Here is a 57,671-nt window from a genome sequence, read left to right as displayed (position 1 = left end):
CAGTCCCGAGGCCAGCAGCATCGACTCCGCGCGCGAGAGGCCGGTGTCCTCGGCGATCACGTCGCAGATCGCCTCGGCGCACTCGTTCGTCACCTTGTCGACGCGCTCGCGCACCGCCGTCTCGTTCGTCAGGTCCGACTCGAAGACCAGCCGGAACGCGCCGCCGTCGTCCTCCACGTACGCGAAGTAAGCGTCCATCGTGGCGCGCACGCGCTGCTTGTTGTCGCTCGTCGAGGCGAGCGCGCTCCGGACCGCCTGGATGAGCGATTCGCAGTGCTGGTCCAGCAGCGCCAGATAGAGGTCGAGCTTGCCCGGAAAGTGCTGGTAGAGCACCGGCTTGCTGACGCCGGCGCGCTCGGCGATGTCGTCCATCGCGGCAGCGTGATAGCCCTGCGCGACGAACACCTCCTGGGCGGCGCCCAGCAGCTGGTTCCGTCGGGCACGGCGCGGCAAGCGCGTGCCTCGCGGGCGCGCCGCCTCAGTTTGCTCGATGGCTGTCACGCCGCCTCCCAATGTCGTCCTCATGCGGTGTGCCGCCGCGCGGCCATCGTACTTTTCGGTAACCGTGACGCGCGCGGTGCGAGCGCAGAATTTCACGGACCGGACGATGGTAAAAGCAGTACAGAACGTTTGCTACCGGTATGCAGTGGGCAAACTGCGCCTCCGTCTCGCCCTGCGCCGCCGCAAGGTCGCTGTCGTGCGCGTCAGCGGTAGTCGTCCTCGTCGAGCGAGACGACGCGGGCCTGTTCGACGAGGTCGGCCTCGTTCGCCCGGGCGGGGTCGACGCTCTCCAGGGGGTCGTCGCGGTGCGGCGTGACGTCCGCGTGCTGTTCCGCGGCGTCGTTCTCCGGCGCCTCGACGTCGACCTCCGAGACCTCGTCGTCGTTCACGAACGTCTCGGGGTCGGTGGGGTCGACGGTCATGGCGGGCTCCCTTCCTACGAACGTCCCTGAGAATGCAGGGGCCACACGCGGGTGCCCTCTCTACGAGCCTAGGAGACACCCTTTTCGGACGCTATGCGATGTGCCCGGGAATCGCGCCGCCATCTGCGCGGTTCCCGACCTGTCCGCTGTGACGGCGAACACACAAGTCACCGGCGTGATCGTCTCGTAACATTGCGGCATGTCTTCGACCGAGCTGCCCTCAGTGCCGCCCGCCAGTGTGCTGCCGAAGGCGGTGTCCGTCAGGGTCGCCGAGGGCGAGCGGCTGCGGACGGTCGGACTGCCGGGCGTCACCCTGAAGATCCGTTCCAGGCCGCCCGCGCGCGAAGGTCTGGAGCCGGCGCTCTACGTGCACGGTCTCGGCGGCTCCTCGCAGAACTGGTCCGCGCTGATGGCCCTGCTCGACGGCGTCGTCGACAGCGAGGCCGTCGACCTGCCCGGCTTCGGCGACTCCCCGCCCCCGGACGACGGCGACTACTCCGTCACCGCACACGCGCGTGCCGTCATCCGCTACCTGGACGCCTCCGCCCGCGGACCCGTCCACCTCCTCGGCAACTCCCTCGGCGGCGCGGTGTCCACGCGCGTCGCCGCCGTACGGCCCGACCTCGTGCGCACCCTCACCCTCGTCTCGCCCGCACTGCCGGAGCTGCGCATACAGCGCAGCGCGGTGCCCACGGGACTGCTCGGCGTCCCCGGAGTGGCCGCGCTGTTCAGCCGGTTCACCCGGGAGTGGACGGCCGAACAGCGCGTCCGCGGCGTCACCGCCCTCTGCTACGGCGACCCCGGGCGAGTCGCTCCGGAGTCCTTCCAGCACGCGGTGGAGGAGATGGAACGGCGGCTGCGGCTGCCGTACTTCTGGGACGCCATGACCCGCTCCGCGCGCGGGCTCGTCAACGCCTACACCCTGGGCGGCCAGCACGGACTGTGGCGCCAGGCCGAACGCGTCCTCGCCCCCACCCTCCTCGTCTACGGCGGCCGCGACCAGCTCGTCGGCTTCCGCATGGCACAGCGGTCCGCACGCGCCTTCCGCGACTCCCGGCTGCTCACCCTGCCGGACGCCGGACACGTGGCGATGATGGAATACCCGGAGACGGTCGCTACGGCGTTCCGGGAACTGCTGGCGGAGACCCGCGCCCCGGACGCGGGAACGGGGACCGGTCCGGCCGCCGAGCGCGCCGGATCCGTGGACGCGGGGAGCTGAGGGGGGACGTGGGACGGCACAGCCGACGGGGGCCGGCGCAGAGCAGCGCGCCGCGAGGTACGACCACCAGCGCCGAAGGGAGCGCCTCCCCAGGGGCGCGCGGAGGGGTTTCGAAGGCGGACGCGCGGGGCAGCCGCGATCAAGAAGCGGCGGGTCGGCCCGACGGCGGGACCCCCGCCCACGGCTTTCCGCGGCTTTCCGAAAGACCTCCGGCCCACGGCTCGCCAAGGCTGCCCGAAGGCACCCCCGCGCACGGTTTCCCCCGGGTGGCTCGTGGCGGTCACCCCGAGCAGCGGGAAGCCGGGGGAGCATGGGGTGAGTTGACGGGACGTCCGGCGCAGGGTGCCGGGCCGCTGATCCCCCGTCAGCGACCGGCGTCCCCGGGCGGCCCCCGGCAGGACTACCTCGACGCATTTGAGGAGGACGACGTCTTCGCCCGCCGCAGGCCCCTGTCCGGCGCCGTCTCCTCGCACACGAGCGGCGACCCGTACGCCTCCGTCACCGAACGGGACCCGGAACCCCGTTCGGCCGCCGGGGGCGAGGACGACGTGCCGCCCTCCGGCGCGCCCTCGGCCGGCAGGGGCGGCAAGGGGCGGGCCTTCACCGGCATCGCGGCCGCCGCGGTCACCACCGCGCTGGCGATCGTCGTCGCCGGACAGGTCACCGACTCGCGCGACGAGGACTCCGCCCGGTCGCAGGCCGCCGCCGGCCAGTCCGCGCGCGACACCCGGGACTCCACCGGCCGGGGCGGCGGCCGCCCCGGCCCCTCCGCCGCGCTCCCCGAGGCGGCGCCGCTGACGTACGCGCAGCAGATGGACCGGAAGTACCCCCTCGGCGCCGAACTCACCGGCTCGGGCAGGTTCGACGCCGTGCCCGGCATCGACAAGGCGCCCGGCGAGGGGCGCAAGTACACCTACCGCGTGGACGTCGAACAGGGACTCGGCCTCGACGCGGCGCTCTTCGCGCAGGCCGTGCAGAAGACGCTGAACGACCGGCGCAGCTGGGCGCACGACGGCGCACGCACCTTCGAACGCATCCACTCCGGCGAGCCCGACTTCGTCATCACCCTCGCCAGCCCCGGCACCACCGCCGAATGGTGCGCGAAGTCCGGTCTGGACACCACCATCGACAACGTCTCCTGCGACTCGGCCTCCACCGAACGCGTGATGATCAACGCCTACCGGTGGGCGCAGGGCTCGCAGACCTACGGCGACCAGATGTACGCCTACCGGCAGATGCTCATCAACCACGAGGTCGGCCACCGGCTCGGCTACAGCCATGTGACCTGCGACAAGAACGGCGACCTCGCGCCGGTCATGCAGCAGCAGACCAAGTTCCTGGAGCACGACGGGATCCGCTGCCTGCCCAACCCGTGGCCGTACCCCACGCAGTAGGTCCTCCCTAGCGGGGGACAACGCGCGCCGCGCGGGAAAGTTACGAGCGTTCACCCCTTTTGGTGGTGCGACGGACAACCGTCCGTCGCGCCACGCCCTCGTCCGCATACCTTCGTCCCGCTGCGAGCCGCCGACCAACGGCGGCTCACCGAACGGGAGATCGGGGGTGCACACGTGCGCATCGGACTGCTTACGGAGGGTGGCTATCCGTATGTGGGCGGTGACACCGGACCCTGGTGCGACCGGCTCGTGCGGGGACTCGGACGGCACGAATTCGCCCTCTTCGCACTCAGCCGCAGCGAACGACAGGACACCGCCGGCCGGGTCGAACTGCCCTCGCAGGTCCGCAGCGTGCGCACGGCCCGGCTGTGGAGGGCCGAGGACGACGGGGTCGCGTACGGCCGCCGCGCGCGCCGGCGGTTCACCGAGTGCTACGGCGAACTGGCGGCCGGGATCTCCGGGGCCAGCGCCCCGGACCTTCAGGCGGACCGTTTCGGCAGCGCCCTGTACGGGCTCGCCGAGCTGGCCCGCGACGAGGGCTCACTGGTGCGCGCACTCCGCTCGGAGGACGCGCTGCGCGCCCTGGAACGCGCCTGCCGCGCCCCCGGCGCGACGCGCACGGCCCGCGAGGCGCGCGTGCCCGAACTGCTCGCGGTGGCGGCGCACGTGGAACGCCTCCTGCGGCCCCTTTCCCTCGGCTGGTACGAGGAGGGGGACGGGGGACGTGGTGAACGGGGTCATGAGGGCCGTGGGCACCGTGGGGGCCGTGGCGGGGGCGGCCTCGGCGTGGTCGACCTGTGCCACGCGACCTCCGGAGGAGCGGCCGCCCTGGTGGGACTGCTGGCGCGGCACTTCTTCGGGGTGCCCCTGGTGGTCACGGAGTACGGAGTGCGGCTGCGGTCGCACTACCTGAACTTCGAAGCGGTGGAGGCGTCAGGGGAGGGCGCCACTCACGCGGAGGGCGACGTACCCGCCTCGGGGGCGGCGTCCCCCGCGGTGCGGGCGCTCGTCACCGCCTTCCACGGGCGGCTCTCCGCCGAGGTGTACCGCCGGGCCGCCTGTCTCACGGCCGGCAACGCCCACGCCCGGCGCTGGCAGGAGCGATGCGGCGCCGACCGGGCCAAGCTGCGCACCGTCCACCCCGGCATGGACGCCGCACCCTTCGCCGAAGTGGGCGACTCCCCTGACACCGCCGACCCGCGCACCCTCGCCTGGGTCGGCCGCGTGGAACCGGCGAAGGACCTGGTGTCCCTGCTGCACGCGTTCGCCGAGGTGCGCCGGGAGGAGCCCGGGACACGACTGCGGATCATCGGCGCGCCGAGCGGACCGGAAGGCCGGGCGTATCTCGGCCACTGCCGTGCGCTCGCCGCGCAGCTCTTCCCCGACGAGGCGGAGGGACCGCACTGCGTCGGCGACAACCCGGTGTCCTTCGAGGACCTCGGCCACCCGGCTGCGCCCGGCCTCGCCGAGGCGTACGCGGCGGGCGCGGTCGTCGTCCTCTCCAGCGTCGTCGAGGGCTTCCCGGCCGGCCTGGTCGAGGCGATGTTCTGCGGGCGGGCGACCGTGTCGACGGACGTCGGCGCGGTGGTCGAGGTCATCGGAGGCACGGGACTGGTCGTGCCGCCGCGCAATCCGAGGGCGCTCGCCGACGCCTGCGTCGCGCTGCTGCGCGATCCCGAGCGCCGCACGCGCCTGGGCGCGGCCGCCCGCGCACGCGCCCTCGAACTGTTCACGGTCGAGCAGAACGTCACGGCGTTCCACGACATCTACCTGGAGACCGTCTCCCGCACCCCCGTGCACCGTCCCGCCTTCGACGGCCCCGGTGAGCCCCGGCCCTTCGCCGTCCCGGCCGAGGCCCGCCTCGCGGGCCCCTGGACGGGCTCACGCAAGCGTGACGCGGCCGCGGGGCGGGTCGCCGCGGCCGAGGGGGCGCGATGAGCGACCTCGGCGAACTGGACCGTCCCGGCACACCGGCGAGCCCGGGTTCCTCCGCGGTGGCATGGGACGGCCGATCGGAGGAGTGGCTCGCCCCGGAGGGCGAGGCCGTCGAAGACATGGCCCCGGAGGACGCGCTCTCCGCGGGCATGGCCCCGGAGGACGGGACGGAGCCGTGCCCCGAGCAGCCCGCCGACGGCACGGGAGCGGCGGGGGAGCCGCCCTTACCCGCGCCCGCTCTCACCTCTGGGCCGGCAGCTGCCTCTGCGCCGGCGACCGCCCCTGTGTCGGAAGCCGCCCCCCGTCGCGGCGCCGGCGACCCCGTCAAGGCCCTGATGCGCCGCCACCGCGACCTCTGTGAGCGCGCCGTCGACCCGCTGGAGATCGCCGCCGGTCTCGAGGCGCACGGGATGACCGACCGGACCGCCGCCCGCTTCCGGCACCGGGACGTCTTCTCCCTCGCGGAGGAGATGTACGCCCGCGTCCCACGCGACGGCGACCGCCCCGCACGCCCCGCCCCCGCCGCCGCCCCCCGAGCCCGCTCCGACTGGGCGCTGCTCACCCTCCTGCCCGGCGCCCTGTGCGCCGCGACCGTCACCGGACTGCGCCTGACCGACGGCCAGACGCGCCTCTGCATGGCGACCGCGGGCGTCCTCGCCGTCCTCCTCGCCCTGTGCGCGGCACTGCGCCGAGGCCCGTTGAGCCCGCACGGCCACGCGCACCCCGGCTCACTCGGCGCCGCCGGCTGGACCTGCGCGCTGCTCGCCTACGCGGCCCTCGGCGACGGACTCCTGCGCGCCGCCATGAACGGCGGCCCCGACGGTCTGCCCACCGGGGCGAACGGCGGCCCCTGGCCGCTCACCCTCGCGCCTCCGCTGACCCTCGTCCTGGCCTGCGCCCCCGCCGCCTGGAGCGCGCACCTCCTCACCGTGGGCGCCCGCCGCCGCCTGGAGGCCAGTCGTGGCCTGGAGGAGTTCACCGCATCCGTGCGTCCCCTGGTGTTCGGCGTGTTCGCCCTGTTCCTGTGCGCCCTCACCGCCCTGACCGGACTCTGCGCCAAGGCCCTCGGAGAGACCGCCGACCACCCCCGGACCCTCACCCTCGGCATGCTGCTCTTCCTCGCCCGCCTCCTCGTGGTGCACGGCTCGCCCCGACTCCCGGTGCTCCTCCTCGGCGCAGCGAGCGCCGCCGAGACGATCGCCGCGGCCACTGTCTTGACGGGCCGTCTGCCCGGCTGCGGCTTCCTCGCCGTGCCCGTCGAGACCCTCGTCGCCGCCTGGGGACCGGCCGGCGTACCCACCCTCTCCTGCGGTGCGGCCGCGCTGGCCCTGCTGGTCCACGCGAGCCGCATGCTCCCCAGGGCGTCCGCCCACGCGCGAACGGACCAGCCGTGCTGACACCGAACCGCCCCGGCCGCGGCGCCCTCCCGGGCCCGGCCGCCCCACGACCTCCGCGCGCAGCGCCACCCCCACCGTGCACGGACCGCACGACGCACGCGCTCCTCCATCCACGCGACACCCGAAGGAGAGACCAGATGACCACCTCCCGATCCGGAGCGACCGGGACCGCCGGAGCCCCGGCGGCCGCAGGCGCCCTCGCGGCCACGGGAACGACCGGAGCGCACACCCCGGGAGCCGCACGATGAGAGTCCTGCTGATCGGAGCCAACGGCTACGTCGGGCGCTTCGTCGCCGACCGTCTGCTCGCCGACCCGGCCGTCCAGCTCACCGCGCTCGGCCGCGGCGACGACGCGGACGTCCGCTTCGACCTCGCGACCGGCAGCCCCGGCGCGCTCACCCGCTTCCTCGACGCGGTCCACCCCCAGGTCGTCGTCAACTGCGCGGGCGCCACCCGCGGCGGCGCCCGCGAACTCACCCGCCACAACACCGTCGCCGTCGCCACCGTCTGCGAGGCCCTGCGCCGCAGCGGCTGCGGCGCACGGCTCGTCCAGATCGGCTGCGGCGCCGAGTACGGCCCGAGCCAGCCCGGCTCCTCCACCGCCGAGGACGCCGTCCCCCGTCCCGGCGGCCCGTACGGCGTCAGCAAACTCGCCGCCACCGAACTCGTCCTCGGCTCCGGCCTCGACGCGGTGGTGCTCCGGGTCTTCTCGCCCGCCGGGCCCGGCACCCCCGCCGGCTCGCCGCTCGGCCGGCTCGCCGAGGCCATGCGCCGTGCCATGCAGTCCGGCGACGGTGAGCTCAAGCTCGGCGGACTCGGGGCCCAGCGCGACTTCGTCGACGTCCGCGACGTCGCCCGCGCCGTGCACGCCGCCTCCCTCTCCGCCGCGCAGGGCGTCATCAACATCGGCTCCGGCCGCGCCGTCCGGCTGCGCGACGCCGCCGCGATCCTCGCGCGCGTGGCCGGATACGGCGGCGCCCTCCACGAACTCGACGGCCCGCCCGGCGGCCACTTCCGGGCGCCCATCGGCCACCCCCGCGCCGACGCCGACCACGCGGTCCCGGTCGCGTACCCGTACCCCGACGGCTGCGGCAGCTGGCAGCAGGCCGATGTGCGCACCGCGCGCGACCGGCTCGGCTGGCGGCCCCGGATCAACCTGGAGGAGTCCCTCGCCGACATCTGGATGGAGGCCGCGTGTCGTATCTGACCGGCGCCCCGACGGGCGCCGCGGACACCGACGTACGCACCGGCTTCGGCGTGCCCGGCATCGCGCACCCCCTCCTCGCGCAGGCCGAGTGGGACGAACTCACCCGCCCCGGCAGAAGCCTGCACTGGGTCGTCCTCGACGTCGCCTGCGGCCCCGGCGTCCGCCCCGACCCGCACTGCCTCGAAGCCGCCGGGCGGCTCCGCAACGCCGGCGTCCGCGTTCTGGGCCACCTCGACCTCGCCCACGGCGCCCGCGCCCTGCCCGAGGTCGTCTCCGACGCGCAACGGCACGTGGACTGGTACCAGGTCGACGGCTTCCTCCTGGACCGCTGCCCGGCCGACCGCACGGCGCTCCCCGGGATCCGCCGCACGGTCAGCACCCTGCGCACGCTCCGTGAGAGCCCCCACATCGTCCTCGGCCACGGCGTCCACCCCTACCCGGGCTACGCCGAGAACGCCGACCAGCTCGTCACCTTCTCCGGCGCGTGGAGCGACTACCGCTGGTCGCAGGCGGCCGAATGGACCGCCTCCTACCCGCCCGAGCGCTTCTGCCACTTCGTCCACGGCGTACCCGGCGCACACCTGGAGAAGGCGCTGCGCATCGCCCGCTGGCACGGCGCGGCGACCATCTGGTTCACCGACCGCGGCGACGGCGGCGGACTGAACGACCCCTGGGAGACCATGCCCGGCTACTGGGACGAGATCGTCTCGCGGATCGGAACAGGTGTCTCGGAATGAAGAAGCCCATGGCAGTGTTACGGGGAGAACAACCGTAGTGATTGACCGACCAACGGAGTCCCCGTGTCGCTGCCACCCCTGGTCGAGCCGGCCGCCGAGCTCACCGTAGACGAGGTCCGCCGGTACTCCCGCCACCTGATCATCCCCGACGTCGGGATGGACGGGCAGAAGCGGCTGAAGAACGCCAAGGTGCTGTGTGTCGGCGCCGGCGGCCTGGGCTCGCCGGCGCTGATGTACCTGGCCGCGGCGGGCGTGGGCACGCTCGGCATCGTGGAGTTCGACGAGGTGGACGAGTCCAACCTGCAGCGTCAGATCATCCACAGCCAGGCCGACATCGGCCGCTCCAAGGCCGAGTCCGCGCGCGACTCCGTCCTCGGCATCAACCCGTACGTCAACGTGGTCCTTCACGAGGAGCGGCTCGAGGCCGACAACGTGATGGACATCTTCGGCCAGTACGACCTGATCGTCGACGGCACGGACAACTTCGCGACCCGCTACCTGGTCAACGACGCGTGCGTGCTGCTGAACAAGCCGTACGTGTGGGGCTCGATCTACCGCTTCGACGGCCAGGCGTCCGTGTTCTGGTCGGAGCACGGCCCCTGCTACCGCTGCCTCTACCCGGAGCCCCCGCCCCCCGGCATGGTCCCCTCCTGCGCCGAGGGCGGCGTGCTCGGCGTGCTGTGCGCGTCCATCGGCTCCATCCAGGTCAACGAGGCCATCAAGCTCCTCGCGGGCATCGGCGAGCCGCTGGTCGGCCGCCTGATGATCTACGACGCCCTGGAGATGCAGTACCGCCAGGTCAAGGTCCGCAAGGACCCGGACTGCGCGGTCTGCGGCGAGAACGCGACCGTCACCGAGCTCATCGACTACGAGGCCTTCTGCGGCGTCGTCTCCGAGGAGGCCCAGGAGGCGGCCGCCGGCTCGACGATCACTCCCAAGCAGCTCAAGGAGTGGATCGACGACGGCGAGAACATCGAGATCATCGACGTCCGCGAGCCGAACGAGTACGAGATCGTCTCCATCCCGGGCGCCACGCTGATCCCGAAGAACGAGTTCCTCATGGGCACCGCCCTGCAGAGCCTGCCCCAGGACAAGAAGATCGTCTTGCACTGCAAGACGGGTGTCCGCAGTGCGGAAGTCCTCGCGGTCCTGAAGTCCGCGGGCTTCGCGGACGCGGTGCACGTCGGCGGCGGCGTGATCGGCTGGGTCAACCAGATCGAGCCGGACAAGCCGGTCTACTGACCGGCCGGCCGATCCGGCCCACCGGTTCCGGCGGCGGGGGTTTCGCGCACCAGGGGTGTGTGAGGCCCCCGCCGCCGTCATGAGCAGACCGTGCCGTCCTTCGGTGTCCTGCCGTTCAGCAGATAGCCGTTCACCGCCGAGTCGACGCAGCCGCTCCCGCTCCCGTAGGCACCGTGCCCCTCGCCCTTCCAGGTGAGCAACACCCCGACGCCCCGGCCGAGTTCGTCCGCCATCCTGCGCGCGCCCTCGTACGGTGTCGCCGGGTCCCCGGTGTTGCCGACCAGCAGGATCGGCGCCGAGCCTGCTGCGCTGACCTCCGGTGTGTCGAACTGGCCCGCCACCGGCCAGTCGTGGCACCACCCCGCCGTGTCCCAGCCGAGGAACGAGCCGAACACGGGGGAGATCCTCTCGAACTCCGGCAGCAGCCTCTTCGTCTCCTCGACCGTCGGCCGCTGCCTGTCGTCCAAGCACGATATGAGCCGTTGCGCGTGGGTCGACGTGCCGTAGTGCCCGTCGGTGTCGCGGTCGTTGTAGGCGTCGGCGAGGCGCAGCAGCTCCGAACCGTCGCCCTGGTAGGCCGACTTGAGGGCGCTGGTCAGGCTGGGCCAGGCCGCCTCGCTGTACAGCGGCACCACGATGCCGGTGACCGCGAGCGTCTGTGTGAGCGTGCGCCCGGACGAGGTCGGCAGCGGCTCGGAGTCGATCCGCTTCAAGAGCGCGGCGATCTTCTCGCTGCCCCGCCTCGGGTCCTGGCCGGTCGACCTGAGGTAGTTGTCGAGCGCCAGCTGGAAGCCCTTGGCCTGGTTCTTGGCGTGGCCCACGGTGTCGGCGGTCGGGTCGACCACCGCGTCGAGGACCACGCGGCCCACGTGCTTCGGGAACAAGTGGGCGTAGACGCCGCCCAGTTCGGTTCCGTAGGAGATGCCGAAGTAGTGCAGCTCGTCGTCGCCGAGGACCTGGCGCATCAGGTCCATGTCGCGGGCCGTGTCGGTGGTGGAGACATGGGCCGTCTTCTTCCCGGCGGCCTTCCGGCATCCCTGGGCGAAGTCGGAGGCGTCCTTCAGGAACGCCCGTTCCTCGGCCGCGTCGTCAGGGGTGGAGTCGACGGCCTCGGCGGCCTGGATCTCCTTGTCGCCGCGGCAGCGGACCCCGCCCTGCGCGCCGACACCGCGTGGGTCCCAGCTGACCAGGTCGTAGCGCTCGTGCAGCGAGGACACCGTGGAGGCGTACGACGGCATCGTCGACACACCCGATCCGCCCGGGCCGCCGAAGTTGAAGAGCAGCGAACCGATGCGGTCCTCGCCCTTGGCCTTGGCCTTGGACCGGATCAGGGCGAGGCCGATCGTCTCGCCGTCCGGCCGGGCCCAGTCCAGGGGGACCTTCAGCGTCGCGCACTGCCAGTCGTCGCCCGGTGCGGGGGCGCCCTCGGTGGAACGGCATCGCCCCCAATCGGGTTTCTGCGAGGTGAGGGACGAGGGCGGCGCCGACGCCGGTGCGGCGCCGCCGTCGGGCGCGGTGGCGGACGGGCGGGCGGGGTCCTTCGCCTTCCCGCCGTCACCCCCCTTGCCGTCGGACGACGAGCCGTCGCCGCAGCCCGTCACCAGTAGTGCGGTGGCCGCCCCCAACGCCGTCCAACGGGCAGCCCGCCGCCCCACCCACCGTGCTGTCCACCGTGCGAAAAGCCTCATGTCTCTTCCCCCCTCACAAGCCGTCCGACTGTGTCCGCGAACGGCGGTCATGCCATGGTAGGCGGATCACCGTCGGCCCGTCGGAGCCTGTGGATAACTCTCTGACCTGCGATTTCGCTCAGGAACAGACGGTCCCAGCCGGCGGTACCCGCCCGTCCAGCAGGTATCCGTCGACCGCCCGCTGCACGCATTTGTTCTTGCTGTCGTAGGCGCCGTGCCCCTGTCCCCGGTAGGTCAGCTCCACGCCGACGCCCTTGCCCAGCGCGTCCACCATCTTCCGCGCGCCCTCGTACGGAGTGGCCGGGTCACCGGTGTTGCCCACGACGAGGATCGGGGCCGAGCCGGGAGCGCTGACGTCGGGATGGTCGGCCGCGCCCGGCACCGCCCAGTCCGTACAGCTGAGCATGCTCCAGGCCAGGAAGTCCCCGAACAGAGGGGAGGCGGCGCGGAACTCCGGCAGCTTGCCCTGCACGAAGTCGGGCGAGTAACGCGGCTTGTCGTCGGCGCAGTTGATCGACACGTTGGCGGCGGCGATGTTGCTGTACTCGCCGTTCTCGCTGCGGCCGTTCATCGAGTCGGACAGCAGCATCAGGGTCCTGCCGTCCCCGTCGTACGCCTGCTCCAGCCCTTCGGTCAGGTACTCCCAGAAGTCCTTCGAGTACAGCGCCTGCGCGATGCCGTTGGTCGCGGCGCTCTGGGTCAGCTCGCGGGGGAAGATGCCGGGGATCGGCTTGCGGTCGAGGTCCTTCAGCAGGCGGGCGATCTTGTCCTTGACGTCCTGCGCGGTGTCGCCGACGGGGCAGTCCTCGACCTTCGACGTGCAGTCCTCGGCGAAGTTGTCCAGTGCGAGCTGGAAGCCCCTGGCCTGCCCCAGCGAGCCCTGCTCGGGCGTCTGCGTCGGATCGACGACCGCGTCGAACACGGCCCGTCCGACCCGCTGGGGGAAGAGGTGGGCGTAGACGCCGCCGAGTTCGGTGCCGTAGGAGATGCCGAAGTAGTGCAGCTTGTCGTCACCGAGGACCTGGCGCATGAGGTCCATGTCACGGGCCGCGTCGGTGGTGCGCACGTGCGGCAGCATCGTCTTCGAGTTCTTCTCGCAGGCGCCGTTGAACGCCTGGACGTTGTCCACGTAGGCGGTGCGCTCGGCGGCGTCGTCCGGTGTCATGTCCTGCTGGAAATAGGCGTCGAGCTGCTGGTCGTTCTCGCAGCGCACGCCGGCGCTGCGGCCGACGCCTCGGGGGTCGAAGCTGACCAGGTCGTAGCGGGTGCGCAGGGTCGCGTAGTCCTCGCCGAACGCGGGTAGGGTGGCGACGCCCGAGCCGCCGGGGCCGCCGAAGTTGAACACCAGGGAGCCGATCCGCCGGCTCGCCTCGCCGCTGGCCCGGGCCCGGATCAGCGCGATGCCGATCGTGTCGCCCTTCGGCTTCGCCCAGTCCAGAGGCGCCCGCATCGTGGCGCACTGCCAGGTGCCGCCGTCGGGCAGCGGGGACGGCGCGCTGCCGCCGCCCTCCGCCGGCGACGGCGCCGGGCAGTCCTCCCACCGCAGTTCCTGCGCCGACAGGTCCGCCTGCGGGGAGTCGCCGCCGCAGCCCGCCACCAGGCACGACGACACAAGGACGGCGACGGTCAGGGCGGCGGCGCGCACACGGGAGGGATTCGGCATGCTCCCATCCTGAGGCGGCGGGGAAGCACGCGCGCGGGACGCGGTCCGTACGAGGTACGGGCGGCCGGTGGCTTCGTGTGCCGCGATGCCCTCGTGCCGTCGCGTCGCCTCAGAGGGCGCCCTTGCGGGTCAGATGGTTGAAGGCCAGCCAGCCGGGCAGCACCGGGATCCACAGCGTGAGCAGCCGGAACAGCAGGACGGCCGGTGCGGCGACCTCCTTGGGCAGGCCGACCGCGATGAGACCGACGGTCAGGGTCGCCTCGACCGCGCCGACACCGCCCGGCGTCGGCGCGGCCGAGCCGAGCGCGTTGCCCGCGAGGAAGACCACGGCGACGCTGGCGATGCTGATCGAGGCGTCCTGGTCGCCGAACGCGCGGATCGAGGCGTCCAGGCACATCACGAAGCAGGCGGTGAGCAGCAGCATGCCGCCGATGCCGGTGACGAGCTTCTGCGGGCGCTGGAGCACGTCCAGCATGCGCGGCACGACCCCGGCGAACAGCGACCTCACGCGCGTGACGACGAACTTCCGCAGGAACGGCACCGAGGTGACCACGAGCACCAGCACCGCCACCGTCAGCAGGCCCGCGATCACGGTGCGGGACGGCGACAGCGACGGGGTTTTCTCGGTGCCGGTGAGATAGCCGAACGACAGCAGCATCAGGATGTGGCAGCCGAGCCCGAACAGCTGCGAGGCGCCGACGCTCGCCACCGCGAGCCCCGGCCGCACGCCCGCTCGCTGCAGGAAGCGCGTGTTCAGGGCGACCCCGCCGACGGCGGCCGGGGCCACGATCTTCACGAAGGACCCCGCCACCTGCGCCGCCACCGTGCGCGGGAACGGCACCCGCTCCGGCACGAACCCCAGCAGGCTCATCGCCGCGGCGACATAGCTGAGCGCCGAGAACAGCACCGCCGCGGCGACCCAGCCCCACTCCGCATTGGCGATGAGCGGGCCGAACTCGATGTGCGTGAGCTGCGTCAGCAGGAAGTACGCGCCGATGGCGCCGGCGATGAAGCTGATCAGGGTGCGCGGACGCACCCGCTCCAGCCGGGCCGGCTCGACCGGCGCCTGGGGCCGGATGCGCAGCACCTCGTGCCGGATCTGCGTCAGCAGATCCTCCTCGCGGGCCTCCTCCAGCGCCTCGTCGATGGCCCGTTTCTCGGCCCGCGCCTCCGCGCGCTCGACCTTCTTGGCGGACTTCTCCAAGGTCACCGCGGGAGCGTCGCCCGCGGCCTCCTGGCGGGCCAGCTTGGCCTGCTGGGAGGCCTCCAGCACGGCGTCACGCTCGCGCTGCGCCCGCTCCCGGGCGAGTCTGCGCAGCGTCGCGCGCGTGGAGCGGCTGAGCGCGATGGGCTGGAGCATCGGCAGGCAGTCGGCGACGGCGTCGGGACCGAGCACGCCCACCGCCGAGGCGACCGCGCGCTCCGCGCCCACCCGCAGGCCGAGCGTGACCAGCAGTTGCGAGGTGTCCATGCGCAGCAGCAGGTCACCGGCCGCGATCTCGCCGACCCGGAGGTCGGTGAGGATCACCGTGCCGGAACGATCCACCAGGATCGCGTCGCCCACCAGCCTGCGGTGCGCGATGCGCCGGGACTGCAGGGCGCGCACCTGGTGCCAGGCGTCGCGCAGCAGGTCGTCGGTGATCTCCTCGTCCGGCAGGGAGTCCAGGGTGCGGCCGCCGGTGTGCTCGTAGATGAGCATCACGGCGTCCGGACCCAGCTCGGAGGTCGCGATCAGCTTGGGCGCGTTGGCGCCGGCCGCGATGGCCGCGTAGGCGAGCAGCGCTTCCTGCTCCAGCGCCTGGCGCAGCGACTGAAGGCTGCTGCGGGTGGCGAAACCGCGCAGCGTCAGATTGCGCCACGCGCGGTAGAAGAAGCCCTGCGCCTGCTGCTCACGGTCGACCACCGTGACGTCCAGCGGCGGGCCGTCCTCCAGGGTGACGAAGTAGCGCCGCCCGCGGTCGCCGGTCTCCGGCGTGTCGGCGACCTCCTGGCGGGCCGCGCTGACCGGGCGGAAGCCGACGTGCCGCAGCCCCGCCATCAGGGTCCGGCCGGTGGGGCGGACGTTCGGCGAGCCGACGGCGTACAGGGTGCCGTACGCCACCGTCCAGCCGATCAGCACCGTCAGGATGATCGAGAACGGGGTCGTGTAGCCGGTGACCAGCATCGAGAAGGCGTCGAGGAGCAGCACGATCCACAGCACGGCCCGCCATCGCGGCCGGCGCGACATGCCGACGGCCGTCATGTAGGCGATGACGGGCGCGAGGTAGCCGTGCACGGGGTCGGTGAGGGCGGTGATGTCGCCGGGGGAGGGCTGGGTGAGCGCCTCCTGGATCGAGTCCGGGGCCGCCTTGGCCACCCACAGGTCGGTGGCGAGGGTCACCCCGTGCGCGAGGACGGCCGCGAGCACGCCGTCGGCGATGCGCAGCCCGTCCCGTTTGATCAGCCGCTCGATGGCGAAAGCGACCGGGACCAGCAGGATCGCGATGCTGGACGCCAGGCCCGCGATCTTGATGAGGAGATCGGGGGCCTGCCCCGTGCCCTTGTTGATGTCCTGTTCGAGGCCGGAGGTCGTCCCGTGGGCGAAGGCGGCGATCGCGATCAGGACGATCACGCCGAGGACGCCCACCAGGAGCCGCATGAGGTCGGAGGGGCGGTGCACGCGCGCGGGAAGCAGCGGCTCGTCGCCCTCGACCTCGTCGATGTGCGTCACTTCGACGAGCTCGGGATCCTGGCCCGCCGTCTGTTCCGCGAGCGCTTTCGCGTTCTGCTCCGCCTTCCGCGCGGGGTCCGGGCGCGACGCAGCATCAGAGGTGCCCTCCGCTCCCTCGGGACGCACACCCTGCTGCTTCATCGTCTCTTCTTGGTCTCGTATCACCGGTCACCGCCCGCACGATGGTGGCATGCCGCACCGACACACGGGGGCATCAGGGTGCAAATGCGGGATCGCACAGTCTGCCCGAAGCGTCGCCTTCGGGCGAGAGTCACTCACCGTCGACCGGCGGTCGCGTTGTCGGTGGCGTGCGGCAGGATGGGAGGGGTGAGCGAGCTGAGCCTCCCGAACGGCGCCCGCGCGGAGCACCATGCCACCCGCGCGGAGTACCCGGACGACGCGCTGCCCGAGTACGCCGAGCGGGTTCTCGAAGTGGCCGAGTCGATCCCGCCCGCCCGGGTCATGACGTACGGGGACGTCGCCGAGTGGATGGGGGAGGGCGGCCCCCGGCAGGTCGGCCGGGTGATGGCCCTCTACGGCGGCGCCGTCCCGTGGTGGCGCGTGGTGCGCGCCGACGGGGTACTGCTGCCGGGCCACGAACTGCGGGCCCTGGACCACTACCGCGCGGAGGGCACGCCGCTCAAGGAGGCGAGCAGAACCGCGGAGGGCCATCTGCCGCGCCTCGACATGAGACGCGCGCGATGGGACGGCGGCGAACGTGCGGAGGGTCACACCTGACAGCTTCCGCCATGAACCGTGCCGTGCGGGAGCCTGTGGCCCGTTCGGGGGAATCGGGGCACGTCGCCGGCATGGCGTACGTTCGACAGGCGTGGGACATGCGTGGCCCGCGGGCCGTGCGGGGCACGAGGGGTGAAGCGGAAGTAACCCCTCCGGTCGCCCTGTCGGCGTAGCGTCGCCCGCGCGCGTCCCCCTCATCCCCCGACCACCGCTCTCCCCGAGCGGCGCTCCGACCAGCACAACCACCAGGACCGGCGAACCACGTGAGCTCCTCTTCCTCCACCAGGCGCCTGTCGCACTCTCCGGTGCGACAGGGGAGTCGTGGCGCTTACCGACTGGTACGTACCCCGCCGGCCCCCGTCGATCCCCCTCGTCTTGACGCCGCCCAGCGCTCCGTGGTTGAGCACACCACCGGTCCGCTGCTCGTCCTCGCGGGGCCGGGCACCGGCAAGACCACCACCCTGGTCGAGTCCGTCGCCGCCCGCGTCGCCCGCGGCGCGGACCCCGCGCGCATCCTCGTGCTCACCTTCAGCCGCAAGGCCGCCGTCGAACTCCGCGACCGCATGGCGCTGCGCATGGGAGCCGCCCGCGCCCCTCAGGCGACCACCTTCCACTCGTACTGCTACGCCCTGGTCCGCGCCCACCAGGACAGCGACCTGTTCGCCGAGCCGCTGCGACTGCTGTCCGGCCCGGAGCAGGACGTGGCCGTGCGGCAGCTGCTCGAGGGCCAGATCGACCTGCAACGCCTCGGCCTCACGCACGTGCGCTGGCCGGACGAGCTGCGCGCGTGCCTCACCACGCGCGGTTTCGCCGACGAGGTCCGCGCGGTGCTCGCCCGCACCCGCGAACTCGGTCTCGGCCCCGACGCCCTGGATGCCTTCGCGGGCCGCACCGGCCGACCCGACTGGCAGGCCGCGGCGGCCTTCCTCGCCGAGTACCTCGACGTCCTCGACCTGCACGGCGTGATCGACTACGCCGAACTCGTCCACCGCGCGGTCCTCCTCGCCCACCGCCCCGAGGTCGCCCAGCGGCTCGCCGCCCAGTACGACGCCGTCTACGTCGACGAGTACCAGGACACCGATCCCGCCCAGGTGCGGCTGCTGGACGCCCTCGCCGGCGGCGGCCGCACCCTCGTCGCCCTCGGCGACCCCGACCAGTCGATCTACGCCTTCCGGGGCGCCGACGTGAACGGCATCCTGGACTTCCCCCGGGCCTTCCCGCGCCTCGACGGCCATCCGGCCCCCGTCGAGGTCCTGCGGACATCCCGCCGCTCCGGCGCCGCCCTGCTGGCGGCCACCCGGCTGCTCACCCAGCGGATGCCCCTGACACGGCTCCCCGCCCAGAAGGTCCGCGCCCACCGCGAGCTCGCCCCCGTGCGCGAGGGCGGCCGCGTCGAGGTGTACACGTACCCGACGGCCGGCACCGAGTTGGACAACATCGCCGACATCCTGCGCCGCGCGCACCTCGAGGACGGCGTGCCCTGGGGCGAGATGGCCGTCCTCGTGCGCGCGGGCGCACGCACCATCCCGACGGTCCGCCGCGCCCTGACGGCCGCCGGCGTCCCCCTCGACATCGACGGCGACGACCTCCCCCTGCGCCACGAACCGGCGGTCGCCCCCCTGCTCACGGCACTGCGCGCGGTGGCGATGGCCGAAGCGGGCACTACGGCGGTCGAGACGGGCACCGCGGCGGCGGGGACGGGCACTGCGGCGGCGGAGGCGCGCACTACGGCGGTCGAGGCGGGCACTGCGGCGGCGGAGACGGGCACTACGGCGTCCGAGGCGGGCACTGCGGCGGCGGAGGCGCGCACCACGGCGGCCGAGGCGGGCACCACGGCGGCGGAGACGCGCACCACGGCGGCCGAGACGGGCACCACGGCGACGCGGGAGGCCACGCCGTCGGGCGACGGGACCGACGACCGGGCAGCCGCGCCCCGCGGCGGCACCGTCCCGGACTGGCTCGACGTCGAGACCGCCCTCACGCTCCTCGCCTCCCCCCTCGCCGGCATGGACGCCGCCGACCTGCGCCGTCTCGGACGCGCCCTGCGCGAGGAGGAGCGCGCCGCCGGCGACCCGCTGCCGCCGCCCTCCGACGAACTGCTCGCGCGGGCTCTCGCCGAGCCGGAACGGCTGATCACCCACGACCCCGCCTACGCGCGCGGAGCGCAACGCCTCGGCGCGCTGCTGCGCAAGGCACGCGAGCGGCTCGCCGGCGGCGGCACCGCCGAGGAGGCGCTGTGGGACCTCTGGGAGGGCACCCCCTGGCCCACCCGACTGGAACGGGCCGTCCGGCGCGGCGGCGCGGCCGGCCGCAACGCCGACCGCGACCTGGACGCCGTGTGCGCCCTGTTCGCCACCGCCGCCCGCGCGGAGGAACGCACCGGAGGCCGGGGCGCCCTGAACTTCCTCGCCGAGATCGAGGCCGAGGACATCGCCGCCGACACCCTCACCCGGCGCGCCGTACGCCCCGACGCCGTCCGCCTGATGACCGCGCACCGCGCCAAGGGCCTGGAGTGGAGCCTGGTCGTCGTGGCCGGCGTCCAGGAGGGGCTGTGGCCGGACCTGCGCCGCCGCGGCTCCCTCCTGGAAGCCGACCGCATCGGCCGCGACGGACTCGCCGAACCGCTCACCCCCGGCGCCCTGCTCGCCGAGGAACGCCGCCTCTTCTACGTCGCCGCCACACGCGCGCGTGACCGCCTCGTCGTCACCGCGGTGAAGGCCCCCGCCGACGACGGCGACCAGCCCTCCCGCTTCCTCACCGAGCTCGGCGTCGAACCCAAGGACGTCACCGGCCGCCCCCGCCGCCCCCTGTCCGTCGCCGCGCTGGTCGCCGAACTGCGCGCCACGACGGTCGACCCGCGCGCGTCCGCCGCCCTCAGGGAGGCCGCCGCCCGCCGCCTGGCCCGCCTCGCCGCGCTCAGCGACGAAGACGGCCGGCCGCTGGCCCCGTCGGCGCACCCCTACCGCTGGTGGGGCATGTTCGACCCGACCGAGAGCAAGGTGCCGCTGCGCGACCGCGACCGGCCCGTGGCCCTGTCCGGCAGCGCGCTGGACCAGCTCGCCAACACCTGCGCCCTCCAGTGGTTCCTCGGCCGCGAGGTGAAGGCCGACGCCCCCGCCACCGCCGCCCAGGGCTTCGGCAACGTCGTGCACGTCCTCGCCGACGAGGTCGCCTCCGGGCACACCCCGGCCGACCTCGCCGTCCTCATGGAGCGCCTCGAGTCGGTGTGGAACGCGCTCGCCTTCGACGCGCCCTGGAAGTCGGACCAGGAGAAGGCCAACGCGCGCGCGGCCCTCGAACGCTTCCTGACCTGGCACGTCGACTCGGGCGGCCTGCGCGCCGGCCGCACACCGGTGGCCAGCGAGCACGACTTCGACGTCACCCTGGAGGCGGGCGAGTACGAGGTGCGCATCCGCGGGCAGATGGACCGCGTCGAGACCGACGCCGAAGGCCGCGCCTACGTCGTCGACTTCAAGACCGGCAAACACGCGCCCACCGCGCGCGAGGTGGAACGCCACCCCCAGCTCGCCGTCTACCAGCTCGCCGTCCGCGAGGGCGCCGTCGACGACGCCTTCGACGGGGCCCGCCCCCAGCCGGGCGGCGCCGAACTCGTCCACCTGCGCCAGGGAGCCGCCAAACGGGACGGCGGCGACAGCCTGCCCAAGGTCCAGGCCCAGGAAGCCCTCGAAGGAACCGAGGGGGAGTGGGTCGGCGACCTGCTCGCCACCGCCGCCGGAAAGGTCCTCGACGAGCGGTTCACGCCCACCGCGGGGCAGCACTGCACCCACTGCGCCTTCCGGGCGTCGTGCAGCGCCCGCCCCGAAGGACGCCACGTCGTGGAGTGAGCACACCGGTGTGACGGACCGCACCACACCTGCTGACCTGCGCTTTCCGGCGCGACGACGGGCGGTTTGTCATCGACTGTCAGTGCCCGCCGCTAGCCTTCGCCACATGCCAGCCCGCATCACCGACCCCGAGCAGCTCAAAGAGCTCCTCGGCATCCCCTTCACCCCGGAGCAGATGGCCTGCATCACCGCGCCGCCCGCCCCGCAGGTGATCGTGGCCGGTGCCGGCTCCGGCAAGACGACGGTGATTGCCGCACGCGTGGTGTGGCTCGTCGGCACCGGACAGGTCGCCCCCGAACAGGTCCTCGGCCTCACCTTCACCAACAAGGCCGCCGGCGAACTCGCCGAACGCGTCCGCAAGGCGCTGGTCAAAGCCGGCGTCACCGACCCCGACGTCATCGACCCGGACAACCCGCCGGGCGAGCCGGTCATCTCCACCTACCACTCCTTCGCCGGCCGGCTGCTCACCGACCACGGCCTGCGCATCGGCCTGGAGCCGGCCTCACGGCTGCTCGCCGACGCCACCCGCTACCAGCTCGCCGCCCGCGTGCTGCGCGAGGCGCCCGGCCCCTACCCGGCGCTCACCCGCTCCTTCGCCGACCTCGTCAGCGACCTCCTCGCCCTCGACGCCGAACTCGCCGAGCACCTCGTCGCCCCCGAGGACCTGCGCGCGTGGGACGCCGAACTCCTGCACACGCTGGAAGGCGCGAAACTCAGCAACGCCGACCTGCGCAAGGCACCCGACGCCGCGGCGGCCCGCCGCGAACTCACCGACCTCGTGCGCCGCTACCGGGCCGCCAAGCGCGAACGCGACCTGCTGGACTTCGGCGACCAGATCGCCCTGGCGGCACGACTCGCCCAGGTCCCCGAAGTCGGCCGGCTCCTGCGCGAGGAGTTCCGCGTCGTCCTCCTGGACGAATACCAGGACACCTCCGTGGCCCAGCGCATCCTGCTCGCCGGCCTCTTCGGCGGCGGCACCGGCCACCCCGTCACCGCCGTGGGCGACCCCTGCCAGGCGATCTACGGCTGGCGCGGCGCCTCCGTCGCCAACCTCGACGACTTCCCCGAGCACTTCGCCCACGCCGACGGCCGCCCCGCCACCCGCCAGGCCCTCAGCGAGAACCGCCGCAGCGGCGGCCGTCTGCTCGACCTCGCCAACGGACTCGCCGAACCCCTGCGCGCCATGCACGCGGGCGTGGAAGCGCTGCGCCCCGCCCCGGGCGCCGAACGCGACGGACTCGTGCGCTGCGCCCTCCTGGCCACCCACGCCGAGGAGATCGCCTGGATCGCCGACTCCGTCGCCCACCTGGTCGCCACCGGCAAGGCGCCCGGCGAGATCGCCGTCCTGTGCCGCACCGCCACCGACTTCGCGGAGATCCAGGGCGCACTCGTCGCCCGGGACGTCCCCGTGGAAGTCGTAGGCCTCTCCGGGCTGCTGCACCTGCCGGAGGTCGCCGACCTCGTCGCCGTCTGCGAGGTCCTCCAGGACCCCGGCGCCAACGCCTCCCTGGTGCGCCTGCTCACCGGCCCGCGCTGGCGCATCGGCCCACGCGACCTCGCCCTCCTCGGGCGGCGGGCCCGGCTGCTGGTGACCCACGCGCGCGGGGACGACGCGGACGACCCCGACCGACGCCTTGCCCAAGCCGTCGAAGGCGTCGACCCCTCCGAAGTGATCTCGCTCGCCGACGCCCTCGACACCTTCCTGGAGTCACCCCTCCACAACACCGCGGGCACAGGCGACGACGGGCTGCCCTTCTCGCCGGACGCGCGCGTACGCTTCGCCCGGCTCGCCGCCGAGCTGCGCGACCTGCGCCGATCCCTGGCCGACCCCCTGATGGACGTCCTGCACCGCGTCCTCGCCGTCACCGGCCTCGAAGTGGAACTGTCGGCCTCCCCGCACGCCCTGGCCGCCCGCCGGCGCGAGACCCTGTCGAACTTCCTGGACATCGCCGCCTCCTTCGCCGCCGGCGAGAACGAGGCCAGCCTGCTCGCGTTTCTCGGCTTCCTGCGCACCGCCGCCCAGTACGAGAAGGGCCTCGACAACGCGCTGCCCGGCGGCGAGAACACCGTCAAGGTCCTCACCGCGCACAAGTCCAAGGGCCTGGAATGGGACGTCGTCGCCGTCCCCGGCCTGGTCGACGGCACCTTCCCCAGCGGTCAGGGCCGCGAGAAGTGGACCGCCCAGGCCAAGGTGCTGCCGCACGCGCTGCGCGGCGACGCCGACACGCTCCCCGACATCCAGGACTGGGACTCGCGCGGCATGAAGGCCTTCCACGAGGCCATGAAGGAGCACCAGCACACCGAGGAACTCCGCCTCGGCTACGTCACCTTCACGCGCCCCCGCTCGCTGCTCCTGGGATCCGGCCACTGGTGGGGCCCCACCCAGAAGAAGCCCCGCGGACCCTCCGCCTTCCTCCAGGCCCTCCACGACCACTGCGCGGCCGGCCACGGCGAGATCGAGGCGTGGGCCGACGAACCCGACGACGACGCCGAGAACCCCGCCCTCCACCACGCCGCCGCCGACCACGCCTGGCCGCTGCCCCTGGACGCCGACGCCCTGGCCCGCCGCCGCGCCGCCGCCGCGACCGTCCTCGCCCACCTGGACGCCCTCGCCGCCCGCACACACCACCAGTCGGACAGCGCGCCCGACGACCGGCGCGACACCGCCGCGCACGGCCCCGAGACCACCGACCACCCGGAGTGGCCGCCGCCGGACGAGGACCCCGCCCACGAACCGCCCCACGAGGAAACCCTCTACGACGAACCGCCCTACGACGAAGCCGGCGACCCCTTCGAGGACGACGGGCCCGACGGCTCCGGCGAAGCCCCCGTCCACTGGGAGGACGAGTGGACCCCGGCCCGCCCCACCGTCCCGCACCAGGCCTCGCCGCCCGAACAGCCCGCCGCCCGCCCCCACCCGCCCGAGCCGCGCCACACCCGCCTCACCCCCGAGGAAGCCCGCACCATCGCCTCCTGGGACCGCGACCTCGACGCCCTCACCGGAGAACTCCAGCGCGCCCGGCAGAGCGTCACCGACGTCCCCCTGCCCGCCACACTGACCGCCTCCCAACTGCTGCGCCTCGCAGCCGACCCGGACGGCTTCGCCCAGGAACTCGCCCGCCCCATGCCCCTGCCCCCGCGACCCGCCGCCCGCCGCGGCACCCGCTTCCACGCCTGGGTCGAAGCCCGCTTCGAGGAACTCACCCTCCCCCTGCTCGAACCCGACGAACTGCCCGGCGAGGACGCCGAGATCACCGACGAACGGGACCTGGAGGCACTCAAGGACGCCTTCGAACGCACCGAGTACGCCCACCGCACCCCTCACCGCGTCGAAGCGCCCTTCCAGCTCACCCTCGCCGGACGCGTCATCCGCGGCCGCATCGACGCCGTCTACAAAGAGGGCGACGACGAGACGGCCACCTACGAGATCGTCGACTGGAAGACCAACCGGGGCCGCACCGCCGACCCCCTCCAGCTCGCGCTGTACCGGCTCGCCTGGGCCGAGCAGCAGGGCGTGCCCGTGGAATCCGTCACAGCGGCCTTCGTGTACGTGCGCACCGGAGAGGTCGTCCACCCCGAAGGACTGCCGGACCGGGCCGCGCTGGAGCGCCTGTTGACGCAGGACGACGCCGCCGAGGACGATCCCGGGCAGCCCGCCGCGGGTGAGAGGCGTGCACAACCGCCCGGAGAGGATGTCGGCGCGGGCCGATAGGCTCGTGACCATGAGCCATCCCGTTGACAGTGCCGTCAGCGCCGTCCGCACGCACATCGAGCGGCACCGTGCCGCCTTCCTCGACGACCTCGCCGAGTGGCTGCGCATCCCGTCGGTGTCGGCCCAGCCCGACCACGCACCCGACGTACGGCGCAGCGCGGACTGGCTCGCCGCGAAACTCAAGGAGACCGGCTTCCCCACCACCGAGGTGTGGCCCACGGCCGGCGCCCCCGCCGTCTACGCGGAGTGGCCCTCCGGCGACCCCGAGGCGCCCACGGTCCTCGTCTACGGCCACCACGACGTGCAGCCCGCCGCCCGCGAGGACGGCTGGGACAGCGACCCCTTCGAGCCCGTCGTCCGCGACGACCGCCTCTACGCGCGCGGGGCCGCCGACGACAAGGGACAGGTCTTCTTCCACACCCTGGGCATACGCGCCCACCTCGCCGCCACCGGCCGCACCGCCCCCGCCGTCAACGTCAAACTGCTGATCGAGGGCGAGGAGGAGTCCGGCTCCCCGAACTTCCGTGCCCTCGTCGAGGACAACGCCGGACGGCTCGCCGCCGACGCCGTCATCGTCTCCGACACCGGCATGTGGTCCGAGGACACGCCCACGGTGTGCACCGGCATGCGCGGTCTCGCCGAGTGCGAGATCCGCCTCTTCGGCCCCGACCAGGACATCCACTCCGGCTCCTTCGGCGGCGCCGTGCCCAACCCGGCCACCGCCGTCGCCCGTCTCGTCGCCGCGCTCCACGACGAACACGCACGCGTGGCCGTCCCCGGCTTCTACGACGGAATCGTCGAACTCACCGACCGCGAACGCGAACTCTTCGCCGAACTGCCCTTCGACGAGCAGCGGTGGCTGCGCACCGCCAAGTCCCACGCCGCCCACGGCGAAGCCGGACACACCACCCTGGAGCGCGTCTGGGCCCGCCCCACCGCCGAGGTCAACGGCATCGGCGGCGGCTACCAGGGCCCCGGCAGCAAGACGATCATCCCCTCCTCGGCCTTCGTGAAGCTGTCCTTCCGGCTGGTCGCCGGACAGGACCCCGACCAGGTCGAGAAGGCCGTACGGGCCTGGGCCGAGGCACAGGTGCCCGCCGGGATCCGGCACGAGATCACCTTCAGCCCCGCCACCCGGCCGTGTCTGACCCCGCTGGACCACCCCGCACTCCAGGCCGTCGTCCGCGCCATGGGCCGCGCCTTCGAAAGCCCCGTCCGCTTCACCCGCGAGGGCGGCTCGGGCCCCGCCGCCGACCTCCAGGAGGTCCTGGGCGCTCCCGTGCTCTTCCTGGGCATCTCCGTCCCCTCCGACGGCTGGCACGCCCCGAACGAGAAGGTCGAGCTGAGCCTCCTCCTCAAGGGCGTCGAGACCGCCGCGCACCTCTGGGGCGACCTCGCCGAGACCTGGCGCCGTGCACCCTGACGACGTCACCCGATCCGGAGCGGCACCACGCGCGGGGCACACCGGGAGAACCGCCCCGCGCCGCCGCTCCCGGCCCGGTCGCCCGCCGCACGTCCTGCTGAACCGCCCGCCCAGACCACCGCTCAACCGGGGGAGTTGGAAGCACCAGTGACCACCTGGACCGACCAGAACGCCGACCGGCCCGTCTCACTCACAGCGCCGAGCGGCATCGACCGGGCCGCCCACCACCGGCTCGACGAGGCCTGGCTCGCCGCGGCGTGGAGCCACCCCACGACGCGTTGCTTCGTCGTCTCCGGCGGCCAGGTCCTCATCGACGAGACGTCCGACGGGCGCACCGAGCTCGTCATGACCCCGTCCTTCGAAGCCCCCCTCACCGAGGCCCACCGGTACTTCCTCGGCACCGACGAGGACGGCGTCAGCTACTTCGCCCTCCAGAAGGACGCGCTGCCCGGCCGTATCGACCAGTCCGCCCGCCCGGCGGGCCTGCGCGAGGCCGGACTGCTGCTGTCCCCGCGGGACGTCGGCCTGATGGTGCACGCCGTCGGCCTGGAGAACTGGCAGCGCACCCACCGCTTCTGCTCCCGCTGCGGGGAGCGCACGGTCATCGCCGCCGCCGGCCACATCCGCCGCTGCCCGGCGTGCGGCGCCGAGCATTACCCGCGCACCGACCCCGCGGTGATCATGGCCGTGACGGACGAGGAGGACCGCATCCTGCTCGGCCGCCAGGTCCACTGGCCCGAGGGCCGCTTCTCCACCCTCGCCGGTTTCGTCGAGCCCGGCGAGTCCATAGAGCAGGCCGTGCGCCGCGAGGTCTTCGAGGAGGTCGGCGTCAGCGTCGGCCGGGTCGACTACATAGCCAGCCAGCCCTGGCCCTTCCCATCCAGCCTGATGCTGGGCTTCACGGCCCGCGCCACCTCCACCGACATCCAGGTCGACGGCGACGAAATCCACGAGGCCCGCTGGTTCTCCCGCGACGAACTGGGCGCCGCCTTCGAATCCGGCGAGGTCCTGCCGCCCTACGGCATCTCCATCGCGGCCCGCCTGATCGAACTCTGGTACGGCAAGCCCCTGCCGACCCGCAGCTTCCTGTGACACGGCACGACGTGGCACGCCGCACCGGCTGACAGGACAGAGCTGACAGGACACAGAGAAGGGCGGCCCCCGAACCCTCGGGGACCGCCCTCCTCACACCGCCGTGAGCCACAAGCTCACGCCGCGGTGCGTCACGCGCCGATCTTCTGCTTCACCTGAGCCAGCGAAGGGTTGGTCAGCGTCGAACCGTCGGGGAACAGCACGGTCGGCACCGTCTGGTTTCCGCCATTGGCCTTTTCCACGAAGGCCGCGGACTCCGGGTCCTGCTCGATGTTGATCTCGTCGTACGTGATGCCCTCGCGGTCCATCTGGCTCTTCAGCCGGCGGCAGTAGCCGCACCACGTGGTGCTGTACATCGTCACGGTGCCCGGCATGTCGGTCGCGCTCCTAAAGGCTCGGGGACGTCTGGTCGCAGTGGAGGAACGTACGGGCACGCGCCGTCATTCCCTCGGGGAAGCCCCTCACGGCGTGACGCCTGCCGCATTAGTACGACTGCGGGTGCCCGCCTGTGGACAACCGTCCCGCCCGTCTCCGGCGACCTGGCAGCATGGCTGTGTGACAGCAGCAACGCATTCCCCCCTCTTCCCGCAGGTACCGGACTCGGCCGACGCGGTGCTCGAAGGGCTCGACCCCGAGCAGCGCGAGGTGGCCACCACCCTGCGCGGTCCGGTGTGCGTGCTGGCGGGAGCCGGGACGGGCAAGACCCGGGCGATCACCCACCGCATCGCCTACGGAGTCCGCGCCGGCGTCCTGCAGCCCTCCAGCGTGCTCGCCGTCACGTTCACCAACCGGGCCGCCGGCGAGATGCGCGGCCGGCTACGTCAGCTCGGCGCCCAGGGTGTCCAGGCCCGCACCTTCCACTCCGCCGCCCTGCGTCAGCTCCAGTACTTCTGGCCGAAAGCCGTCGGTGGCTCCCTGCCCCGGCTCGTCGACCGCAAGATCCAGCTCGTCGCCGACGCGGCGGCCGCCTGCCGCATCCGGCTCGACCGGGGCGAGCTGCGCGACGCCACCGCCGAGATCGAGTGGTCCAAGGTCACCCAGACCGTCCCCGCCGACTACCCGGCGGCCGCCGCCGTGGCGGGCCGCGACGCTCCCCGCGACCCCGCGGAGATCGCCCAGCTCTACGCCGCCTACGAGGACATCAAGCGGCAGCGCGCCGTCATCGACTTCGAGGACGTGCTGCTGCTGACCGTCGCCGTCCTCCAGGACCGGCGCGACATCGCCGAGCAGGTCCGCGCCCAGTACCAGCACTTCGTCGTCGACGAGTACCAGGACGTCAGCCCTCTCCAGCAGCGCCTGCTGGAGCTCTGGCTCGGCGACCGGGACGACCTGTGCGTGGTGGGCGACGCCAGCCAGACGATCTACTCGTTCACCGGGGCCACTCCCGACCATCTTCTGGACTTCCGCACCCGCCACCCCGGCGCCACCGTCGTCAAGCTGGTCCGCGACTACCGCTCCACGCCCCAGGTCGTCCATCTCGCCAACGGTCTGCTCGCCCAGGCCCGCGGCCGCGCCGCCGACCACCGCCTGGAGTTGATCTCCCAGCGCGCCCCGGGGCCGGATCCCGCCTACTGCGAATACACCGACGAGCCCGCCGAGGCCGAGGGCGCCGCCCGCCGCATCCGCGAACTGCTCGACGCCGGCGTCCCGGCCGCCGAGATCGCCGTCCTGTTCCGCACCAACGCCCAGTCCGAGACCTACGAACAGGCCCTCGCCGACGCCGGCATCCCCTACCAGCTGCGCGGCGCCGAGCGGTTCTTCGACCGGCCCGAGGTGCGCAAGGCCATCGTCTCCCTGCGCGGCTCAGCCCGTTTCAGCGGCAACGACACCTTCCTCGACGACGCCGACGACCTGCCCTCCCAGGTGCGTGCCGTGCTGTCCGGCGAGGGCTGGACGCCCAAGCCGCCCGCCGGCTCCGGCGCCGTCAGAGAGCGCTGGGAGTCGCTGGCCGCCCTGGTCCACCTGGCGCAGGACTTCGCCGCCGCCCGGCCCGGCGTCACCCTCGCCGACCTGGTCGCCGAACTCGACGAGCGGGCCAACGCCCAGCACGCCCCGACCGTGCAGGGCGTCACCCTCGCCTCCCTGCACTCGGCCAAGGGCCTGGAGTGGGACGTCGTCTTCCTGGTCGGCGTCGCCGAGGGCATGATGCCGATCACCTACGCGAAGACCGACGAGCAGATCGAGGAGGAGCGCCGTCTCCTCTACGTCGGGGTCACCCGCGCCCGCGAGCGTCTCCATATCTCCTGGGCGCTGTCCCGCTCGCCCGGCGGACGGCCGAGCCGCCGCCCCAGCCGCTTCCTCGACGGGCTGCGGCCCGGCTCCGGCGGCGCGGCGGCGCGGGGCTGGTCCGCCGCCCAGGGAGGCGTCGAGCGCGGTGTGACGAGCCGGGCGGCGGGAGTCTCCGCCGTGCCGCGGCGGACGCAGCGCACCCCGGCGCGCTGCCGGGTCTGCGGGCGCGGTCTGACCGACGCCGGCGAGATGAAGCTGATGCGCTGTGAGGACTGCCCTTCGGACATGGACGAGGGCCTCTACGAGCGGTTGCGCGACTGGCGCGCGATCCAGGCCGGGCGCAACGGTCAGCCCGCGTACTGCGTCTTCACCGACAAGACCCTCGTCGCGATCGCCGAGGCCGTCCCCGAGGAGGCGGCCGAGCTGGCGCGGATCCCGGGGGTCGGTATGCGCAAGTTCCACCGCTACGGGGCCGATGTACTGGCCATCTGCGCAGGCCAGGACCCGGCTGGAGAGGCCGAATGAGACTGATCCGAACTCGTCGAAAAAATAGTTTGCGCATGCCCCGGCAATCCCCATAGGTTCTTAGGCACGAGAACAGAGGCCTTCTCGAAGGCCCTGATCCCGTGCTCTACTTGCATATCCGTCGGACCGGGCTCACCCCTGGTCCCCCGAGACGCCGAGAGGAGGCGATTGAAGTGATCATCAACAACACCAGCTCCACCAGCACCGCCAAACTGACCGATCGCTCGATCGTCTCCATGTGCATGCTCGGCGCCTCGAACCTGGGCACCGGTCTGTCCGGCATTCGTGCCGATCGGCCGGCGTCCTCCCCCGTCGCTCTCGCGGGCCTCCCTGTCCGCGAGCGCAGCGAGCGACCGACCAAGGCACTGGAAGCGGCAGTAGTGGCACAGGCGAAGGCCTATGCCTTTACGGCGACCGGTGCCGGATTCCGGAAGCAGACGACGCAGCACCACCAGATGTGGGCCTTCCGTGGGCCAGAACCCTGGAGTGATCCAGCCTGATCTTCGATCAGGCCGGCGCCTTCAGGGCCGCGGAACCCCATCCGGGATCCGCGGCCCTTCTGTTTGTCCTCCACCAGGGACGACGAAGCGAAGGGGCCTCGGGACAAGAAAAGAACCCGGTACCAGCCGCCACCGGCCCCACAGGGCCGACCGACCAGACGAGGAAGACGAACCGTGCAACTCGAAGCGCACGCCCCGTCCGTACCGCCTTCCGAAACGATCCCCCCGCCCGGCCTCACGGAGGACTCCGCCTTGACCCCGCTCACCGCGCTCACCGCGCTCGACGACGCCATCGAGAACCTGGGGGTGCCCGTCCCCTGCCGTTCCTACGACCCGGAGGTCTTCTTCGCCGAGTCGCCGGCAGACGTCGAGTACGCCAAGTCCCTCTGCCGCACCTGCCCGCTGATGGAGGCCTGCCTCGCCGGCGCCAAGGAGCGGCGTGAGCCCTGGGGCGTCTGGGGTGGCGAGCTGTTCGTCCAGGGTGTCGTCGTCGCCCGGAAGCGGCCGCGTGGCCGCCCGCGCAAGAACCCGGTCACGGCATGAACATCGCAGGAACCATCGACCGTCCCCTCACGCACGACCCCAAGAAGCAGGCCCCGATGAAGCCGTCCACCAGCGAGCCCGCAGGCTCCGCGACCGAAGACGTCACCACCACCGGCGCGAACGACTCGCGTCAGAACAGGACCCGAGAGATGCAACTCATCCCAGAAGCCCTGGCACGTGCGCATATGCACGACCGGCTGCACGAGGCCGAGCGGGAACGCCGGGCCATGCGCCTGGCGACCGCCCGCCGGATGCAGCGCCGGGCCGAGCGCGCCTCGCTGCGCGCTCGCCGGGCGCTCGCGATGGCCGTGATGCAGTAGCCCTTCCCACCTGAAGCGGTGGCCTCCCGGTGAGGGAGGCGAAGCTCTCCCCGCGGGGGCCGGTCCGTCCGAACGGACCGGCCCCCGCAGTGCGTTCACGCGGCGACCGGCCCCGACCACCAGGCTGACCGGCCGGCCGTGTCACGCCTGAGCCGCTGTGCCCTCCCCGTCGTCCTCCACGTCGTCTTCGTCGTTCTCCAGGTCAGCCTGGAGGACGTCCGCGAGTTCTTCCTCCTCGTCCGCCTCCAGGACGAACCCCGGGAGCCACGCTTGCAGTTCCTCGCGCAGCCGCACCGTGGCGCCGAGCTGGCAGAGCACACCGATCGTGCTGAGCGTCACCCGGTGGATCAGCAGATACGCCGGGGGGAGGTTGAGCTGCTTGCCCAGTTGATGGGCGGGGGAACGGGGGTCGGCGATCCGACCGGCCTGGCTGCGCATCCAGTCACGGGTGAAGGTGAACTCCTCCACCCGGGCCGGCTCGATGATCGGCAGGAGGTAGTCCAGGACGGCGTCCGGGTCCAGCTCTATGGACTCCTTGACGAAGCCCTCCCTGCGCAGCAGTTCGTAGACCGCGGCGGCCTCACCGTCCAGTGTCATCCGCAGGGATTCGCCGATGGGCTCGGGAAGGCCGCCCGGGAGCCGGTCGACGGTGCCGAAGTCCAGTACGCCCAGCCGCCAGTCGTCCTCGCCGTCGGGGCCGCCGGGCAGCAGACGGAAGTTGCCGGGGTGCGGGTCGGCGTGCAGCAGGCCGGTGCGGGCCGGGCCGGAGAAGAGGAAGCGGGACAGCAGCTGGCCGGCGCGGTCCCGTTGCTCCTGGGTGCCGTCGGAGATCACCTCGGAGAGCGGCACTCCGTCGATCCACTCGGTGATCAGCACCTGGTCGCCCTGGTGGACCACTGCCGGGACCACGACGTCGGGATCGTCGGCGAACTCCTCGGCGTGAGCCTGCTGGGCCTGCGCCTCCAGGCCGTAGTCCAGTTCCTCCGAGACCCGGTCCCGCAGCTCGGTGATCAACGGCTTGACGTCCATACCGGGGACGAGAGGGCCCAACAGACGGGCGAAGCGGCTGAGTTGGGTCAGGTCGGACAGCAGGGCCTCGCCCGCTCCGGGGTACTGCACCTTGACCGCGACCGCACGTCCGTCATGCCACACCGCCCGGTGCACCTGGCCGATCGAGGCGGCGGCGGCCGGCTTGTCGTCGAACTCCAGGAACAGGTCCGCCCAGTCCTCGCCGAGCCGCTCGGCGAGCGCGGCGTGCACCGTGCGGGTCGGCATCGGCGGCGCCGCCTCCTGGAGCTTGGTGAGGGCCGCCCGGTAGGGGCCGGCGATCTCCTCAGGAAGGGCCGATTCGAAGACGGACAGGGCCTGCCCGAACTTCATCGCGCCGCCCTTCAACTCGCCGAGGACCTTGAACAGTTGCTCCGCGGTGCGCTGCTGCAGCTCGCGGCCGACGATCTCCGCGGACTCGCCCACGATGCGCTTGCCCAGGCCCCAGGTCGCCCGGCCGGCGAAGCCGAGCGGGAGCGCGGCGAGCTTGGCGGTCCGGGTGACCGCCTTCCGGGGAAGATCAGACATGCGCCCTCCAAGTCCCAGCCGACCGCGTCGCTTGTGGCGTACGGCCCAACCCGGTCGAATGCCGTTGCTCCGCCATTGTCGCGCGCGACCCCCCGTCCTCGGGGCGAGTGTGTTCCTCCTTACCTTTCTCCGCCGCTCCGCATGAGCACCCGGAGTGTGCCCACACCGGTCGCGCGTGCCACTGGAGCGTCGGCAGGGCGACCTCCCAGCGCGCGCCCGCGCTCGACGGGAGCTTGCCGTCGAGGAAGGCGACCGCGTGCGCCGCCGTCAGCCCGGCGACGGTCGCGGCGAGCGTCAGATCGCAGGCGCGGGCCGGGCGCCGCCGTCCCCCGGAGTGCCACTGCGCGACCAGGCGCGGCCAGGCCGGATCACGATCGGTGCGCCCCTGGTGCAGACAGCCGGCGCACGCCGTCTCCCCGGGGAGGACCAGCGGGCCCACGAGACCGGTCGCCTCCACCACCCCGGCGTACAGGTGCGGTGTGCCCGAGGCGATCAGAGGCTCGGCCGCCGAGGGCGCGGGCGCGTGCACGGACACGTCGTCCCGAGGGGCGAGGATGACCAGGGAGAAGCCGGGCGAGTCCGTCTCGGCCGGGGAGTGCGGGCTTCTGCGGGGCGGGCGGTCCGGGGCCGCCCCGCGCGCCGCACGCCCGGCGGCCTCGTCCCGGCGTTCGCCCACCGCCTCCACGGTCAGTCCGCCCGGTGCGACGTCCCCCGGCTCCACCCGGCCGCCGTCGCGCACGTCCACCTCGCCCACTCCGGCACCCGACAGGAGCGAAGCCAGGACCGACCCGACCCGTCCCGCCCCGCGTACCTGCACCCGCATCCGCCGCCGTGCCGCCAGGCGGCCGAGCGCTTCGCCCGGTTCGGAGGCGGTCAGCGAGAGCGAGGCGAGGTCGGGACGCAGCCGCTCCATGACGTCCTTCTTCTCCCGCAGCGCGTCGGCGTCCGGCCCACCGCCGCGCGCGTCGTCCAGCAGTCCGGCCCGGGCCAGCCGCTTCACCAGCAGATCCACATGATCGTCGGGCAGGTCCATGCGCCTGCCCTCCTGACGCAGGAGCGGCAGACCGCGGGTGCCGTCCAGCAGGTCCAGGAAACTGCCCGTCGCGGTGTCCATCGGGCCGAGCGTCAACGCGTGCGCCGGCGTCATCCCGAACTGCACGGTGTTGAGGTCGCGCCAGCCGCGCCGCAGCGCGGGCTTCACCATCGGATGCATCGAAAACCCCCGTCAGCCTGAGATCGCGGCCCCCGCCGGGATCAGCCTGCAACTCCTCACACCGGCGGAGCGGAGGCGTGGGGACGACCTCGCTCCGCCGGCTCGTGCCAGCATGCCGGGGCCTCGCCGACCGGTGCCGAAAGTTGTCCACAGGCCGACTGGTTCGTCGTACTAATCCGTCGTACGAGGCAGGACAGTGGTCGGCGCTCGGAACCCGACCGCCCCGGAGTCGGGACTTCCGCCATGTGCAGCAGGTAACGTCTTGGCGTGCCCGCCGACCCACCGCCCCGCGCCAAAAAGCCACAGCGCAGCACGACGAACCAGCCGCCGAGCGGTTCGGGGACGAGCGCGATCGAGGTCCGCAGAAGCGCCCGCCGACGCCGGACGGTCTCCGCGTACCGCGAGGGCGATCGCACCATCGTGCTCATCCCCGCCCGGATGTCCGCGGCCGAGGAGCAGCGCTGGGTGAGCGTCATGCTCGACAAGCTGGCCGCCCAGGAGAGCCGGCGCGTCCCCGGCGACGCCGAACTGGCCGAACGCGCCGAGCGGCTGTCGGCGCAGTACTTCGCCGGCCGGGCGCGGGCCGCCTCCGTGCGCTGGGTGACCAACCAGAACACCCGCTGGGGCTCGTGCACCCCGGCCGAGGGCAGCATCCGTCTGTCGCACCGGCTCAAGGGCATGCCGGAGTACGTCATCGACTACGTCCTGCTGCACGAGCTCGCGCATCTGCTCGTGCCCGGCCACGGCGCCGACTTCTGGCGGCTGCTGGAGGCCTATCCGCGCACCGAGCGGGCCCGCGGCTATCTGGAAGGGGTGGCCGCCGCCGCCCGCCTGCCCAAGGATCCCGGCGGGAGCGAGGACTGAGCCCGTTGTGTACCGGGTCTGTACCGACATCGTCCGATGTCGGAGTTTGCCGTTAGCCTGGCGCGACGCACTTCGAATCGGGATGGGGGACGGTCGTTACGCATGACCAGGCAATTCCAGCGCGGCCACAAGGCCAGGATCAGTGATCTCACCGCGGGTACGGATCTGTACGTCGGTGTGCAGATCTCCGGTCCGGGCCTGACCTTCGACATCAGCTGCTTCGGCCTCGACGCCGACGAGCGGCTCTCCGACGACCGGTACTTCGTCTTCTTCAACCAGCCGAAGTCCCCCGAGGAGTCCATCCAGCTCCTGGGCGCCCAGGCGGGCGACACGGAGTCCTTCCGCGTCACCCTCGACCGGATCCCCCCGCAGATCCAGAAGCTGTCCTTCACGGCGACCGTCGACGGCGCCGGGCAGATGTCGCAGATCGGCCCCGGCTACCTCCGGATCGTGGCGGGCGGCGAGGAGGTGGCCCGGTACGCGTTCGACGGCTCGGAGTTCTCCACCGAGCGAGCCGTGATGCTGGGCGACTTCTACCTGAAGGACGTCTGGCGTTTCGCGGCGGTCGGTCAGGGCTTCGACGGCGGTCTGGACGCGCTGCTGAAGAACTTCGGCGGCGAGGTCCTGGAGGAGGAGGCGCCCGCCGCTCCCCAGCAGCCGCAGTCCGGCGCCGCCCCCGGGTTCGCCCCGCCGGCCCAGGCCGCCGCGCCGCCCGCGTTCGGCGTCCCCGCCGCCGCGCCCTCTACCCCGCACCAGCCGCAGCCCGCACCGCAGCAGCCGCAGCCCCAGAGCTTCGCCCCGCCCGCCGCGACGCCGTCGGCACCGGTCCCGCCTCCCGCGCCGACGCCTTCGATGCACGCGGCGCCGACCATCGTCGCGCCGCTGACCCCGCCCGGCGGCGCGCCCGTCCCGCCGCCCGCCCCGGCCCCCGCGCCCTACGGCCAGCCGGGTCATCCCGGCCAGCAGCCGCCGTACGGCCAGCCGCCCCACCAGCAGTCCTACGGCCAGGCCGTCCCCGGCGCCCCGACCGCACCGCTGCCCCCCGGCTACGCCCAGCCGCCCCAGGCCCCTCAGGCCCCCACCGGGTACGGCCAGCAGCCCTACGGCGTTCCGCAGGGCGCGCCCCAGGGTGGCGCCGGCGTGTCCGCCGCGCTCCAGAAGTTCAAGGAGACCCCCACCGGTCAGCGCTGGACGCAGCAGAACAAGAAGCTGATCCGCGTCGACCTCGGCATCGGCGGCCAGCCCGTGCTGGCCCGTCAGGGCAGCATGGTGCTCTACCAGGGCAAGGTCGACTTCAGCTACAAGGGCGCCGGGTTCGCCGGCCGGATCGTGGGCAACGCGACCGGTCAGGAGATGCAGTTGATGCGCTGCACCGGCCAGGGACAGGTGTTCCTCGCCGACAACTCCACGATGCTGCACCCCATCGAACTCCAGGGTGACGGCATCTGCGTCTCCGCGGAGAACGTCCTCGCCTTCGACGAGAGCCTCCAGTACGAGGTGCGCCGCGTCGAGGGGCACGGCATCCCCGGCGGCGCCCTGTTCACCATGCAGTTCACCGGCACCGGGACGATCGTCGTGAAGACGCACGGCACACCTGTGGTGCTGCCGGTCACGCCCACCACGTTCGCCGACTGCAACGCCGTCGTCGCCTGGTCGGCCGCCGCCCAGGTCGTCGTCTCCAGCCAGGTGCGGATGCGCCGCAACGCCTACCCCGGCGACACCGGCGAGAGCGTCAACCTCCAGTTCCGGGGCGCGCCCGGCAACTTCATCGTCGTCCAGCCGTACGAGGTCTGAGGGAGCCCGTCATGAACCAGCCGCTCGCGGGCTTCGCCCCCGCACCCGTGACCGCCCGTATGGAGAACCACGGCAGCCACATGCTGAAGGTCGCCCTCCAGACCGGGAACGACCTCCTCGCGCGCGTGGGCTCGATGATCGCCTACGAGGGCTTCATCCAGTACGAGCCCAACCCGCCGGCCGTGCGCCAGATCGCGCGAGACTGGATGACGGGGGAGGGCGCGCCGCTGATGAAGTGCTCCGGCGACGGTCTGCTCTACCTCGCCGACTACGGCGCCGACGTCGTCGTGATCAACCTCAACGGCGACGGCATCTCCGTCAACGCCACCAACCTGCTCGCCTTCGACGCCCATCTCACCTGGGGCGTGGAGCGGGTCAAGGGGCTGGCGAAGTTCGCCGGCCAGGGCCTGTGGAACACGAGGATCTCCGGGCAGGGCTGGGTCGCGCTGACCTCCCGGGGCAAGCCGATCGTCGTGGACTGCGGCGGCGGCGAGAACGAGACGTACGTCGACCCGGACGCGCTGGTCGCCTGGTCGCCGAACCTCAAGGTCAAGGGCAAGCGCAGCTTCAAGGCGCAGTCGCTCATCGGCCGGGGCAGCGGCGAGGCCTACCAGATGGCCTTCTCCGGTGAGGGCATCGTCGTCGTCCAGCCCAGCGAGGACAGCACCGACCGTCTCCGGGTCCGGGGCTGAGGGGGAGCCAGAGCCACCATGCAGAGTTCGCTTTTCGCCTACAACGACCAGCCGACCCAGGAGCGCTGGAGCCTGCAGAACAAGCAGATGCTCCGCGTCGCCCTGGAGGGCCACGACGACATCCTCGCCCGTAAGGGCACCATGGTCGCCTACCAGGGGATGGTGGAGTTCGACGCCGAGTACCGCAGCGGCAACCAGGCACGCGCGCGTGCGCGCACCGGCGAGGGCCTGGACCTGATGCGCTGTCATGGGCAGGGCACGGTCTACCTCGCCAACCTGGCGCAGCACATCCACCTCGTGGACGTGGAGCAGGACGGCCTCACCGTCGACAGCAGCTACGTCCTCGCCATGGACTCCTCGCTGCACCACGAGGTCATCGCCGTCGACAGCCTCTACGGCATCTCCGGTTCGGGGAAGTACCAGCTCAACATCACTGGCCGGGGCCGGGTCGCCCTGATGACGTCCGGCGCCCCGCTGATGATGCAGGTGACGCCCGACAAGTACGTCAACTGCGACGCGGACGCGATCGTCGCCTGGTCCACCGGGCTGCGGGTGCAGATGCAAGCCCAGACGCATTCCTCGGGGGTGTGGCGGCGGCGCGGCAACACCGGTGAGGGCTGGGAGCTGAGCTTCATGGGCACCGGCTTCGCACTGGTCCAGCCGAGTGAAATGCTGCCCCCGCAGAACGCCCAGATCGGCTCCGGGCTCGCCGCGCAGTACGGCATGGGCCAGCAGGGGGCGCGGGCACAGAACCAGGGCAACGTCTGGAGCTGACGGTCCCCGAAGACGAACGTGTAAGGGGCGGCCACCCGGGTGGCCGCCCCTTACACGTTCGCGGTTCACAGGCGGGCGCGCGTCGCCTCCACCAGGCGCACGACCGAGCCGTCCGCCACGCCCGCGACCTCCTCGTAGGGGAACCAGCGCAGGTCGAGGGACTCGTCGCTGATGGCCTCCAGGGCGCCGTCGGGAGCGAGCGCCGCGTACTGGACGTCGAGGTGCCAGGCGCACGGCGTGAGATGCCGGTCCAGACGCACCGGGCCGCCCGGGAGCAGGCTCAGGCCGGCGATGCCCGACTCCTCGGTGGCCTCGCGCAGGGCGGCGTCCGCGAGCGTCGCGTCGCCCGGCTCGCAGTGGCCGCCCATCTGGAGCCACATCCGCAGCTTCCGGTGCAGCGTCAGCAGCACCCGGTCGCGGGCGGGGTCGATCACCAGGGCGCTGGCGGTGATGTGTCCGGCCTCGCAGGCCTTCCACATGCCGTCCGGGTGGGTCTGGAGGTGCTCCAGGTACGTCTGGCGCAGCTCTTGCTGATCCTCGTACTCCTTCAGGACGAGGACCGCGTCGTCATGCAGGCTCACTCGGTGTCGTCGTCCTTCGCGCCCGGCTCCGGCTCGCCCGCCTCCGGCTTCCCCGGCCCCTTGTCCAGGTCCGGCTTCCCGCCGGTCGAGCCGCTCGCCGCCTCGCCGAGGATCTTGTCCAGCTCGGAGAAGTCCAGCTGCTCGCGGTGGACGAAGCCGTCCGGGTCGTCCAGGTCGGCGGCGGTCGGCAGCATGTCGGGGTGGGCCCACAGGCCGTCGCGGCCGTCGACACCGCGCGCGTCGGTCAGCGACGCCCACAGCCGGGACGCGTCGCGCAGGCGGCGCGGGCGCAGCTCCAGACCGATCAGCGTGGCGAACGTCTGCTCCGCGGGACCGCCCGAGGCGCGACGGCGGCGCAGGGTCTCGCGCAGCGCGTCCGCAGAGGACAGGCGCGGCTTGGCCGCTGCGTGCACCACCGCGTCCACCCAGCCCTCGACCAGCGCCAGGGCCGTCTCCAGACGGGCCAGGGCGGCCTTCTGCTCGGGGGTGTCCTCCGGCTGGAACATGCCCTGCTGGAGGGCGTCCTGAAGCTGCTCGGGGTTCTGCGGGTCGAACTGGCCGACCACGTCCTCCAGCTTGGCGGTGTCGACCTTGATCCCGCGCGCGTAGCCGTCGACCGCGCCGAACAGATGCGAGCGCAGCCACGGCACGTGGGCGAAGAGACGCTGGTGGGCGGCCTCACGCAGGGCGAGGTACAGCCGCACCTCGTCGTTCGGGACGCCGAGGTCCTTGCCGAACGCCTCGACGTTCGCCGGCAGCAGCGCGGCCTTGCCGGCCGGGCCGAGCGGCAGGCCGATGTCGCTCGAGCCGACGACCTCGCCCGCGAGGACGCCGACGGCCTGCCCGATCTGCGAGCCGAACATGGCGCCGCCCATCGAGCGCATCATGCCGATCAGCGGGCCGGCCATGGCCTGCATCTCCTCCGGCAGGACGTCGCCCATGGCCGTGCCGACGCGCTCGGCGACCGGGTTGACCAGCTCCTTCCACGCCGGCAGCGTCGCCTCGACCCACTCCGCGCGCGACCACGCCACGGCCGATCCGGCGCCGGACGGCAGGGAGGTCGCGTCGTCCAGCCACAGGTCGGCCAGACGGACGGCTTCCTGCACGGAGGATTGCTCGGCGGGGCCGACACTCGCGTCCTTGACGCCGTCGGAGGTGCCCTGGGCGACCGTCTGACGGGCGATCTGCTGGGCCATGTCCCAGTTCACCGGGCCGCCCTCGTAGGAGAGCATCTGGCCGAGCTGCTGGAACGCGGCGCCCAGGTCGGTGGGGTTCAGCGAACCGAACATGGCAGCGAGCGGATTGTCGGCACCCGGGCCTCCCGGGCCGCCGAAGCCGCCGGCGCCGGACAGCCCGAAGCCGAACGGGTTGGCCGGTCCCTGCCCACCGCCGCTCTGCGGGTCCTTCTTCTTGCCCTCGTCGCCGTCTTCCGGCTCCTCCGGCGGAAGGCCGAATCCGAATGGGGTGTCACTCACGGGGTTCCTCGGCTGGTAAGGCCACCGGCTCTCGGCCGGCGGCGCGGCTGCCCTGCAACACCACCCAGCGTAGACACCCCGGCTCGATCGGGCCTCGGTGCTTCGCCGACTCTCGGCCTGCGGCAGGATGGATGCCACTTGGTACGTACGCGCCACTCGCGCTCGTATGGAAAACAACCGCTGGAGACACCTGGTGAGTTCCCCAGATCCGCAGGTTCGCGCAGCGCGAAACCACTCGGCCCCGTCCGCGGGGCGCGGGCCCGTCGTCGCCGTCACCGGCGCCGCGACCGGAGTGGGCGCGCTGCTCACCGAGCGGCTCGCCGCGTCGGACGAGATCAAGCAGGTCGTCGCCATCGACGAGCGGCGCGGCGAGTGCGACGCGGCACAGTGGCACATCCTCGACGTCCGGGACCCGGCCATCGCAGACAAGCTGCGCGGCGCGGACGTGGTGGTCCACCTGGCGCTCGACCTTGACCTGGGGAGCGACTCCGCCGCCCGGACGGCGTACAACGTGCGCGGTACGCAGACCGTGCTCACCGCCGCCGCGGCGGCCGGGGTGCACCGCGTGGTGCTGTGCACCTCCACGATGGTCTACGGGGCGCTGCCCGACAACGAGCTGCCGCTGTCGGAGGACGCGGAGCTGAAGGCGACGGCGGAGGCGACCGGCGTCGGGGACCTCCTGGAGATCGAGCGGCTGGCGCGGCGCGCCCCACGCGCGCATCCCGGCCTGAACGTCACCGTGGTGCGGCCCGCGGTGCTGGTGGGAGGCACGGACACCGCGCTGACCCGGTACTTCGAGTCGCCCCGGCTGCTCGTCGTCGCCGGGTCGCGGCCCGCGTGGCAGTTCTGCCACGTCGAGGACCTGTGCGGTGCGCTGGAGTACGCCGTCCTGGAGAAGGTGGACGGGGAGCTGGCCGTGGGCTGCGACGGATGGCTGGAGCAGGAGGAGGTGGAGGAGCTCAGCGGGATCCGGCGGATGGAGCTGCCGTCGGCGGTCGCGCTGGGGGCCGCCGCCCGGCTGCACCGGATCGGTCTGACGCCGTCCCCGGCGGGCGACCTGGCGTACACGATGTACCCGTGGGTGGTGAGCGGGAGCCGGCTGCACGACGCGGGGTGGCGGCCGGGGTGGACCAACGAGGAGGTCCTGGCGGAGCTGCTGGAGGAGGTGTCCGGGCGGCACACGGTGGCCGGGCGCCGGCTCGGGCGCAAGGACGCGACGGCTGCGGGCGCCGCGGGCGCGACGGTCGCCCTGCTGGGCGCTGCGGCCGTGGTGCGGCGGGCCCGCAAGGCCCGGCGGCGGTAGCGGGCTGAGGGCACCCGGCCCGCGTGGGGCAGTATGGGGGGTATGGCTTCCAGCAACGGTCACCCGGGTGAGCAGGGCTCTTCCGACCCGCTCAAGTTGATCGCCGTCCGTGACACCGCGCTCTCCCTGGACGAGGTCTTCCGGGCCGTCGGGGACGACGCGGCCGGTGGCACCGCTCTGTTCGTGGGGACCGTGCGCGACCACGACGGGGGCGCCGGCGTCGACTCGCTCGCGTACTCCGCCCACCCCACAGCGGAGGCGGAGATGCGGCGGATCGCCGAGAAGGTCGTCGCCGGCTACCCGGTGCGGGCGCTGGCCGCCGTGCACCGGGTAGGGGAGCTGAAGGTGGGCGACCTGGCCGTCGTCGTCGCCGTGTCGTGCCCGCACCGGGGTGAGGCGTTCGAGGCCTGCCGGAAGCTGATCGACGACCTCAAGCACGAGGTGCCCATCTGGAAGCACCAGAGGTTCTCCGACGGCACGGACGAATGGGTGGGCGCCTGTTGAGGCGCGCCTGCTGAGGCGCGCCTGCTGAGGCGGGCCTGTTGACGTGAGGCCGCTGATGCGGGCCCGCTGACCCACCGCGCCACGCGTCGATCATCTCCCGGTTGCGTAACCCGACCCCTGCCGTGAGCGTTGTCAGTGCGGATGGTTAATCTGCTGATCAGTCAGTTGCTGTGGGCTCACTTCGGGTCGGGAGGTCGGCATGGCAGTGCTCGCCTGGTTGTTGATTCCGCTGGTGGCCGCGGTCGGCGCCGGTCTGTGGGGCAGCTGGGCCAACCGGACCCGCAGGGCCCGCGGCGACGGGCCGGAACTCGACGGCTACGCGCGCTTCCGGGCGGCCATGGAGAGGTCCCACACCGGTTCATGATCCGGCAAGTGGCCCTGACGGTGCGCTGACAGAGGCGTCCCGTACTGTCGAGGCATGCCACGCCGCACCGCGACGATGCTCGCCTCCACCCTGATGCTGATCGCGCTCCTGTGCGCGGGAGTGCTCATCCCCGTGCCGTATTCGGAGATGTCCCCGGGGCCCACGGTGAACACCCTCGGCGAGCATGACGGCGAGCCGGTGCTGCAGATCTCCGGACGCAAGACCTACGAGTCGACCGGCCACCTGAACATGACCACCGTGCGGGTCACCGGCGCCGAGTACCGGATGAACCTCGTCGAGACGGTCTACGGCTGGCTCGCGCACGACTACAAGGTCGTGCCCCACGACACGCTCTACCCGGACGGCAAGACCGAGGAGCAGTCCACCCAGGAGAACGCCGAGGAGTTCAGCCAGTCCCAGGAGAGCGCCAAGGTAGCCGCCCTGAAGGAGCTGGACGTCCCGGTGCGGTCCTGGGTGATCGTCTCCACCGTGGTCAAGGGCTCGCCCGCCGAGGGCAGGCTGCACGCCGGCGACGTCATCAAGACCGTCGACGGCACGGACGTCAAGGCGCCCGGTGACGTGGCGAAGCTGGTCACCAAGCACAAGCCGGGCGAGAAGGTCGTCTTCGGGATCGTGCCCGCCAAGGAGCAGGCGGCCGCCGAGAAGGAGAACCGTACGCCGAACAAGGCGGAGACGGTCTCCATCACCACCGCCAGGTCCGACGACCAGGGGCAGCAGCGCGCGATCGTCGGGATCTCCGCCGGGACCGACCACACCTTCCCGTTCACGATCGACATCAAGCTCGCCGACGTCGGCGGCCCGAGCGCCGGCCTGATGTTCGCGCTCGGCATCTACGACAAGCTCACCCCGGGGAGTCTGACCGGCGGCAAGTTCGTCGCCGGCACCGGGACCATCGACGACGACGGCAAGGTCGGGCCGATCGGCGGCATCCAGATGAAGACGGTCGGCGCGCGCGACAAGGGCGCCCAGTACTTCCTGACGCCCGCCGACAACTGCGCGGAGGCCGCCGAGGACGTCCCCGACGGGCTGACGCTCGTCAAGGTGGACACCATCGGCGACGCTCTCGGCGCCCTGGAGGACATCCGCGGCGGCGACACCGCCGGCCTGCCGAAGTGCACGACCGGGTGAGCCACGCGGGGCCTCGGCAGGCCCCGCGACCTGCTACTCGAAGGTCGCCGACAGGGCCTCCGCGAGACCCGGGACCAGCTTGGCGCCCGTGAGGACCTCCGACGGGGCGTCCTTCTCACGCAGCCGCAGGGCCGACTCGCGCGTGCCGTCGCGCAGGACCGCCACCGTCATCCGCACCTCCTGACGGTCGGGGTGGTCGGCCACCCACCGCGTCAGCTTCGACCCGCTCAGCCCCTGCGGGACCTGCGCCTCGGCGGACGGCGGCAGCATCAGACGCTCCACGGTCAGCGCGCAGCCGACCACCGCGTCCGGCCAGGCGATCGTGGCGAGGAACTCGTCGAGCGGCTTGTCCGTTGGCACTTCGTCCTGCTCGATCGGAGTGAGACCGGTCGTGGCGGACTCGTCGTCCAGACCGAGCTGGGCGGCGAGCGAGGGTTCCTGCGTCCGCAGCCGTGCGGTGTCTACGAGGGCGAAGAGGCGGGCGGGCTGGTCCCAGCCGAGGCCGGATGCGTACTCGTCGATCTCGAGTACGGCCCGGGTGAGAGGGCTCGCTGCCATGGGAGTGTTGGACATGGTCACAATCCTGCCTCGTTCCTGGCCGGAATCGGGAACCGAGTAAAGGGTGAGTAAGTTGCATAGGTGGGGGCCCGCGATCACGGGGCGTCCCACACGGTCCACGAACACGCGGACCTGACGAATCGACAACAGCGACTTTCGAGGTGCGCACCTTGGCTTTCCAGATGCCGGACCGCGGCGGAGGCCCGACGGGACCGCGGATCAGAGTGGGCCGCCCGTCCCGGCGCGTCCGGACCCTGCTCATGACGCTGGGCGTCCTTGCCGTCCTCGGCATGGCGTTCACCATGTTCGCCGGGTTCTGGACGGACTGGCTCTGGTACCGGTCGGTGAACTACTCCTCCGTGTTCACGACCACCCTGTCGACCAAGATCGGGCTGTTCTTCGTCTTCGGCCTGCTCATGGCCTTCGCCGTCGGCCTCAACATCTGGCTGGCGCACCGGCTGCGCCCGCCGCTGAGCGCCATGTCGATGGAGCAGCAGAGCCTCGACCGCTACCGCATGGGCATCGCGCCGTACAAGAAGTGGCTGCTGCTCGGCATCACCGCGCTGGTGGGGCTGATCGCGGGCGCGTCGGCGTCGAGCCAGTGGCGCACCTGGCTGATGTGGGTCAACGGCGTGCCCTTCGGCGAGAAGGACCCGCAGTTCAAGCTCGACGTGGCCTTCTACGCCTTCGACCTGCCCTGGTACCGGTTCCTGCTCGGCTTCGGCTTCGCCGCCACGATCCTGTCCCTGATCGCCGCCGCGCTCACCCACTACCTGTACGGCGGGCTGCGCGTCACCAGCCCCGGCGCGCGGGCCACCGCGGCGGCCACCGGCCACCTGTCGGTGCTGCTGGGCGTCTTCGTCGCGCTGAAGGCGGTCGCCTACTGGCTCGACCGGTACGGCCTGGCCGTGAAGTCCAGCGACTTCAAGGCCACGGACAACTGGACCGGCCTGCGGTACGTCGACGCCAACGCCTATCTGCCGGCCAAGACGATCCTGTTCTGCATCGCCGTCATCTGCGCCCTGCTGTTCTTCGCCACCCTGTGGCGGCGCACCTGGCAGCTGCCGGTGATCGGCTTCGGCCTGATGGTGCTCTCCGCGATCCTCATCGGCGGCCTGTACCCGGCGATCGTCCAGAAGTTCCAGGTCCAGCCGAACGAGCAGGCCAAGGAAGCGCCGTACGTCGAGAAGAACCTCAAGGCGACGCGTGAGGCGTACGGCATCGACGGCACGCAGGTCACCGAGTACTCGGGCGTCAGCAAGAACGAGGACAAGACGAAGCTGCGCGACGACGTGGGCGCCACGGCGAGCATCCGGGTCCTCGACCCGAACATCGTGTCGCCGACGTTCCAGCAGCTCCAGCAGATGCGGAAGTACTACGCCTTCCCCACCAACCTGGACGTCGACCGCTACAAGGTCAAGAGCGAGGACCAGGACACGGTCATCGGTCTGCGCGAGCTGAACCTGGCGGGCGTCGACAAGCAGAACTGGATCAACAACCACTTCCGCTACACCCACGGTTACGGCGTGGTCGCCGCCAAGGGCACCACCGCCGACCCCGAGGGCCGTCCGGCGTTCACCGAGTCCGACCTGCCCTCCCAGGGCGTCCTCGGACAGTACGAGCAGCGGGTGTACTACGGCGAGAAGACGACCACGTACTCGATCGTCGGCGGTCCCCAGAAGGAGATCGACTACTCCGACGACGACGGCGAGAAGACCACCAGCTACACCGGCGACAGCGGGGTCAACCTCTCCAGCCCGCTGAACCGGGCGGCGTACGCGGTCGCGTTCGGCGAGCCGCAGATCCTCTACTCCGGAGCGATCGGCGAGGGCTCGCGGGTCCTGTACAACCGCACGCCCAAGGAGCGCGTCGAGGCGGTCGCCCCGTGGCTGACCATCGACGGCGACGCCTACCCGGCGGTCGTCGGCAACCGGATCCAGTGGATCGTCGACGCGTACACCACCACCAACGGCTACCCGTACGCCTCGCGCACGACCCTCGGCGACACCACCGCCGACTCGCTGACCGCCACCAACAACAACCGCGCGGTGGTGGCCCAGCAGAACCAGGTCAACTACATCCGCAACTCGGTGAAGGCGACGGTCGACGCGTACACCGGCGAGGTCAAGCTCTACCAGTGGGACACCAAGGACCCGGTCCTCAAGACCTGGATGAAGGCGTTCCCGGGGACGGTGGAGAAGAAGTCGGAGATCTCCCCCGACCTGATGGCCCATCTCCGGTACCCGCAGGACCTGTTCAAGGTCCAGCGTGAACTGCTCACCCGCTACCACGTGAAGGACGCCACGACGTTCCTCAGCGGCAGCGAGGTGTGGCAGGTGCCGGACGACCCGACCAACAAGTCGGGCGACGCGGTGCCGCCGTACTACCTGAGCATGAAGATGCCCGACCAGCAGGCGCAGGCGTTCTCGCTGACGACGACGTTCACGCCCAACGGCCGGGACAACCTGAGCGCGTTCATGGCGGTCGACTCCGAGGCCGGCACACCGGACTACGGCAAGATCAGAGTCCTGAAGCTGCCGACGAGCACGACCGTCGACGGACCCAAGCAGGTGCAGAGCCAGTTCAACTCCGAACAGGACATCGCCGAGTCCATCAGGCTGCTCAGAGGCGGTGACTCCGAGGTCGAGTACGGCAACCTGCTGACGGTGCCGCTCGACGGAGGACTGCTCTACGTGGAGCCCGTGTACGTGCGCGGCGGAGGGCTCAAGTACCCGCTGCTGCGCAAGGTGTTGGTGACCTACGGCGGTAACACCGCCTTCGAGAACACCCTCGACGAGGCGCTCAACAAGGTCTTCGGCACGGAGGGCACGGCGCCGCCGCCCGCGGACCAGGGCACCAATCCGCCGCCGACGTCCCAGAACCCCACGGTCCAGGAGGCGTTGAAGGACGCCCAGGCGGCCTTCACCGCCGGCCAGGAGGCTCTGAAGAAGCCCGACTGGGAGGCGTACGCCAAGGCGCAGAAGGACCTTGAGGACGCGCTGAAGCGGGCCGAGGCGGCGCAGGCCGAGGCGGACAAGAAGGCGGGAGCCACGGGCGGGGCCAAGCCGAGCCCCGGCAGCAGCCCCAGCGGCACGCCGAGCGCCGCCGCCAAACCGGGCGGCAGTCCGGCGAGCAGTCCGGGCGCGCAGCCCAGCCCCACCCCCAGCGGCTGATCGGAAAAGCTCACCCCCGCGCCGTGATACGGTTGTGGAACACGGCGCGGGGTGGAGCAGCTCGGTAGCTCGCTGGGCTCATAACCCAGAGGTCGCAGGTTCAAATCCTGTCCCCGCTACTGAAAACGAAGGCCCGGATCCTCCAGAGGATCCGGGCCTTCGTGGTGTGCGAGCACAGTATTCGCGGCCTCTGTCGCCGCGCCGCCTCGGGGAGTTGGGGGTGTCTGTGTTTGACTTGTCTCTCTGTGGGCATGTCGACAAAACGCTGAAGTGACCTTACGGGCTGCGGTATACCAGGTGTATCCCGGTTGCAGGTGGTGCGACGATGGACGTTATGGGGGACAAGGCAACTCTGTTCGAGACAGGGCGATTTGTGCAGCCTTCCGACGAGAAGGCCACCCCGGACGCGAGCCGGGGCGAGTACCGGGTCGAGTACGACGACGACCACCGCGACAACCACCGAAACGACCGAAACGACCGAAACGACGGGGACGACCACCGCGACGAAGAGCGGGACGAGACGGTGGAGGCCGTCGAGGAGGCACGCCGACGGCTGGCCGCCGAGGCCGGTGACGTCGAGGCGATGAGCGTCCTCGGCGCCCTGCTGCTGCGCCGCGGCGAGCTCGACGACGCCGAACCCCATCTGCGTGCCGCCACCGCGGCCGGGGACCGTGCCGCCGCCAACAACCTGGGCGTCCTCCTCCACCAGCGCGGCTATCCCGACGACGCCGCCGGCTGGTGGCGGGTCGCCGCCGTCGCCGGCTCCGCGGCCGCCGCGCACGCGCTCGGCCGCCATCACCGTGAGCGGGGCGACGAGCCGGCCGCCGAGTACTGGCTGCGCCAGTCCGCCGAACAGGGACACGTGCTGGGCGCCTACGCCCTCGCCGACCTGCTGGAGCACCGCGGCGACACCACCGCCGAGCGCTGGATGCGGGCCGCCGCCGAACGGGGGCACCGGGAGGCGTCCTACCGCCTCGCGCGCGCCCTCGACCGCAGGGACGCCCGCGCCGCCGACGACGAGCGTGGCGTGAGCGACAGCGGCGGCGCCGCGTCACCGGAGGCCGAGCAGTGGTACCGGCAGGCAGCCGCGCGCGGCCACCGGCGGGCCGCCCTGCACCTCGGGACGATCCTGGAGAAGCGGGGCGACCTCAAGGAGGCCGGGCGCTGGTATCTGACCTCCGCCAAGGACGGCGAGCCGCGCGCCGCCTGTGCGCTGGGATTCCTGCTGCGTGACGCCGGCGACACCGAGAACGCCGCCGTGTGGTGGCTGCGGGCCGCCCAGGACGGCGACGGCAACGCGGCCAACGCCCTGGGCGCGCTCTACGCCGAGCGCGGCCAGACCCAGACCGCGGAGCGCTGGTACCGGACCGCGTTGGACGCCGGCGACGACAACGGCGCCTACAACCTCGGGCTGCTCTGCGCCGAGCAGGGGCGCGTCGCGCAGGCCGAGCAGTGGTACCGGCGCGCCGCGTACGCCGGGCACCGGGAGGCCGCCAACGCGCTCGCCATCCTGCTGCTCCAGGGCGGGGACACCGCGGGCGCGGAGCCGTGGTTCTCCAAGGCTGCGGAGGCGGGGAGCGTCGACGCCGCGTTCAACCTGGGGATCCTGTTCGCCGGGCGGGGCGAGGACGCCGTCGCGCTGCGCTGGTACGAGCGGGCCGCCGCCGCCGGGCACACCGAGGCGGCGTTGCAGGTGGGCATGGCCCGGCTGCGGGACGGGGACGAGCAGGGGGCCGAACGGCATCTGCGGTGCGCCGCGGGCGGGGGGAGCGCGGAGGCCGCGTACCGGTTGGCGGCCGTGCTGGACGCGCGCCGGCCGCCGCAGCCGGCGCACGAGCTCGGGGAGACCGTGCACGAGAAGACGGAGTGCGAGGAGTGGTACGAGCGGGCCGCCTCCCAGGGGCACCGGCGTGCGCAGGTGCGGGTCGGGATGCTGGCCGCCGCCCGCGGTGACGTGGTGGAGGCGGCGCGCTGGTACCGGGAGGCCGCGGAGGCGGGGTCGCGCAACGGGGCCTTCAACCTGGGGCTGCTGCTGGCCCGGGAGGGGAGCGAGCCGGAGGCGGTGGTGTGGTGGACCCGGGCCGCCGATGACGGGCACGGGCGGGCGGCGCTGCGGCTCGCCCTCGTCTACGCGCGTCGGGGCGAACTGGTCGAGGGCCAGCGATGGGCGGACCGAGCGGTGTCCCTGGGCCCGGCCGAGGTAACCGAACGAGCAGCCCGCCTACGAGACGCACTGCGTCAGGAACTCTCAGCCTGACCCGCGAGCCCGCCCGCCGGTGCGGACGGTGCGCCCTACGCGCGCTCGCCGGCGCCGGTCGGGCAGTGCACGCTCGCCCGCGCAGGCGGGCTTTCCCCTGTGCCGCTTGCCGCGACGGCGGCGCGGGTTGCGGGGCGCGTCGCACCAGGTGCTGTCCGCCTGACCTGCCGTGCGGGCGGCGGCGCCTGTGCGGCTGTCGGCGCGGGCGGGGTGTGCGTGCTCGCCCGCCGGTCCAATGGCAGTGCCTGACGCGCGCTCGCCCGCGCAGGCGGGCTTTCACCTGCATCTCATGCCGCCGCAGCGGCGCGACTGCTGCGGGCGGCCTGCTCCCGTGCCCGACGCACGCACGCCGGCACCGGGCGGCCTGCGCGCCTCGCCCGCATCGGAGGGTGTCAACCACACCCTCCAGGCCGCCGCTGTCCGCCTGGCCTGTGGCACGGGTGGCCGTGTCCTACGCCCGCTCACCCGGCCGGTGCCAGGGCCGCGCCGCCGCGGGCTGCGTGGCTGGGGATTAAGGGATTTGCTTCTGCGGCCGGGCGTCGCGTAACGTTGCATTCGTCGACGCGGGGTGGAGCAGCTCGGTAGCTCGCTGGGCTCATAACCCAGAGGTCGCAGGTTCAAATCCTGTCCCCGCTACTGAAGGCCGAGGGCCGGAATCCATGGGATTCCGGCCCTCGGTGTTTTCACTGCGCGAAGGCGAACCCCCGCGGGGGCGCCTCGGAGCGCCGCGCCCTCGGAACGCCGTTCCCTCAGAGCGCCGCGCAGTTGGGGCAGATGCCGCGGTAGGTCACCTCGACGTCCGAGACGGCGAAGCCGAAGCGCTCGGAGTCGGGCAGGTCGGCGAGCGGGTTGCCGTTCGGGTGGACGTCGCGGATCGCGCCGCACTGCCCGCACACCAGGTGGTGGTGCGGCCGGTGGGCGTTCGGGTCGTAGCGCTTGGCGCGCCTGTCCGTGGCGACTTCGAGCACCTCGCCGAGCGTGACGAGCTCGCCCAGCGTGTTGTACACGGTCGCCCGGGAGATCTCGGGCAGCCTGACGACGGCCCGTGCGTGGACCTCGTCGGCCGTCAGATGGACGTGATCGCCGTCGAGGACCTCGGCCACGACGCGCCGCTGCGCGGTCATCCGCCAGCCGCGTCCGCGCAGCCGTTCCAGAAGGTCACTCATGCAGATCAGCCTAACAGTAGGGGGACCAGGTCCCGAACGTGTGTGACTTTGGAGTGTCACTTGACTTAGACATTGTCCATTGTAGGATCGAACTCGGCTTTGGCCAAGCGACAGGAGCTGCAGAAGTGACGTCGGTGACGTGAGTGACCCCGAGCGACTGCCGCCCGCAGGGACGACCGCCCCCGTCGTTCCTGAGCACCGTGAACTGCCTAGTCCCGGAGGATTTTCATGGCTGACAACCACGACGCGATCGTCACCGACGACAAGCCGGCGGAGACGGGCGGCTGCCCGGTCGCGCACGGGCGCGCCGCGCACCCGACGCAAGGCGGCGGGAACCGCCAGTGGTGGCCGGACCGGCTCAACCTGAAGATCCTCGCCAAGAACCCCGCGGTGGCGAACCCGCTCGGCGCGGACTTCGACTACGCCGAGGCGTTCAAGAACCTGGACCTCGCGGCCGTGAAGCGGGACATCGCCGAGGTGCTCACCACCTCCCAGGACTGGTGGCCCGCCGACTTCGGCACCTACGGCCCCCTGATGGTCCGTATGGCCTGGCACAGCGCCGGCACCTACCGGATCAGCGACGGCCGCGGCGGCGCCGGCGCCGGTCAGCAGCGCTTCGCCCCGCTCAACAGCTGGCCCGACAACGCCAACCTGGACAAGGCCCGCCGTCTGCTGTGGCCGGTCAAGAAGAAGTACGGCCAGAGCATCTCCTGGGCCGACCTCATGATCCTCACCGGCAACGTGGCGCTGGAGCAGATGGGCTTCGAGACCTTCGGCTTCGGCGGCGGCCGCGCCGACGTCTGGGAGGCCGAGGAGGACGTCTACTGGGGCCCCGAGACCACCTGGCTCGACGACCAGCGCTACTCCGGCGACCGCGAGCTGGAGAACCCGCTCGGCGCGGTCCAGATGGGCCTCATCTACGTCAACCCCGAGGGCCCCAACGGCAACCCGGACCCGATCGCCTCGGCCCGCGACATCCGCGAGACGTTCCGCCGCATGGCGATGAACGACGAGGAGACGGTTGCCCTGATCGCGGGCGGTCACACCTTCGGCAAGACCCACGGCGCCGGCCCCGCCGACCACGTCGGCGACGACCCCGAGGCCGCCTCCCTGGAGGAGCAGGGCCTGGGCTGGAAGAGCACCTACGGCACCGGCAAGGGCGGCGACACCATCACCTCCGGCCTGGAGGTCACCTGGACCGCCACGCCGACGCAGTGGAGCAACGGCTTCTTCAAAAACCTCTTCGAGTACGAGTACGAGCTGACGGAGTCCCCGGCCGGCGCCAAGCAGTGGGTCGCCAAGAACGCCGAGGCGATCATCCCGGACGCCCACGACCCGTCGAAGAAGCGCCTGCCCACGATGCTCACCACCGACCTGGCGCTGCGCTTCGACCCGGTCTACGAGCAGATCTCGCGCCGCTTCTACGAGAACCCCGACCAGTTCGCCGACGCCTTCGCCCGCGCCTGGTACAAGCTGACCCACCGTGACATGGGCCCGAAGTCGCTCTACCTCGGCCCGGAGGTCCCGCAGGAGACCCTGCTGTGGCAGGACCCGCTGCCCGAGGCCGAGGGCGAGACCATCGACGCGGCCGACGTCGCGGCCCTGAAGGCCAAGCTGCTCGACTCGGGTCTGACCGTCTCTCAGCTCGTCTCCACCGCGTGGGCCTCGGCGTCCACCTTCCGCGGCAGCGACAAGCGCGGCGGCGCCAACGGCGCCCGCATCCGCCTGGAGCCGCAGCGCAGCTGGGAGGTCAACGAGCCCGACCAGCTGCGTCACGTCCTGAGCGTCCTGGAGGGCGTGCAGGCGGAGTTCAACTCCGGCGCCAAGAAGGTCTCCCTGGCCGACCTGATCGTGCTCGGCGGCGCCGCCGGGGTCGAGAAGGCGGCCAAGGACGCGGGCTTCGACGTGGAGGTGCCCTTCACGCCGGGCCGCGTGGACGCGACCGAGGAGCAGACGGACACCGAGTCGTTCGCCGCGCTGGAGCCGCTCTGGGACGGCTTCCGCAACTACGTGGGCAAGGGCAACCGGCTGCCGGCCGAGTACCTGCTGCTCGACAAGGCGAACCTGCTCACGCTGAGCGCCCCCGAGATGACCGCCCTCGTCGGCGGACTGCGCGTCCTGGGCGCCAACCACGGCCAGTCCTCGCACGGCGTCCTCACCGAGAAGCCGGGCACGCTGACCAACGACTTCTTCGTCAACCTGCTCGACCTGGGCACGACCTGGAAGTCCACCTCCGAGGACCAGCACACCTTCGAGGGCCGTGACGCGGCCACCGGCGAGCTGAAGTGGACCGGCACGCGTGCCGACCTCGTCTTCGGCTCCAACTCCGAGCTGCGCGCCCTCGCGGAGGTCTACGCCAGCGACGACGCCAAGGAGAAGTTCGTCACCGACTTCGTCGCCGCCTGGGTCAAGGTCTCGAACCTGGACCGGTTCGACCTCGTCTGAGCGGACGGACCGGCGTGAACGGACGGGCCGGATCCCCTTCGGGGGGTCCGGCCCGTTCGCGTGCCCGGACATCACGCCTCCGGGCCCGGGCCCTGACTCAGGCGGGTACCTGGCTGCGGGCGGGCGCCCAGCAGCGGATGATGTCGCGGACCGAGACGATGCCGGCCGGTTCGCCGCCGTCCAGGACCACGAGATGGCGGAAACCGCCGTGCGCCATCGCCCGGGCCGCTTCCTCCAGCGTCCAGGTCGGGGCGGCGAAGACGACGTCGCCGGTGGTGTGGCCGTGGGCGGGCTCGGTGTCCGGGTTCTGGCCCAGGCCCAGGGAGTTGAGGATGTCCCGCTCGGTGAGGATGCCGATGCCGCCGGCGTCCGGGTCGAGGACGATCGCCGCGCCGACGCGGCGTGCGGACATCAGAGCGGCTGCTTGGCGGAGGGTGTGTGCGGGGCCGATGGTGAGGACCACTGTGCTCATGGCGTCACGGACGAGCATGGGCTGGAGCCACCTCCTAAGAACCCCCGAAACAGGGATTCACATGTTCACAAGTGGGGGTGCTGTCAGCGTGGCAGGTAAAGCGCGGGTCAACAAGGGGGCGCGCGCAGTCAATTGAGGGCGCACGCGCTCATCTGTGCCCGACGGGCGGGGTGGCCCGCCGCGGGTACCCCGGGCTACTGACGCGGGTTCAGATACGTCAGCAGCTCGTCGTGGAGCAGGCCGTTCGACGCGGCCGCGTTGCCGCTGTGCGGTCCGGGCCGGCCGTCGAGACCGGTGAACGAGCCGCCGGCCTCCGTCACCACGATCGCGGGGGCCGCCATGTCCCAGAGGGACAGCTCCGGCTCGGCGCACAGATCCACCGAGCCCTCGGCGACCATCATGTACGGCCAGAAGTCGCCGTACGCGCGCGTGCGCCACACCTCGCGGGTGAGGTCGAGGAAGCCGTCGAACCGGCCCTGCTCCTCCCAGCCGCCCAGCGAGGAGTACGCGAACGAGGCGTCGGAGAGCTTCGAGACACGGGAGACCTGCAGGCGCGTGGCCCGGGACAGACTGCGCCCGGCGAACGCGCCGTGGCCCTTCGCGGCCCACCAGCGGCGGTTGAGGGCGGGGGCGGAGACCACGCCCACGACGGGCTGGTAGCCGCCCTCCGCGGCCTCCATGAGCGAGATGAGGGTGGCCCACACGGGGACGCCGCGCACGTAGTTCTTGGTCCCGTCGATCGGGTCGATCACCCAGCGGCGCGGGCCGGTGCCCTCGACGCCGTACTCCTCGCCGAGGATCGCGTCGCGGGGGCGGGCGCGCTGGAGCTGGCCGCGGATGAGTTCCTCGGCCGCCTTGTCGGCCTCGCTCACCGGCGTCATGTCCGGTTTGGTCTCCACCTTGAGGTCGAGGGCCTTGAAGCGGTCCATGGTCGCGGCGTCAGCGGCGTCCGCGAGGACGTGCGCGAGGCGGAGGTCGTCGAGGTAGTCCGGCATGACTCGAACCTATCTGCCGAGGTGGCGGCGGAGCCAACGGGGCTCGGGGTGAGTGAAGGGCGCGGAGGTGGGTACTTCAGATGTTTCTCGTCGTCTACCCCCCTCACGCACTCATGGCCGGCACTCACCACCCCTTCCGCGGACCCTTGACAGTGCGCGGACGCGCGTCAAACCTGGGCGCAGAGCCGCTCGCCCCAGGGAGGCGATGATGCCTGCTGCCCGGGAATGCCTACTCGACGCCGCTTTCACGGCGCTCACGCGACGGTCGTGGGCCGTGGTGCGCATGGTGGACGTCGCCGCGGCGGCCGGGGTGTCCCGGCAGACCCTCTACAACGAGTTCGGCAGCAAGGACGGCCTGGCCAGGGCGCTCGTCAGGCGGGAGGCCGACGGGTATCTCGCCGGCGTCGAAAGGGCCCTGTCCGCACACGGCGACGCCCGTGAGCGGCTCACCGCGGCCGCCGAGTGGACGACGAACGTCGCCCGCGGGAACCCGCTCGTACGGGCCCTGCTCACCGGCTGCTGGAGCGAGCGCCTGCCCGCCCCGACGCTCGCCGCGGTGCCCTCCTCCTCCGCCGTGCCCGCGCAGCGGCGGGCGGACGGGCCGCTGCCCTCGCCCGGGGACCTCCTGGCGGGCGTCCGGGACCGTGCCGTGGCCGCGATCGCCGGCCCCGGCGCCATCCCCGACGCCACCGACCTCTCCCGCACCTGCGAACTGGCCGTACGACTGGCGGTGTCGTGCGTGGCGGTCCCGCCGGGGGAGGGCGGGGTCGCGGAACTGATACGCGGCGTGATCACCGCGACCCAAGGGCCGGGCACCGCGCCCCACCAGCCGGGCGCCGCGGCCCCCGGCGCGAACACCGCGAGGCACGGGCCGATCCCCGCGTCGCCCGGAGCGCTCGCCGCGTCTAGTGCGCCGACCCCGACAGCTGCAGGCCGATCACCCCGGTGATCACCAGGGTGATCGAGACGATCTTCAGGACCGACACCAGGTCGCCGAGGAAGACCATGCCGTAGATCGCGGTGCCCGCCGCGCCGATGCCGGTCCACACCGCGTACGCCGGGCCGACGTCCAGCTTTCGCAGCGACAGGGTGAGCAGACCGAAGCTGCCGAGCGCGAACACGCAGAACGCGATCGTCGGCCAGAGCCGGGTGAAGCCGTGCGACAGCTTCAGGCAGACGGCGAAGCCGGTCTCGAGCACTCCCGCGACGATGACCAGCAGCCACGCCATGTGCTGTCCTCCCGTGTGTGCGGCTCGGTGCGATTATGCACTTACCGGGCTCGCACGCCGACAAACAACGCGGAGGTCAGTCGCCTTCCGTGCGCTCCCGCGTCGACAGCAGCCGGCGCAGTGAGTACAGCCGTGCCTGGTCCGCGTGGCCCTCGGCGACCCAGGCGTCCAGCGCGCAGTCCGGCTCGTCGTGACTGCACGCGCGCGGGCAGCCGACCGTCCCCGGCTCCAGGTCGGGGAAGGCGTGGATCACCCGGGACGGGTCGACGTGGGCCAGCCCGAACGAGCGGACGCCCGGGGTGTCGATGGCCCAGTCGCCCGTGCCTTCGAGCGGCAGGGCGAGGGCCGACGTGGTGGTGTGACGGCCGCGCCCGGTCACCGCGTTGACGTGCCCCGTCAGACGCCGGCGGTCCTGCGGGACGAGCGCGTTGACCAGGGTCGTCTTGCCGACGCCCGAGTGGCCCACGAACGCCGTGATCCGCCCCGCCAGATACTCGCGCACCCGGTCCGCCGCGTCGCCGTTCTCCAGCTCCTCGCGGCTGGTGACCACGTAGGGGATGTCGAGGTCGCCGTACAGCTCCAGCAGCTTGTCCGGAGCGGCGAGGTCGGACTTCGTCATGACCAGCAGCGGTTCCAGCCCGCCGTCGTACGCGGCGACCAGGCAGCGGTCGATCAGCCGCGGGCGGGGCTCCGGGTCGGCCAGGGCGGTGACGATCGCGAGCTGGTCGGCGTTGGCGACCACCACCCGCTCGTACGGGTCGTCGTCGTCGGCGGTGCGGCGCAGCACCGAGGTGCGCTCCTCGATGCGGACGATGCGCGCGAGCGTGTCCTTCTTGCCGGACATGTCACCGACGAGGGCCACCCGGTCGCCGACCACGGCCGCCTTGCGGCCCAGCTCACGGGCCTTCATCGCCATCACGATCCGGTCGTCGACGAGACACGTGAGGCGTCCGCGGTCGACGGTGAGGACCATGCCCTCGGCGGCGTCCTCGTGCTTGGGCCGGATGTTCGTCCGCGGCCGGTTGCCCTTGCGGTTCGGGCGGCTGCGGATGTCGTCCTCGTCGGTGTGCTTGCCGTAGCGGCGCATGGCGGAAGCCCCTATACCCCGAGCATCCCGGCCCACAGCTGCGGGAAGTCCGGCAGGGTCTTCGCCGTCGTCGCCACGTTCTCGATCCGCACGCCGTCCACCGCCAGCCCGATGACCGCGCCGGCCGTCGCCATCCGGTGGTCGTCGTAGGTGTGGAACACCCCGCCGTGCAGGGGGCGCGGGCGGATGTGGAGGCCGTCGGCGGTCTCGGTGACGTCGCCGCCGAGCTCGTTGATCTCCTTCGTCAGCGCGGCCAGCCGGTCCGTCTCGTGCAGACGCAGATGGGCGACGCCCCGCAGGGTGGACGGGGAGTCCGCGAGGGCGGCGACCGCGGCGATGCCGGGGGTCAGCTCGCCGACGTCGCCCAGGTCGACGTCGATGCCGTGGATCGAGCCCGTGCCGGTGAAGACCAGTCCGTAGTCGGTGAGTTCGCAGGAACCGCCCATCTCGGTGAAGATCTCCCGCAGCCGGTCACCCGGCTGGGTGGTGCGGGACGGCCAGTCCGGGATCAGCACCCGGCCGCCGGTCACCAGCGCCGCCGCCAGGAACGGCTGGGCGTTGGACAGGTCCGGCTCGATCGTCAGGTCCCGGCCCAGCAGCGCGCCCGGCGTGACCCGCCAGACGTTCGGCTCGCCGCCCGACTCCGGGGTGTCCACCTGGGCGCCGACCGCGCGCAGCATGTCGACGGTCATCCGGATGTGCGGCATGGAGGGGAGGGAGCCGCCCGTGTGCCTGACCTCCACGCCCTGGTTGAAGCGCGGGGCGGACAGCAGCAGCGCCGAGACGAACTGCGAGGACGACGACGCGTCGATCTCCACCGGGCCGCCGTCCAGCGCGCCCGAGCCGTGCACCGTCAGCGGCAGCGCGCCGCGCCCGTCGTCGTCGATCCGGGCGCCGAGCACGCGCAGCGCGTCGATGACGCCGTTCAGCGGGCGCTCGTAGGAACGGGGGTCGCCGTC

The 57,671-nt window shown here is 72.4% G+C and carries 45 protein-coding genes and 2 tRNA genes (2 of these 47 cut by a window edge); 30 read left to right on the top strand and 17 right to left on the bottom strand.

Going from position 1 to position 57,671, the window contains the following annotated elements; translation table 11 throughout:
• Positions 1-501 carry the 5' portion of a TetR/AcrR family transcriptional regulator gene (locus tag ACFYXA_RS18300; protein ID WP_351094951.1) on the bottom strand. Its footprint begins 141 nt before the window's first position, so the window shows 501 of its 642 coding nt (coding positions 1-501); its start codon is at positions 499-501; the stop codon falls past the left edge of the window.
• A 203-nt stretch (positions 502-704) separates the two neighbouring features.
• A complete protein-coding gene (locus ACFYXA_RS18295; RefSeq protein ID WP_351094953.1) occupies positions 705-923 on the bottom strand; it encodes a hypothetical protein in 219 nt (72 codons plus the stop codon).
• Positions 924-1,122: 199 nt separating this feature from the next.
• On the opposite strand from ACFYXA_RS18295, the gene ACFYXA_RS18290 reads away from it, so the two are divergent.
• From ACFYXA_RS18290 to moeZ, 7 genes are all read left to right on the top strand, one after another.
• Positions 1,123-2,142, top strand: a complete 1,020-nt coding sequence (locus ACFYXA_RS18290; protein WP_389033851.1) for an alpha/beta fold hydrolase — start codon at positions 1,123-1,125, stop codon at positions 2,140-2,142.
• A gap of 8 nt (positions 2,143-2,150) precedes the next feature.
• Complete coding sequence (locus ACFYXA_RS18285; protein WP_389033848.1) at positions 2,151-3,536, top strand: DUF3152 domain-containing protein; 1,386 nt, start codon at positions 2,151-2,153, stop codon at positions 3,534-3,536.
• 174 nt (positions 3,537-3,710) lie between these two features.
• On the top strand, positions 3,711-5,474 hold the full coding sequence (locus tag ACFYXA_RS18280; RefSeq protein WP_389033845.1) for a DUF3492 domain-containing protein: 1,764 nt from the start codon (positions 3,711-3,713) through the stop codon (positions 5,472-5,474).
• A complete protein-coding gene (locus ACFYXA_RS18275; RefSeq protein WP_389033842.1) occupies positions 5,471-6,868 on the top strand; it encodes a hypothetical protein in 1,398 nt (465 codons plus the stop codon). Before ACFYXA_RS18280 ends, ACFYXA_RS18275 begins: the two co-directional genes overlap by 4 nt.
• 244 nt (positions 6,869-7,112) lie before the next feature.
• Positions 7,113-8,075, top strand: a complete 963-nt coding sequence (locus ACFYXA_RS18270) for an NAD-dependent epimerase/dehydratase family protein (protein WP_352250300.1) — start codon at positions 7,113-7,115, stop codon at positions 8,073-8,075.
• Positions 8,063-8,812 (top strand): spherulation-specific family 4 protein, encoded by a 750-nt coding sequence (locus tag ACFYXA_RS18265; RefSeq protein ID WP_352250302.1) that lies wholly within the window; start codon positions 8,063-8,065, stop codon positions 8,810-8,812. The genes ACFYXA_RS18270 and ACFYXA_RS18265 overlap by 13 nt, the downstream gene beginning before the upstream one ends.
• A gap of 63 nt (positions 8,813-8,875) precedes the next feature.
• The gene (gene moeZ, locus ACFYXA_RS18260) at positions 8,876-10,054 is read left to right on the top strand and encodes an adenylyltransferase/sulfurtransferase MoeZ (protein WP_130443760.1); all 1,179 of its coding nucleotides are present in this window, start codon (positions 8,876-8,878) and stop codon (positions 10,052-10,054) included.
• A gap of 77 nt (positions 10,055-10,131) precedes the next feature.
• Here the strand turns inward: moeZ and ACFYXA_RS18255 are convergent, their stop codons facing one another.
• The 3 genes from ACFYXA_RS18255 to ACFYXA_RS18245 all read right to left on the bottom strand — a co-directional run bounded on the left by ACFYXA_RS18255 (position 10,132) and on the right by ACFYXA_RS18245 (position 16,256).
• Positions 10,132-11,742 (bottom strand): alpha/beta fold hydrolase, encoded by a 1,611-nt coding sequence (locus tag ACFYXA_RS18255; RefSeq protein ID WP_389033835.1) that lies wholly within the window; start codon positions 11,740-11,742, stop codon positions 10,132-10,134.
• Between the two features lie 118 nt (positions 11,743-11,860).
• Positions 11,861-13,405 (bottom strand): alpha/beta hydrolase, encoded by a 1,545-nt coding sequence (locus tag ACFYXA_RS18250; protein ID WP_389033832.1) that lies wholly within the window; start codon positions 13,403-13,405, stop codon positions 11,861-11,863.
• A gap of 109 nt (positions 13,406-13,514) precedes the next feature.
• Entirely contained in the window at positions 13,515-16,256 is a 2,742-nt protein-coding gene (locus ACFYXA_RS18245; RefSeq protein ID WP_352250309.1) for a lysylphosphatidylglycerol synthase domain-containing protein, read from the bottom strand.
• Between the two features lie 186 nt (positions 16,257-16,442).
• On the opposite strand from ACFYXA_RS18245, the gene ACFYXA_RS18240 reads away from it, so the two are divergent.
• The 5 genes from ACFYXA_RS18240 to nudC all read left to right on the top strand — a co-directional run bounded on the left by ACFYXA_RS18240 (position 16,443) and on the right by nudC (position 26,925).
• The gene (locus ACFYXA_RS18240; protein ID WP_389033827.1) at positions 16,443-16,853 is read left to right on the top strand and encodes an MGMT family protein; all 411 of its coding nucleotides are present in this window, start codon (positions 16,443-16,445) and stop codon (positions 16,851-16,853) included.
• A 263-nt stretch (positions 16,854-17,116) separates the two neighbouring features.
• Positions 17,117-20,698, top strand: a complete 3,582-nt coding sequence (locus ACFYXA_RS18235; RefSeq protein ID WP_389033824.1) for an ATP-dependent helicase — start codon at positions 17,117-17,119, stop codon at positions 20,696-20,698.
• Between the two features lie 106 nt (positions 20,699-20,804).
• The gene (locus tag ACFYXA_RS18230; RefSeq protein ID WP_389033821.1) at positions 20,805-24,410 is read left to right on the top strand and encodes a UvrD-helicase domain-containing protein; all 3,606 of its coding nucleotides are present in this window, start codon (positions 20,805-20,807) and stop codon (positions 24,408-24,410) included.
• A gap of 10 nt (positions 24,411-24,420) precedes the next feature.
• Positions 24,421-25,833 carry a dipeptidase gene (locus tag ACFYXA_RS18225; RefSeq protein ID WP_389033818.1) on the top strand — a complete coding sequence of 471 codons (1,413 nt, stop codon included), beginning with the start codon at positions 24,421-24,423 and terminating at the stop codon, positions 25,831-25,833.
• A 147-nt stretch (positions 25,834-25,980) separates the two neighbouring features.
• The gene (gene nudC / locus ACFYXA_RS18220) at positions 25,981-26,925 is read left to right on the top strand and encodes an NAD(+) diphosphatase (RefSeq protein WP_352250317.1); all 945 of its coding nucleotides are present in this window, start codon (positions 25,981-25,983) and stop codon (positions 26,923-26,925) included.
• A gap of 131 nt (positions 26,926-27,056) precedes the next feature.
• On the opposite strand, the gene ACFYXA_RS18215 is transcribed toward nudC, so the two are convergent.
• Positions 27,057-27,299 (bottom strand): mycoredoxin, encoded by a 243-nt coding sequence (locus tag ACFYXA_RS18215; protein ID WP_351094991.1) that lies wholly within the window; start codon positions 27,297-27,299, stop codon positions 27,057-27,059.
• Between the two features lie 181 nt (positions 27,300-27,480).
• Here ACFYXA_RS18215 and ACFYXA_RS18210 point away from each other — a divergent pair, with 181 nt between their 5' ends.
• From ACFYXA_RS18210 to ACFYXA_RS18195, 4 genes are all read left to right on the top strand, one after another.
• Positions 27,481-29,679, top strand: a complete 2,199-nt coding sequence (locus ACFYXA_RS18210) for an ATP-dependent DNA helicase UvrD2 (protein ID WP_352250319.1) — start codon at positions 27,481-27,483, stop codon at positions 29,677-29,679.
• A gap of 173 nt (positions 29,680-29,852) precedes the next feature.
• Positions 29,853-30,179 carry a hypothetical protein gene (locus tag ACFYXA_RS18205; protein WP_242620988.1) on the top strand — a complete coding sequence of 109 codons (327 nt, stop codon included), beginning with the start codon at positions 29,853-29,855 and terminating at the stop codon, positions 30,177-30,179.
• 174 nt (positions 30,180-30,353) lie between these two features.
• The gene (locus ACFYXA_RS18200; RefSeq protein ID WP_030784068.1) at positions 30,354-30,722 is read left to right on the top strand and encodes a WhiB family transcriptional regulator; all 369 of its coding nucleotides are present in this window, start codon (positions 30,354-30,356) and stop codon (positions 30,720-30,722) included.
• On the top strand, positions 30,719-31,042 hold the full coding sequence (locus ACFYXA_RS18195) for a hypothetical protein (protein ID WP_351094996.1): 324 nt from the start codon (positions 30,719-30,721) through the stop codon (positions 31,040-31,042). The genes ACFYXA_RS18200 and ACFYXA_RS18195 overlap by 4 nt, the downstream gene beginning before the upstream one ends.
• Positions 31,043-31,183: 141 nt before the next feature.
• Here the strand turns inward: ACFYXA_RS18195 and ACFYXA_RS18190 are convergent, their stop codons facing one another.
• Together ACFYXA_RS18190 and ACFYXA_RS18185 are read right to left on the bottom strand one after the other, a co-directional pair.
• On the bottom strand, positions 31,184-32,617 hold the full coding sequence (locus tag ACFYXA_RS18190) for an ABC1 kinase family protein (RefSeq protein WP_389033809.1): 1,434 nt from the start codon (positions 32,615-32,617) through the stop codon (positions 31,184-31,186).
• Positions 32,610-33,830 carry a TOMM precursor leader peptide-binding protein gene (locus ACFYXA_RS18185; protein ID WP_389033806.1) on the bottom strand — a complete coding sequence of 407 codons (1,221 nt, stop codon included), beginning with the start codon at positions 33,828-33,830 and terminating at the stop codon, positions 32,610-32,612. Before ACFYXA_RS18185 ends, ACFYXA_RS18190 begins: the two co-directional genes overlap by 8 nt.
• Positions 33,831-34,097: 267 nt before the next feature.
• Between ACFYXA_RS18185 and ACFYXA_RS18180 the strand changes: the two genes are divergently transcribed.
• The 4 genes from ACFYXA_RS18180 (at position 34,098) to ACFYXA_RS18165 (ending at position 37,954) form a co-directional block, all read left to right on the top strand.
• Positions 34,098-34,694 (top strand): M48 family metallopeptidase, encoded by a 597-nt coding sequence (locus ACFYXA_RS18180; protein ID WP_352250326.1) that lies wholly within the window; start codon positions 34,098-34,100, stop codon positions 34,692-34,694.
• Between the two features lie 102 nt (positions 34,695-34,796).
• Positions 34,797-36,488, top strand: coding sequence for a TerD family protein (locus ACFYXA_RS18175; protein ID WP_389033801.1), 1,692 nt, complete (start codon positions 34,797-34,799; stop codon positions 36,486-36,488).
• Between the two features lie 11 nt (positions 36,489-36,499).
• A complete protein-coding gene (locus tag ACFYXA_RS18170) occupies positions 36,500-37,180 on the top strand; it encodes an AIM24 family protein (protein WP_130443726.1) in 681 nt (226 codons plus the stop codon).
• Positions 37,181-37,198: 18 nt separating this feature from the next.
• Positions 37,199-37,954: an AIM24 family protein gene (locus tag ACFYXA_RS18165; protein WP_352250436.1), complete on the top strand. Its 756-nt coding sequence runs from the start codon at positions 37,199-37,201 to the stop codon at positions 37,952-37,954.
• A gap of 65 nt (positions 37,955-38,019) precedes the next feature.
• Here ACFYXA_RS18165 and ACFYXA_RS18160 read toward each other — a convergent pair whose 3' ends face one another.
• Positions 38,020-38,535, bottom strand: a complete 516-nt coding sequence (locus ACFYXA_RS18160) for an NUDIX hydrolase (RefSeq protein WP_389033795.1) — start codon at positions 38,533-38,535, stop codon at positions 38,020-38,022.
• On the bottom strand, positions 38,532-40,010 hold the full coding sequence (locus tag ACFYXA_RS18155) for a zinc-dependent metalloprotease (protein ID WP_389033791.1): 1,479 nt from the start codon (positions 40,008-40,010) through the stop codon (positions 38,532-38,534). Before ACFYXA_RS18155 ends, ACFYXA_RS18160 begins: the two co-directional genes overlap by 4 nt.
• Before the next feature lie 193 nt (positions 40,011-40,203).
• On the opposite strand from ACFYXA_RS18155, the gene ACFYXA_RS18150 reads away from it, so the two are divergent.
• The 4 genes from ACFYXA_RS18150 (at position 40,204) to ACFYXA_RS18135 (ending at position 43,330) form a co-directional block, all read left to right on the top strand.
• Positions 40,204-41,313 carry an SDR family oxidoreductase gene (locus tag ACFYXA_RS18150; RefSeq protein WP_130443718.1) on the top strand — a complete coding sequence of 370 codons (1,110 nt, stop codon included), beginning with the start codon at positions 40,204-40,206 and terminating at the stop codon, positions 41,311-41,313.
• Between the two features lie 42 nt (positions 41,314-41,355).
• Positions 41,356-41,817 carry a molybdenum cofactor biosynthesis protein MoaE gene (locus tag ACFYXA_RS18145; RefSeq protein WP_389033782.1) on the top strand — a complete coding sequence of 154 codons (462 nt, stop codon included), beginning with the start codon at positions 41,356-41,358 and terminating at the stop codon, positions 41,815-41,817.
• Positions 41,818-42,016: 199 nt separating this feature from the next.
• Positions 42,017-42,181 carry a hypothetical protein gene (locus tag ACFYXA_RS18140; RefSeq protein ID WP_389033779.1) on the top strand — a complete coding sequence of 55 codons (165 nt, stop codon included), beginning with the start codon at positions 42,017-42,019 and terminating at the stop codon, positions 42,179-42,181.
• A 54-nt stretch (positions 42,182-42,235) separates the two neighbouring features.
• The gene (locus ACFYXA_RS18135; protein ID WP_352250428.1) at positions 42,236-43,330 is read left to right on the top strand and encodes a PDZ domain-containing protein; all 1,095 of its coding nucleotides are present in this window, start codon (positions 42,236-42,238) and stop codon (positions 43,328-43,330) included.
• Positions 43,331-43,363: 33 nt separating this feature from the next.
• On the opposite strand, the gene ACFYXA_RS18130 is transcribed toward ACFYXA_RS18135, so the two are convergent.
• Complete coding sequence (locus ACFYXA_RS18130; RefSeq protein WP_242620987.1) at positions 43,364-43,903, bottom strand: PPA1309 family protein; 540 nt, start codon at positions 43,901-43,903, stop codon at positions 43,364-43,366.
• 167 nt (positions 43,904-44,070) lie between these two features.
• Here ACFYXA_RS18130 and ACFYXA_RS18125 point away from each other — a divergent pair, with 167 nt between their 5' ends.
• The 4 genes from ACFYXA_RS18125 to ACFYXA_RS18110 all read left to right on the top strand — a co-directional run bounded on the left by ACFYXA_RS18125 (position 44,071) and on the right by ACFYXA_RS18110 (position 49,954).
• Positions 44,071-47,061 carry a UPF0182 family protein gene (locus ACFYXA_RS18125; protein WP_389035059.1) on the top strand — a complete coding sequence of 997 codons (2,991 nt, stop codon included), beginning with the start codon at positions 44,071-44,073 and terminating at the stop codon, positions 47,059-47,061.
• Positions 47,062-47,106: 45 nt separating this feature from the next.
• Positions 47,107-47,180: transfer RNA gene (locus tag ACFYXA_RS18120), tRNA-Met, on the top strand.
• Positions 47,181-47,386: 206 nt separating this feature from the next.
• The gene (locus ACFYXA_RS18115; protein ID WP_389033774.1) at positions 47,387-49,318 is read left to right on the top strand and encodes a tetratricopeptide repeat protein; all 1,932 of its coding nucleotides are present in this window, start codon (positions 47,387-47,389) and stop codon (positions 49,316-49,318) included.
• A 562-nt stretch (positions 49,319-49,880) separates the two neighbouring features.
• Positions 49,881-49,954, top strand: a tRNA-Met gene (locus ACFYXA_RS18110).
• A gap of 113 nt (positions 49,955-50,067) precedes the next feature.
• Here ACFYXA_RS18110 and ACFYXA_RS18105 read toward each other — a convergent pair.
• Positions 50,068-50,484: a Fur family transcriptional regulator gene (locus ACFYXA_RS18105; RefSeq protein WP_352250424.1), complete on the bottom strand. Its 417-nt coding sequence runs from the start codon at positions 50,482-50,484 to the stop codon at positions 50,068-50,070.
• A 228-nt stretch (positions 50,485-50,712) separates the two neighbouring features.
• On the opposite strand from ACFYXA_RS18105, the gene katG reads away from it, so the two are divergent.
• Positions 50,713-52,929, top strand: coding sequence for a catalase/peroxidase HPI (gene katG, locus ACFYXA_RS18100; protein WP_389033769.1), 2,217 nt, complete (start codon positions 50,713-50,715; stop codon positions 52,927-52,929).
• A gap of 97 nt (positions 52,930-53,026) precedes the next feature.
• On the opposite strand, the gene ACFYXA_RS18095 is transcribed toward katG, so the two are convergent.
• Complete coding sequence (locus tag ACFYXA_RS18095; protein ID WP_351095025.1) at positions 53,027-53,419, bottom strand: CBS domain-containing protein; 393 nt, start codon at positions 53,417-53,419, stop codon at positions 53,027-53,029.
• 176 nt (positions 53,420-53,595) lie between these two features.
• Positions 53,596-54,396, bottom strand: a complete 801-nt coding sequence (hisN, locus tag ACFYXA_RS18090) for a histidinol-phosphatase (protein WP_352250418.1) — start codon at positions 54,394-54,396, stop codon at positions 53,596-53,598.
• 205 nt (positions 54,397-54,601) lie between these two features.
• Here hisN and ACFYXA_RS18085 point away from each other — a divergent pair, with 205 nt between their 5' ends.
• Positions 54,602-55,345 carry a TetR/AcrR family transcriptional regulator gene (locus ACFYXA_RS18085; RefSeq protein ID WP_389033764.1) on the top strand — a complete coding sequence of 248 codons (744 nt, stop codon included), beginning with the start codon at positions 54,602-54,604 and terminating at the stop codon, positions 55,343-55,345.
• Here the strand turns inward: ACFYXA_RS18085 and ACFYXA_RS18080 are convergent.
• The 3 genes from ACFYXA_RS18080 to aroA form a co-directional block, all read right to left on the bottom strand.
• Entirely contained in the window at positions 55,302-55,625 is a 324-nt protein-coding gene (locus ACFYXA_RS18080) for a multidrug efflux SMR transporter (protein WP_130443696.1), read from the bottom strand. The two genes, ACFYXA_RS18085 and ACFYXA_RS18080, sit on opposite strands and share 44 nt — an antisense overlap.
• A gap of 76 nt (positions 55,626-55,701) precedes the next feature.
• A complete protein-coding gene (rsgA, locus tag ACFYXA_RS18075) occupies positions 55,702-56,712 on the bottom strand; it encodes a ribosome small subunit-dependent GTPase A (RefSeq protein WP_351095031.1) in 1,011 nt (336 codons plus the stop codon).
• Positions 56,713-56,723: 11 nt separating this feature from the next.
• Positions 56,724-57,671 carry the 3' portion of a 3-phosphoshikimate 1-carboxyvinyltransferase gene (gene aroA / locus ACFYXA_RS18070; protein WP_130443692.1) on the bottom strand. Its footprint extends 393 nt past the window's final position, so only the last 948 of its 1,341 coding nucleotides appear in the window; the start codon falls outside the window, past its right edge; its stop codon occupies positions 56,724-56,726.

It is taken from the genome of Streptomyces sp. NPDC002566, from assembly GCF_042889585.1.
Classification (GTDB): Bacteria; Actinomycetota; Actinomycetes; order Streptomycetales; family Streptomycetaceae; genus Streptomyces.
The sequence above is the reverse complement of the archived record's forward strand: the minus strand, read 5'-3'. Positions and strand labels throughout refer to the sequence as shown.

Coding starts and splice junctions, on each gene's coding strand:
- ACFYXA_RS18215 (WP_351094991.1), bottom strand. CDS start 27,299: ATGCCGGGCACCGTGACGATGTACAGCACCACGTGGTGCGGCTACTGC.
- ACFYXA_RS18130 (WP_242620987.1), bottom strand. CDS start 43,903: ATGTCCAACACTCCCATGGCAGCGAGCCCTCTCACCCGGGCCGTACTC.
- ACFYXA_RS18080 (WP_130443696.1), bottom strand. CDS start 55,625: ATGGCGTGGCTGCTGGTCATCGTCGCGGGAGTGCTCGAGACCGGCTTC.
- hisN (WP_352250418.1), bottom strand. CDS start 54,396: ATGCCGGACTACCTCGACGACCTCCGCCTCGCGCACGTCCTCGCGGAC.
- ACFYXA_RS18245 (WP_352250309.1), bottom strand. CDS start 16,256: ATGAAGCAGCAGGGTGTGCGTCCCGAGGGAGCGGAGGGCACCTCTGAT.
- ACFYXA_RS18105 (WP_352250424.1), bottom strand. CDS start 50,484: ATGAGTGACCTTCTGGAACGGCTGCGCGGACGCGGCTGGCGGATGACC.
- ACFYXA_RS18190 (WP_389033809.1), bottom strand. CDS start 32,617: ATGTCTGATCTTCCCCGGAAGGCGGTCACCCGGACCGCCAAGCTCGCC.
- ACFYXA_RS18295 (WP_351094953.1), bottom strand. CDS start 923: ATGACCGTCGACCCCACCGACCCCGAGACGTTCGTGAACGACGACGAG.
- ACFYXA_RS18175 (WP_389033801.1), top strand. CDS start 34,797: ATGACCAGGCAATTCCAGCGCGGCCACAAGGCCAGGATCAGTGATCTC.
- ACFYXA_RS18230 (WP_389033821.1), top strand. CDS start 20,805: ATGCCAGCCCGCATCACCGACCCCGAGCAGCTCAAAGAGCTCCTCGGC.
- ACFYXA_RS18185 (WP_389033806.1), bottom strand. CDS start 33,830: ATGCATCCGATGGTGAAGCCCGCGCTGCGGCGCGGCTGGCGCGACCTC.
- ACFYXA_RS18135 (WP_352250428.1), top strand. CDS start 42,236: ATGCCACGCCGCACCGCGACGATGCTCGCCTCCACCCTGATGCTGATC.
- ACFYXA_RS18255 (WP_389033835.1), bottom strand. CDS start 11,742: ATGAGGCTTTTCGCACGGTGGACAGCACGGTGGGTGGGGCGGCGGGCT.
- katG (WP_389033769.1), top strand. CDS start 50,713: ATGGCTGACAACCACGACGCGATCGTCACCGACGACAAGCCGGCGGAG.
- ACFYXA_RS18250 (WP_389033832.1), bottom strand. CDS start 13,405: ATGCCGAATCCCTCCCGTGTGCGCGCCGCCGCCCTGACCGTCGCCGTC.
- ACFYXA_RS18085 (WP_389033764.1), top strand. CDS start 54,602: ATGATGCCTGCTGCCCGGGAATGCCTACTCGACGCCGCTTTCACGGCG.
- ACFYXA_RS18145 (WP_389033782.1), top strand. CDS start 41,356: ATGGCTTCCAGCAACGGTCACCCGGGTGAGCAGGGCTCTTCCGACCCG.
- ACFYXA_RS18225 (WP_389033818.1), top strand. CDS start 24,421: ATGAGCCATCCCGTTGACAGTGCCGTCAGCGCCGTCCGCACGCACATC.
- ACFYXA_RS18115 (WP_389033774.1), top strand. CDS start 47,387: ATGGACGTTATGGGGGACAAGGCAACTCTGTTCGAGACAGGGCGATTT.
- ACFYXA_RS18165 (WP_352250436.1), top strand. CDS start 37,199: ATGCAGAGTTCGCTTTTCGCCTACAACGACCAGCCGACCCAGGAGCGC.
- ACFYXA_RS18095 (WP_351095025.1), bottom strand. CDS start 53,419: ATGCTCGTCCGTGACGCCATGAGCACAGTGGTCCTCACCATCGGCCCC.
- rsgA (WP_351095031.1), bottom strand. CDS start 56,712: ATGCGCCGCTACGGCAAGCACACCGACGAGGACGACATCCGCAGCCGC.
- ACFYXA_RS18270 (WP_352250300.1), top strand. CDS start 7,113: ATGAGAGTCCTGCTGATCGGAGCCAACGGCTACGTCGGGCGCTTCGTC.
- ACFYXA_RS18125 (WP_389035059.1), top strand. CDS start 44,071: ATGCCGGACCGCGGCGGAGGCCCGACGGGACCGCGGATCAGAGTGGGC.
- ACFYXA_RS18290 (WP_389033851.1), top strand. CDS start 1,123: ATGTCTTCGACCGAGCTGCCCTCAGTGCCGCCCGCCAGTGTGCTGCCG.
- ACFYXA_RS18170 (WP_130443726.1), top strand. CDS start 36,500: ATGAACCAGCCGCTCGCGGGCTTCGCCCCCGCACCCGTGACCGCCCGT.
- ACFYXA_RS18275 (WP_389033842.1), top strand. CDS start 5,471: ATGAGCGACCTCGGCGAACTGGACCGTCCCGGCACACCGGCGAGCCCG.
- ACFYXA_RS18195 (WP_351094996.1), top strand. CDS start 30,719: ATGAACATCGCAGGAACCATCGACCGTCCCCTCACGCACGACCCCAAG.
- ACFYXA_RS18140 (WP_389033779.1), top strand. CDS start 42,017: ATGGCAGTGCTCGCCTGGTTGTTGATTCCGCTGGTGGCCGCGGTCGGC.